Annotated in this window: 46 protein-coding genes (1 of these 46 running past the window's edge); 16 read left to right on the top strand and 30 right to left on the bottom strand. The window is 55.6% G+C overall.

Features of this window, described 5'->3' with window-relative positions:
* The first annotated feature begins 286 nt into the window (after nucleotides 1–286).
* Nucleotides 287–1,342: a porin OmpA gene (gene ompA, locus PI91_RS10325; protein ID WP_025755977.1), complete on the top strand. Its 1,056-nt coding sequence runs from the start codon at nucleotides 287–289 to the stop codon at nucleotides 1,340–1,342.
* Nucleotides 1,343–1,407: 65 nt separating this feature from the next.
* On the opposite strand, the gene matP is transcribed toward ompA, so the two are convergent.
* Complete coding sequence (gene matP, locus PI91_RS10320) at nucleotides 1,408–1,860, bottom strand: macrodomain Ter protein MatP (RefSeq protein WP_008499929.1); 453 nt, start codon at nucleotides 1,858–1,860, stop codon at nucleotides 1,408–1,410.
* A gap of 186 nt (nucleotides 1,861–2,046) precedes the next feature.
* On the opposite strand from matP, the gene PI91_RS10315 reads away from it, so the two are divergent.
* Both PI91_RS10315 and fabA read left to right on the top strand, forming a co-directional pair.
* Complete coding sequence (locus tag PI91_RS10315; protein WP_039266087.1) at nucleotides 2,047–3,807, top strand: Lon protease family protein; 1,761 nt, start codon at nucleotides 2,047–2,049, stop codon at nucleotides 3,805–3,807.
* Between the two features lie 68 nt (nucleotides 3,808–3,875).
* On the top strand, nucleotides 3,876–4,394 hold the full coding sequence (gene fabA / locus PI91_RS10310; RefSeq protein WP_008499931.1) for a 3-hydroxyacyl-[acyl-carrier-protein] dehydratase FabA: 519 nt from the start codon (nucleotides 3,876–3,878) through the stop codon (nucleotides 4,392–4,394).
* Between the two features lie 70 nt (nucleotides 4,395–4,464).
* Here fabA and rmf read toward each other — a convergent pair whose 3' ends face one another.
* The 6 genes from rmf to rlmKL form a co-directional block, all read right to left on the bottom strand.
* Nucleotides 4,465–4,632, bottom strand: a complete 168-nt coding sequence (rmf, locus tag PI91_RS10305) for a ribosome modulation factor (RefSeq protein WP_013097261.1) — start codon at nucleotides 4,630–4,632, stop codon at nucleotides 4,465–4,467.
* A gap of 255 nt (nucleotides 4,633–4,887) precedes the next feature.
* Nucleotides 4,888–5,454, bottom strand: a complete 567-nt coding sequence (gene pqiC, locus PI91_RS10300; protein WP_008499932.1) for a membrane integrity-associated transporter subunit PqiC — start codon at nucleotides 5,452–5,454, stop codon at nucleotides 4,888–4,890.
* Nucleotides 5,451–7,091, bottom strand: coding sequence for an intermembrane transport protein PqiB (gene pqiB / locus PI91_RS10295; protein ID WP_008499933.1), 1,641 nt, complete (start codon nucleotides 7,089–7,091; stop codon nucleotides 5,451–5,453). The genes pqiC and pqiB overlap by 4 nt, the downstream gene beginning before the upstream one ends.
* Nucleotides 7,092–7,095: 4 nt before the next feature.
* Entirely contained in the window at nucleotides 7,096–8,349 is a 1,254-nt protein-coding gene (gene pqiA / locus PI91_RS10290) for a membrane integrity-associated transporter subunit PqiA (protein ID WP_008499934.1), read from the bottom strand.
* Between the two features lie 13 nt (nucleotides 8,350–8,362).
* A complete protein-coding gene (locus tag PI91_RS10285; protein ID WP_039266086.1) occupies nucleotides 8,363–10,270 on the bottom strand; it encodes an ABC transporter ATP-binding protein in 1,908 nt (635 codons plus the stop codon).
* A gap of 12 nt (nucleotides 10,271–10,282) precedes the next feature.
* Nucleotides 10,283–12,391 carry a bifunctional 23S rRNA (guanine(2069)-N(7))-methyltransferase RlmK/23S rRNA (guanine(2445)-N(2))-methyltransferase RlmL gene (gene rlmKL, locus PI91_RS10280; RefSeq protein WP_008499936.1) on the bottom strand — a complete coding sequence of 703 codons (2,109 nt, stop codon included), beginning with the start codon at nucleotides 12,389–12,391 and terminating at the stop codon, nucleotides 10,283–10,285.
* 98 nt (nucleotides 12,392–12,489) lie between these two features.
* Here rlmKL and PI91_RS10275 point away from each other — a divergent pair, with 98 nt between their 5' ends.
* Nucleotides 12,490–13,599 (top strand): YcbX family protein, encoded by a 1,110-nt coding sequence (locus PI91_RS10275; RefSeq protein WP_039266085.1) that lies wholly within the window; start codon nucleotides 12,490–12,492, stop codon nucleotides 13,597–13,599.
* Here PI91_RS10275 and zapC read toward each other — a convergent pair.
* Together zapC and pyrD are read right to left on the bottom strand one after the other, a co-directional pair.
* The gene (gene zapC / locus PI91_RS10270) at nucleotides 13,596–14,138 is read right to left on the bottom strand and encodes a cell division protein ZapC (RefSeq protein WP_021240861.1); all 543 of its coding nucleotides are present in this window, start codon (nucleotides 14,136–14,138) and stop codon (nucleotides 13,596–13,598) included. The two genes, PI91_RS10275 and zapC, sit on opposite strands and share 4 nt — an antisense overlap.
* A gap of 166 nt (nucleotides 14,139–14,304) precedes the next feature.
* Nucleotides 14,305–15,315: a quinone-dependent dihydroorotate dehydrogenase gene (pyrD, locus tag PI91_RS10265; RefSeq protein WP_039266084.1), complete on the bottom strand. Its 1,011-nt coding sequence runs from the start codon at nucleotides 15,313–15,315 to the stop codon at nucleotides 14,305–14,307.
* Between the two features lie 248 nt (nucleotides 15,316–15,563).
* Between pyrD and ssuE the strand changes: the two genes are divergently transcribed.
* From ssuE to ssuB, 5 genes are read left to right on the top strand one after another with little or no spacing between them, the layout of a single operon-like run.
* Nucleotides 15,564–16,139: an NADPH-dependent FMN reductase gene (ssuE, locus tag PI91_RS10260; protein WP_008499940.1), complete on the top strand. Its 576-nt coding sequence runs from the start codon at nucleotides 15,564–15,566 to the stop codon at nucleotides 16,137–16,139.
* Nucleotides 16,132–17,094, top strand: coding sequence for a sulfonate ABC transporter substrate-binding protein (locus PI91_RS10255; RefSeq protein ID WP_039266083.1), 963 nt, complete (start codon nucleotides 16,132–16,134; stop codon nucleotides 17,092–17,094). Before ssuE ends, PI91_RS10255 begins: the two co-directional genes overlap by 8 nt.
* Nucleotides 17,091–18,236: an FMNH2-dependent alkanesulfonate monooxygenase gene (gene ssuD, locus PI91_RS10250; RefSeq protein ID WP_008499942.1), complete on the top strand. Its 1,146-nt coding sequence runs from the start codon at nucleotides 17,091–17,093 to the stop codon at nucleotides 18,234–18,236. Before PI91_RS10255 ends, ssuD begins: the two co-directional genes overlap by 4 nt.
* Nucleotides 18,237–18,245: 9 nt before the next feature.
* The gene (gene ssuC / locus PI91_RS10245; RefSeq protein ID WP_039266082.1) at nucleotides 18,246–19,037 is read left to right on the top strand and encodes an aliphatic sulfonate ABC transporter permease SsuC; all 792 of its coding nucleotides are present in this window, start codon (nucleotides 18,246–18,248) and stop codon (nucleotides 19,035–19,037) included.
* A complete protein-coding gene (gene ssuB, locus PI91_RS10240) occupies nucleotides 19,034–19,804 on the top strand; it encodes an aliphatic sulfonates ABC transporter ATP-binding protein (protein WP_021240865.1) in 771 nt (256 codons plus the stop codon). Before ssuC ends, ssuB begins: the two co-directional genes overlap by 4 nt.
* Nucleotides 19,805–19,854: 50 nt before the next feature.
* Here the strand turns inward: ssuB and pepN are convergent, their stop codons facing one another.
* The gene (gene pepN, locus PI91_RS10235) at nucleotides 19,855–22,467 is read right to left on the bottom strand and encodes an aminopeptidase N (protein ID WP_039266081.1); all 2,613 of its coding nucleotides are present in this window, start codon (nucleotides 22,465–22,467) and stop codon (nucleotides 19,855–19,857) included.
* A 254-nt stretch (nucleotides 22,468–22,721) separates the two neighbouring features.
* On the opposite strand from pepN, the gene pncB reads away from it, so the two are divergent.
* From pncB to aspC, 4 genes are all read left to right on the top strand, one after another.
* Complete coding sequence (pncB, locus tag PI91_RS10230; RefSeq protein ID WP_023343692.1) at nucleotides 22,722–23,924, top strand: nicotinate phosphoribosyltransferase; 1,203 nt, start codon at nucleotides 22,722–22,724, stop codon at nucleotides 23,922–23,924.
* A gap of 166 nt (nucleotides 23,925–24,090) precedes the next feature.
* Nucleotides 24,091–25,491, top strand: coding sequence for an asparagine--tRNA ligase (gene asnS / locus PI91_RS10225; RefSeq protein WP_021240867.1), 1,401 nt, complete (start codon nucleotides 24,091–24,093; stop codon nucleotides 25,489–25,491).
* 606 nt (nucleotides 25,492–26,097) lie between these two features.
* Nucleotides 26,098–27,156, top strand: a complete 1,059-nt coding sequence (gene ompF, locus PI91_RS10220; protein ID WP_039266080.1) for a porin OmpF — start codon at nucleotides 26,098–26,100, stop codon at nucleotides 27,154–27,156.
* Nucleotides 27,157–27,340: 184 nt separating this feature from the next.
* Nucleotides 27,341–28,531, top strand: coding sequence for an aspartate transaminase (aspC, locus tag PI91_RS10215; RefSeq protein WP_008499949.1), 1,191 nt, complete (start codon nucleotides 27,341–27,343; stop codon nucleotides 28,529–28,531).
* Nucleotides 28,532–28,579: 48 nt separating this feature from the next.
* On the opposite strand, the gene PI91_RS10210 is transcribed toward aspC, so the two are convergent.
* The 7 genes from PI91_RS10210 to cmoM all read right to left on the bottom strand — a co-directional run bounded on the left by PI91_RS10210 (nucleotide 28,580) and on the right by cmoM (nucleotide 39,217).
* The gene (locus PI91_RS10210) at nucleotides 28,580–29,227 is read right to left on the bottom strand and encodes an MBL fold metallo-hydrolase (protein ID WP_008499950.1); all 648 of its coding nucleotides are present in this window, start codon (nucleotides 29,225–29,227) and stop codon (nucleotides 28,580–28,582) included.
* Between the two features lie 20 nt (nucleotides 29,228–29,247).
* A complete protein-coding gene (locus PI91_RS10205) occupies nucleotides 29,248–29,799 on the bottom strand; it encodes a YcbK family protein (protein WP_039266079.1) in 552 nt (183 codons plus the stop codon).
* Between the two features lie 174 nt (nucleotides 29,800–29,973).
* Nucleotides 29,974–31,797 (bottom strand): L,D-transpeptidase, encoded by a 1,824-nt coding sequence (ldtD, locus tag PI91_RS10200; protein WP_039266078.1) that lies wholly within the window; start codon nucleotides 31,795–31,797, stop codon nucleotides 29,974–29,976.
* Between the two features lie 178 nt (nucleotides 31,798–31,975).
* Complete coding sequence (mukB, locus tag PI91_RS10195) at nucleotides 31,976–36,427, bottom strand: chromosome partition protein MukB (RefSeq protein ID WP_025912942.1); 4,452 nt, start codon at nucleotides 36,425–36,427, stop codon at nucleotides 31,976–31,978.
* The gene (gene mukE, locus PI91_RS10190; protein WP_008499954.1) at nucleotides 36,427–37,131 is read right to left on the bottom strand and encodes a chromosome partition protein MukE; all 705 of its coding nucleotides are present in this window, start codon (nucleotides 37,129–37,131) and stop codon (nucleotides 36,427–36,429) included. The genes mukB and mukE overlap by 1 nt, the downstream gene beginning before the upstream one ends.
* Complete coding sequence (gene mukF, locus PI91_RS10185) at nucleotides 37,112–38,434, bottom strand: chromosome partition protein MukF (protein WP_008499955.1); 1,323 nt, start codon at nucleotides 38,432–38,434, stop codon at nucleotides 37,112–37,114. Before mukF ends, mukE begins: the two co-directional genes overlap by 20 nt.
* Before the next feature lie 3 nt (nucleotides 38,435–38,437).
* Nucleotides 38,438–39,217: a tRNA uridine 5-oxyacetic acid(34) methyltransferase CmoM gene (gene cmoM / locus PI91_RS10180; protein ID WP_008499956.1), complete on the bottom strand. Its 780-nt coding sequence runs from the start codon at nucleotides 39,215–39,217 to the stop codon at nucleotides 38,438–38,440.
* 124 nt (nucleotides 39,218–39,341) lie between these two features.
* Between cmoM and elyC the strand changes: the two genes are divergently transcribed.
* Nucleotides 39,342–40,121: an envelope biogenesis factor ElyC gene (gene elyC / locus PI91_RS10175; protein ID WP_039266077.1), complete on the top strand. Its 780-nt coding sequence runs from the start codon at nucleotides 39,342–39,344 to the stop codon at nucleotides 40,119–40,121.
* Here elyC and PI91_RS10170 read toward each other — a convergent pair.
* The 13 genes from PI91_RS10170 to PI91_RS10110 form a co-directional block, all read right to left on the bottom strand.
* On the bottom strand, nucleotides 40,098–40,991 hold the full coding sequence (locus tag PI91_RS10170; protein WP_008499958.1) for a YcbJ family phosphotransferase: 894 nt from the start codon (nucleotides 40,989–40,991) through the stop codon (nucleotides 40,098–40,100). The genes elyC and PI91_RS10170 overlap by 24 nt on opposite strands.
* Nucleotides 40,992–41,133: 142 nt before the next feature.
* Nucleotides 41,134–41,880 carry a 3-deoxy-manno-octulosonate cytidylyltransferase gene (kdsB, locus tag PI91_RS10165; protein ID WP_008499959.1) on the bottom strand — a complete coding sequence of 249 codons (747 nt, stop codon included), beginning with the start codon at nucleotides 41,878–41,880 and terminating at the stop codon, nucleotides 41,134–41,136.
* On the bottom strand, nucleotides 41,877–42,059 hold the full coding sequence (gene ycaR / locus PI91_RS10160) for a protein YcaR (protein ID WP_006174474.1): 183 nt from the start codon (nucleotides 42,057–42,059) through the stop codon (nucleotides 41,877–41,879). Before ycaR ends, kdsB begins: the two co-directional genes overlap by 4 nt.
* Before the next feature lie 45 nt (nucleotides 42,060–42,104).
* Nucleotides 42,105–43,334 carry a winged helix-turn-helix domain-containing protein gene (locus PI91_RS10155; protein WP_025912939.1) on the bottom strand — a complete coding sequence of 410 codons (1,230 nt, stop codon included), beginning with the start codon at nucleotides 43,332–43,334 and terminating at the stop codon, nucleotides 42,105–42,107.
* A gap of 44 nt (nucleotides 43,335–43,378) precedes the next feature.
* Complete coding sequence (gene lpxK / locus PI91_RS10150) at nucleotides 43,379–44,356, bottom strand: tetraacyldisaccharide 4'-kinase (RefSeq protein WP_039266076.1); 978 nt, start codon at nucleotides 44,354–44,356, stop codon at nucleotides 43,379–43,381.
* The gene (gene msbA / locus PI91_RS10145) at nucleotides 44,353–46,101 is read right to left on the bottom strand and encodes a lipid A ABC transporter ATP-binding protein/permease MsbA (protein WP_008499963.1); all 1,749 of its coding nucleotides are present in this window, start codon (nucleotides 46,099–46,101) and stop codon (nucleotides 44,353–44,355) included. The genes lpxK and msbA overlap by 4 nt, the downstream gene beginning before the upstream one ends.
* Nucleotides 46,102–46,136: 35 nt before the next feature.
* The gene (locus PI91_RS10140; protein ID WP_039266075.1) at nucleotides 46,137–48,401 is read right to left on the bottom strand and encodes a ComEC family protein; all 2,265 of its coding nucleotides are present in this window, start codon (nucleotides 48,399–48,401) and stop codon (nucleotides 46,137–46,139) included.
* A 213-nt stretch (nucleotides 48,402–48,614) separates the two neighbouring features.
* Complete coding sequence (gene ihfB / locus PI91_RS10135; protein WP_008499965.1) at nucleotides 48,615–48,902, bottom strand: integration host factor subunit beta; 288 nt, start codon at nucleotides 48,900–48,902, stop codon at nucleotides 48,615–48,617.
* 170 nt (nucleotides 48,903–49,072) lie between these two features.
* Nucleotides 49,073–50,746 (bottom strand): 30S ribosomal protein S1, encoded by a 1,674-nt coding sequence (gene rpsA, locus PI91_RS10130; RefSeq protein ID WP_008499966.1) that lies wholly within the window; start codon nucleotides 50,744–50,746, stop codon nucleotides 49,073–49,075.
* 111 nt (nucleotides 50,747–50,857) lie between these two features.
* On the bottom strand, nucleotides 50,858–51,541 hold the full coding sequence (gene cmk / locus PI91_RS10125) for a (d)CMP kinase (protein WP_008499967.1): 684 nt from the start codon (nucleotides 51,539–51,541) through the stop codon (nucleotides 50,858–50,860).
* Nucleotides 51,542–51,725: 184 nt separating this feature from the next.
* A complete protein-coding gene (aroA, locus tag PI91_RS10120; RefSeq protein ID WP_039266074.1) occupies nucleotides 51,726–53,009 on the bottom strand; it encodes a 3-phosphoshikimate 1-carboxyvinyltransferase in 1,284 nt (427 codons plus the stop codon).
* A 69-nt stretch (nucleotides 53,010–53,078) separates the two neighbouring features.
* Nucleotides 53,079–54,167, bottom strand: a complete 1,089-nt coding sequence (gene serC, locus PI91_RS10115; protein ID WP_021240877.1) for a 3-phosphoserine/phosphohydroxythreonine transaminase — start codon at nucleotides 54,165–54,167, stop codon at nucleotides 53,079–53,081.
* A gap of 162 nt (nucleotides 54,168–54,329) precedes the next feature.
* Entirely contained in the window at nucleotides 54,330–55,022 is a 693-nt protein-coding gene (locus PI91_RS10110; protein WP_023343682.1) for a DUF421 domain-containing protein, read from the bottom strand.
* Between the two features lie 127 nt (nucleotides 55,023–55,149).
* On the opposite strand from PI91_RS10110, the gene ycaO reads away from it, so the two are divergent.
* Together ycaO and focA are read left to right on the top strand one after the other, a co-directional pair.
* Nucleotides 55,150–56,910, top strand: coding sequence for a 30S ribosomal protein S12 methylthiotransferase accessory factor YcaO (ycaO, locus tag PI91_RS10105; RefSeq protein ID WP_023292885.1), 1,761 nt, complete (start codon nucleotides 55,150–55,152; stop codon nucleotides 56,908–56,910).
* A 406-nt stretch (nucleotides 56,911–57,316) separates the two neighbouring features.
* Nucleotides 57,317–57,671, top strand: partial view of a formate transporter FocA gene (focA, locus tag PI91_RS25645; protein WP_008499974.1) — the start only. Its footprint extends 503 nt past the window's final position; 355 of the gene's 858 nt are visible here — the first part of the coding sequence; its start codon is at nucleotides 57,317–57,319; its stop codon lies off the right edge, out of view.

The raw sequence follows: 57,671 nt of genomic DNA, 5'->3' as shown, positions 1-57,671 counted from the left end.
TTGCGGCAAGGCTTGTCTGGTGCGGTTCTCCTTAATTTTATTGCACAAAATTCGTTCAAAAAATGTTAAATAATCGGTATCCGGAACTTTTTTTTTCATATGCCTGACGGACTTCACACTTGTAAGTTTTCAGCTACGTTGTAGACTTTACATCGCCAGGGGTGCTCGGCCTAAGCCGAAGATATCGGTAGATTTATATTTGACCACGCCCCCCGGTGAAGGATTTAACCGTGATTCTCTCTTGAGACTTTCATGGCGAATTTTGGATGATAACGAGGCGCAAAAAATGAAAAAGACAGCTATCGCGATTGCAGTGGCACTGGCTGGCTTCGCTACCGTAGCGCAGGCCGCTCCGAAAGATAATACTTGGTATGCAGGTGGTAAACTGGGCTGGTCTCAGTTCCACGACACCGGCTGGTACAACAGCGCAAACAACAATGATGGCCCGACTCACGAGAGCCAGCTTGGTGCAGGTGCGTTCGGTGGCTATCAGGTTAACCCGTATGTTGGTTTTGAAATGGGTTACGACTGGTTAGGTCGTATGCCATACAAAGGCGACAACACCAATGGCGCTTTCAAAGCACAGGGCGTACAGCTGACCGCTAAACTGGGTTACCCAGTAACCGACGATCTGGACGTGTACACCCGTCTGGGCGGCATGGTATGGCGCGCTGACTCCAGCAACAGCAACGCTGGCGACGACCATGACACCGGTGTTTCCCCAGTATTCGCTGGTGGCGTTGAGTGGGCTATGACCCGTGACATCGCTACCCGTCTGGAATACCAGTGGGTTAACAACATCGGCGACGGCAACACCGTTGGTGTTCGTCCAGACAACGGCATGCTGAGCGTAGGTGTTTCCTACCGTTTCGGCCAGCAGGAAGAAGCAGCACCAGTTGTTGCTCCAGCGCCGGCTCCAGCTCCAGAAGTACAGACCAAGCACTTCACTCTGAAGTCTGACGTTCTGTTCAACTTCAACAAAGCGACTCTGAAACCAGAAGGCCAGCAGGCACTGGATCAGCTGTACACCCAGCTGAGCAACCTGGATCCTAAAGACGGTTCTGTAGTGGTTCTGGGCTTCACCGACCGTATCGGTTCTGACGCTTACAACCAGAAACTGTCTGAGAAACGTGCTCAGTCTGTTGTTGATTACCTGATCTCTAAAGGTATCCCAGCTAACAAGATCTCCCCACGTGGTATGGGCGAAGCTAACCCAGTTACTGGCAACACCTGTGACAACGTGAAAGCTCGCGCTGCACTGATCGACTGCCTGGCTCCAGATCGTCGCGTAGAGATCGAAGTTAAAGGCATCAAAGACGTTGTAACTCAGCCAGCGGCATAAGTTATCGTCTTATAAAAAAACCCCGCAATGCGGGGTTTTTTATTGTCTGAAGAAAAGTAAAAAAACTACTTTTTACCCAACAGCGCCTGAAGGTCATTCTTCAGTGTCGACATCTGGTTGGCGTACTTCTCTTTATGTTCTGCATCCTCAATCAACTGCACGATGGTTTCCGACAGCGTTTTACCCCGTCGTTGTGCCAGCCCGGCCAGGCGCTGCCAGACAACAAATTCCAGATCGATTGATTTTTTGCGAGTGTGCTGGTGCTCAGCATTAAAATGCCGTTTGCGTCGCGCGCGGATAGTTTGCTTCATCCGGTTTAACAATGCAGGATTAATGTGTTTCTCAATCCAGCCGTTGACCTGTACCGGTTCGTTTTCGAGGGTCAGCAAAATATCCACGGCTTCTTGCGCAGCGCTGGCTTCGATGTAGCAGGTGATCAGCTCCCCTTCACGGTGCTTTTTGACCAGGTACTTCCATTTCCAGCCGCTTTCGAGATTTTCCAGTTGTTGATATTTCATTGCGATCTCAGTGTTACCACGTAACTCTGTTCAGAATATCAGTTTTTTAGCAATCTGCTGAAAAGAAATCATATCCTGTGAGTGAATGCAGCCAATCACCCTGTCGAAATCCCCAATCCTGCTTGGGTACAACCCCCCGCTTACGGTATACTCCACGCTTTTACATCTGACTAAAAAACATCAACTTTGACCATTACGAAACTTGCATGGCGTGACCTTGTTCCGGATACCGAAAGTTATCAGGAACTGTTTGCACAGCCAGATCTCGCAAAAGAACACGAATTCATCCTTAGCGATACGCAGCCCCGTTTGCATTATGCGCTGGAGCAGGTATTAAGCCCCTGGGCAGCTGCGCCTTTCATGCTGCTCAAAGCCCCGGAAGAAGCGGAATACCTGACGTTGTTCGGGGATGCCGTGCGTCAGCTAAAGCCGGAAGCGAACGCCGTTTTTGGCGGCCAGTATCGTATCGCTGGACATGATGTCACTTTCGAACCGGCGACGCAGGCTGACGGCCTTTTTGCCGCTAAGGGCGAGGTGATTACCGCGAACTGGGTCGAGGCTGAACAACTCTTTGGTTGTCTGCGCCAGTTTAACGGCGAGCTTTCGCTGCAGCCTGGGCTGGTACATCGCGCAAATGGCGGTGTCCTGATCATCTCGCTGCGTACCCTGCTCTCGCAGCCGCTGCTGTGGATGCGTCTGAAAACCATCGTGCATCAGCAGCGTTTCGACTGGGTCGGCTACGATGAGTCTCGTCCTCTGCCTGTCTCGGTTCCGTCTATGCCGCTGTCATTAACCGTCGTGCTGACGGGCGACCGTGAATCGCTGGCAGACTTCCAGGAAATTGAGCCTGAACTGGCTGAACAGGCGGTGTATAGCGAATACGAAGACAATATCCAGATTGCCGATGCCGACGATATGGCGCAGTGGTGCCAGTGGGTGATGGCCGTTGCTGAACGTTTTGCGCTGCCAACGCCTGCGGCTGACGCATGGCCAGGCCTGATCCGCGAAGCGGTGCGTTATACCGGTGACCAGGAAACGCTGCCACTCTGCCCGCTCTGGATCGGCAAACAGCTGCGTGAAGTGGGCGTGGTGAGCGGTAGCGGTGCGTTCACCGGGGAGCAGCTCACCCAGATGCTGGCTCAGCGTGAGTGGCGGGAAGGCTATCTTGCTGACCGTATGCAGGATGAAATTCTGCTGGAACAAATTCTGGTGGAAACCGAAGGCGAACGCGTCGGGCAAATCAACGCCCTGTCGGTGATTGAATTCCCTGGCCATCCGCGCGCGTTCGGGGAGCCGTCCCGTATTAGCTGCGTTGTGCATATTGGCGATGGCGAGTTTACCGACATCGAACGCAAAGCCGAGTTGGGCGGAAACATTCACGCCAAAGGCATGATGATCATGCAGGCGTTTTTGATGTCTGAACTGCAGCTTGAGCAGCAGATCCCCTTCTCCGCCTCGCTGACGTTTGAGCAGTCCTACAGCGAAGTGGATGGCGATAGCGCCTCTATGGCTGAACTGTGCGCCTTAATCAGCGCCCTGGCGGAAGTGCCCATCAATCAGAACATCGCGATCACCGGTTCGGTGGATCAATTCGGTCGTGCGCAGCCTGTGGGTGGCCTCAACGAAAAAATTGAAGGCTTCTTCTCTATCTGTCAGCAGCGCGGTTTAAACGGCAAACAGGGTGTGATTATTCCGGCTCCCAACGCACGCCATTTAAGCCTCAGCCAGGAGATTCTGGATGCGGTTGAACAAGAGCAGTTCGCTATCTGGGCCATCGAAGGGATTGAGGATGCACTACCCTTACTGACAAACCTGGTATGGGATGGCGAAGGGCAAACCACCCTGATGCAGACTATCCAGGAGCGCATTGCTCAGGCAACACAGCAGGATGCTCGTCACCGTTATCCATGGCCGTTACGCTGGCTGGGCTGGTTTAGTTCGAACTGATCGGACTTGTTCAGCGTACACGTGTTAGCTATCCTGCGTCCTTCACTAAAATAAGGCTTACTGAGAACATGGTAGATAAACGCGAATCCTATACAAAAGAAGATCTTCTTGCCTCTGGTCGCGGTGAACTGTTTGGCGCGAAAGGCCCACAGTTACCGGCCCCGAACATGCTGATGATGGACCGTGTCGTGAAAATGACCGAAACCGGCGGCAACTTCGATAAGGGTTACGTAGAAGCAGAACTCGATATCAACCCGGACCTGTGGTTCTTCGGCTGCCACTTTATTGGCGATCCGGTAATGCCTGGCTGCCTGGGTCTGGATGCCATGTGGCAGCTGGTTGGCTTCTATCTGGGCTGGCTGGGTGGTGAAGGTAAAGGCCGCGCGCTGGGCGTAGGCGAAGTAAAATTCACCGGCCAGGTTCTGCCTACGGCGAAGAAAGTGACCTATCGTATTCACTTCAAGCGCATCGTTAACCGCCGCCTGATTATGGGCCTGGCAGATGGCGAAGTGCTGGTAGACGGTCGTCTGATCTATAGCGCAAGCGACCTGAAGGTTGGCCTGTTCCAGGACACGTCCGCGTTCTGATCGTGCTTTCGCACCTCCAGAAAGGCGAAACCTCCGCATTGCGGAGGTTTCTTTTTTGAAAGAGACGTTATCAGGCTATGAGTGCCCTGTCGCCGATGGCTTCTCGCCAGCCTCCAAGCCATTGTGACCTTTGATTTATCGTCTGATAAGGACACATTTCTTTAGAACGTCCAGCGATGCCGGCCTGATAACCACGTTGATGAGCCCGTTCCAGGCGATCTCGTTTCTGTCTCTTCATGCCTCGTTTCCCTCATTCTTTTGTCTGGTGGAAAGAAAACAGTGTCTGCACTATCTGCACAGGCACAGATAACGAATACCCCGAATTAGTCGCATCGTCAATGTTCAAAATTCATACGGGTGTCATATTTGTGAGCTAGCTGGAAGTTCATTTGTACAAAAATTGTGACGTGGCACAAGTAACAACCTGAGTTGAAAACGAAAAAAAACCGCAATCAGCGACAGACCGATTGCGGTTTCTGATGATGAATTTTACTTATGGCAGTCGGGAAATCTCTCTCGCGATACTGGCCGACTCCTGCGCCCATCCCTGAGCCAGGACTTTCACCATTTCGTCATAGCCATCTTTCTGCTGCTTCAGCTCCAGATGGAAAGGACGCTTAATCAGCTGCCCCTGATGGTTCAGCAACCACTCCCCGCTGATGACCACCGCACCGTCATAACGGCCGTGGAAGCCCGTTACGGTGACGTTCAGCGTATCCTGATCGTTACCCAGCGGCTGCGATGCGACTACCCACCCCGGAAGCTGACTGCCCAGGTTAGCCACCAGCGTGTTGCGCAGCTGCTGATCCAGCGGGCTGGCCCACAGGTTGTTGGTCGCAATCACGTATTTCACGTCGCTGGTCTGATAGACCACGCCGTTTCCTGCCAGATAATCCGGCACGGCGACCTGCTCAACCCACAGCTGGCGGTTCCCCTGGCTCGCCGTGCTTTGCCCGCCGCTGTGGGTTGCCACAGGCAGCTGATAATAGCTTTTATTATCTCCCCCTGAACTGCATGCCGTTAACAGCAGAGCGCCAACCATCAATAGCCATTTTTTCATTCTTTTGCCCTCTTCGGCTCAGGATCCTTTTTATCTTTCGCTTCGAACACCAGCGCATTGCTCTTCTCGTTGAGCGTTTTCAGCACCGGCTGCAGTTCACGCAGGACCTGATCAAGACGCTGCATATCTGCCACCATCTTGTTATAGGCCGCTGATCCCGGCTGGAAGCCCTGCATACTGCGGTTCAGCTCACGCAGCGTTTTCTGCATGTCCTGCGGCAGCTGCTGCATGCTCTGGCTCGCCGTAATCTTGTTGATGTTATCCAGCGTGGTTTGCAGACGGCGCATCGTTGCCTGGCTTTCGCTCAGCGAGTTTGTTGCCGCTTCAATCATCGGATTCAGTGGCAGATTGTTGATCTTATCCAGCGTCTCCATCAGACGCTGCTGGATCTGCGCCAGACCGCTGCTCACCGTTGGGATGATCTTGTAGCCACCGAATTCACGGATACCGGTAATCGGCGGTGCTTTCGGGTAGAAGTCCATATCCACATACAGCGCACCGGTGACCAGGTTGCCGGTTTTCAGCGACCCGCGCAGACCGCGTTCCATCAGCTGGGTGATATGAGTCGCGATATCCTGATTTTCACCAATCTGATTAAGCAGACGCTCTGGTTCAATGCGGATCAGTACCGGAATGCGGTAATCATCATCCAGCACCTGCTGAAGGCCCGGAACGAAGAACGGCACTTGCCCAACCGTACCGAGACGAATGCCGCGGAACTCAACAGGCGCCCCCGGCTGCAGGCCGCGAACGGAGTCTTTAAAGAACATCAGGAAGTCAACGTGATCGGTATAGAGCGCATCCTGAATGCTTTTTTGATCGTCAAAGAGACGGAACGCGGTGTTCTCTGCGACCGGCTGCCCTAAATCCAGGCCCTCCGGCACGTCAAAACTCACGCCGCCACCAAACAGCGTGGTCAGCGAACCCATTTCAACGCGCATGCCTGCCGAAGTCAGATCTACCGCGATCCCGCTGTCTTTCCAGAAGCGGACGTTGCTGGTGACCAGGCGATCGTTTGGCGCATTAATGAAGAGCTGATAGCTGATCGCGCGTTTCTGTGGATCAAACGTGCTTTTCTCAACCGACCCGACGCGGTAGCCGCGGAACAGAACCGGGTCGCCCGCCGTGAGCTGACCCGCTTTTTTACTATCGAGGATCACGCGGATGCCCTTGGCATCAGGCGGTGCAAGCGGCGGTGAATCCAGAAGCTGGTATTGGGCCGGCTGGTTACCCTTAGCGCCCGGCTGCAGCTCAATGTAGGCACCCGAGAGCAGCGTCCCCAGGCCGCTGATCCCTTCACGCCCCACCTGCGGCTTAACGACCCAGAAAACGGAATCGCCGTGCAGCAGTTTTTCCATGCCGGCATTCAGGCGCGCCTTAATCTCCACATGGGTTAAATCATCGGTCAGGGTTGCGCTTTCCACCACGCCCACATCCACGCTACGGCTTTTGATGGTCGTTTTACCGCCCTCAATCCCCTCGGCATTGGTGGTTATCAGCGTCACTTCCGGCCCCTGATGGCTGTAATGATAAAACAGGATCCAGGCACCGATCAGCGCAGTCACGATGGGAAAAATCCACACCGGAGACCAGTTTTTGACCTTCTGCACTTTCGCCTCTCCACTCTTATTTTCCATGCTCTTACTCTTCCTCATGGCTTGATTCAGGCTCACGATCCCACGATAAACGAGGGTCGAAGGTCATGGCCGCAAACATGGTCATGATCACGACCAGTGCAAACATTAAAGCCCCCATCGCAGGATAAATACTCATCAAACCGCCCATCCGCACCAGCGCAGAGAGAACGGCGATGACAAACACGTCAATCATTGACCAGCGTCCGACAAACTCGACCACTTCATAAATCAGGTGCATGCGTTCGCTGTCGCGTTTCCCATGACCTTTTGCATCCCAACAGAGCCAGGCGATGGCGATCATTTTTAAGGTAGGCACCATAATACTGGCGATAAAAATGACGCCAGCGACCGGATAGGAACCTTCGCCCCAGAGCAGTATCACCCCGGCCAGGATCGTCGAGGGCATTTTGTCGCCGAGCAAATCGGTGATCATGATTGGCAGAATATTGGCTGGCAGATACAGCATGACGGACGTGACCAGCAGCGCCATCGTCCACTGCAGGCTATTTTTACGGCGCACGTGCCCTTTCGTTTCGCAGCGCGGACAAACGTCGAGATCGGCGGGCAGCACGGCGGTACAGCACGGGCACGAGCGAAGCCCCTGACGAATGCCGGGCACGCCGACCTTCACCGTCTGCGCAAGCGTCGGTGCCGGGGCGATATCATCCCACGCCCAGCGTCTGTCCACGCACTGGAAAGCGCGCAGCTGCAGAACGCAGTACAGACACCAGGGAATAAAGCTGCTGCCAATCCCCACGTCGCCGTACGCCATCAGCTTCACGAAACTGACCAGGATCCCCGCCAGAAAGATCTCCGCCATCCCCCAGCTTTTGAGCTGAAACAGAATACGCGCAAGTCGGATTTTCAGCGGTGCCGGCATCCTGACGCGGTTCACCAGCAAAAGGATGACGACCAGGCAAAAAGCCGGGACTATCTGGACAAACAGGAGAAAGAAGGTCCCCAGGCTGGCGTAATCTTCCGAGAACATCACGCCCGGGATTTCAAGCAGATCCACCTGACTGGTGATCCCCCCCACCTTCATATAGATGAAGGGGAAGAGATTAGAGAGCAGCAGCATGAACAGTGCTGCCAGCGCGTACGCAGTGGGACGCTGCCGCGGCGCGTCCCACTCGGTTGTCAACGTCGCGCCACAGCGTGGACACAGGGCTTTATGTCCGTGACCAAGCTCTGGCAACGCCACGAGCATATCGCATTGCGAGCATAAAATATGCCTGTCGGCATGGTGCTGGTCACACATATGTTATCCCTGTTTATGCGCCGTTTTTCAGAGACTCAAGGTACTCCCAGCGCTCAAAGGCGTCTTCCAGGGCTTTTTCAGCCGCGGACATTTCAGCCAATACTTTCTGAGTATAGTCATGCGATTGGGTAAAGAATGACGCATCAGCAACCTGTTTTTGCAGATCCTCAAGCGCAGCCTCCAGTTCTTCAAGACGCTGCGGTAGCCCCTCCAGTTCGCGCTGCAGGTTATAGCTTAGTTTAGCCGAGGTTTTCTTGACAGTTTCTGCTTTTGTTACAGCAGGTTCAGAACTTATTTTGGACTTTGACTGTTTCGTCGCCAGCGACTGTGCCTGCTGCCCTTTTGCATCGTGATAACCGCCGACATATTGACCAATTCGCCCTTCACCTTCGAAGATCCAGCACTCGGTCACGGTGTTGTCAACGAACTGACGATCGTGGCTGACCAGCATCACGGTGCCCTGATAACCGTCAATCAGTTCTTCCAGCAGTTCCAGCGTTTCGACATCCAGATCGTTGGTCGGTTCATCGAGGATCAGCAGGTTGCTTGGCTTCAGGAACAGGCGCGCCAGCAGAAGACGGTTGCGCTCACCGCCCGACAGCGCGCGCACCGGCGTCATGGCGCGCTTCGGATGGAACAGAAAGTCCTGCAGGTAACCCAGCACGTGGCGCGGCTTGCCGTTCACCATCACTTCCTGCTTGCCTTCGGCGAGGTTGTCCATCACCGTACGGTCCGGATCCAGCTCCGCGCGGTGCTGGTCGAAGTAGGCGACCTCCAGCTTGGTCCCGCAGTGAATGCGTCCGCTGTCGGCCTGCAGCTGGCCGAGCATCAGTTTCAGCAGCGTGGTTTTACCGCAGCCGTTCGGGCCAATCAGGGCGATTTTGTCGCCGCGCTGAACCTGTGCCGAGAAGTCTTTCACCAGCACTTTACCGTCAACCTGATAGTTAACATTTTCCATTTCAAAGACAATCTTGCCGGAACGGGACGCCTCTTCCACCTGCATTTTGGCGCTGCCCATCACTTCACGGCGTTCGCTGCGCTCGCGACGCATCGCCTTCAGGGCGCGCACGCGGCCTTCGTTACGGGTACGGCGGGCTTTGATGCCCTGGCGGATCCAGACCTCTTCCTGCGCCAGCTTGCGGTCAAACTCCGCATTCTGCAGCTCTTCCACGCGCAGGTTTTCTTCTTTCTCCAGCAGATAGGTGTCGTAATCGCCAGGATAGGTCACCAGCTTGCCGCGGTCGAGATCGACAATACGCGTCGCCATATTGCGAATAAACGAACGATCGTGCGAGATAAAGATGATGGTGCCGCTGAAGGTTTTCAGGAAGCCTTCCAGCCAGTCGATCGCTTCGATATCCAGGTGGTTCGTCGGTTCGTCCAGCAGCAGCACCTTCGGCCCGCTGACCAGCGCACGACCCAGGGCGGCTTTACGCAGCCAGCCGCCGGAGAGCGCTGACAGCTCCATGTCGGGTTCCAGCCCGAGCTGCGCCAGCACTTCATTAATGCGGTTTTCAAGCTGCCACAGACCGTGGTGATCGAGCATCTCCTGCACTTTTGCCAGTTCGTTGAGGTTTTTGTCGCTCGGATCGGTCATCACCAGATGCGAAATCTCGTGATAGCGCTTCAGGTATTCAGCCTGCTCGGAGATCCCTTCCGCCACGAAATCGTACACGCTGCCGGTCACGTGACGCGGTGGATCCTGCTGCAGGCGGGAGACAATCAGATCCTGTTCGTAAACAATGCGTCCGTCATCCAGGCCCTGTTCACAGTTAAGGATTTTCATCAGCGTGGATTTACCCGCGCCGTTACGGCCCACCAGACAGACGCGCTCGTTATCTTCGATGTGCAGTTCTGCATTGTCGAGAAGCGGTGAGTCGCTGAAAGAGAGCCACGCGCCGTGCATACTAATTAAAGACATTTATTTTTCCTTTCAGACCGCGGTAATCAACCAGCAGTTATGGATTTGACGGTTACGGGCAAAGTCCTGAGACAGCGTTTTTTGGCTGATTTCTTGTGCTTTCAGTCCCAGGGCTGCTAAGCCGTCATGATCCATACGGAAGCCGCGTTTGTTGTTCGAGAACATAATGGTGCCGCCTTTACGCAGCAGGCGCTTCAGGTCGGTCATCAGGCGCAGGTGATCGCGTTGAACGTCAAAGCTATCTTCCATACGCTTGGAGTTGGAGAAGGTCGGCGGATCGATAAAGATCAGGTCGAACTGCTCGTCGGTGTCGCGCAGCCAGCCCAGCACGTCAGCCTGCATCAGGCGATGCTGACGCCCGGTTAAGCCGTTAAGACGCAGGTTGCGCTCCGCCCACTCCAGATAGGTGCGGGACATATCCACCGTGGTGGTGCTGCGCGCGCCGCCCAGACCAGCATGCACGCTGGCGCTGCCGGTATAGGAGAAGAGATTCAGGAAGTCCTTGCCCTTGCTCATCTGGCCCAGCATGCGGCGGGCGATACGGTGGTCGAGGAACAGGCCGGTATCCAGATAGTCGGTCAGGTTGACCCACAGGCGGGCGTTATATTCGCCCACTTCGATAAAGTCACCCTTCTCACCCATCTTCTGGTACTGATTTTTGCCTTTCTGACGTTCACGGGTTTTCAGCACCAGCTTGTTTGGCGCAATACCCAGCACGGCGATGGTGGCGGCAATAACGTCCAGCATGCGCTGACGCGCTTTTTGCGCATCAATGGTTTTCGGCGGCGCATATTCCTGAATCACCACCCAGTCCGCGTAGCGGTCAACCGCCACGTTGTACTCCGGCAGGTCGGCATCATACAGGCGGTAGCATTCAATGCCCTCCTGCTTCGCCCACTTCTCAAATTTCTTCAGGTTCTTGCGCAGACGGTTAGCGTAATCTTCCGCCACGCCGGACGGCTTGCTGTCGGCCGCCTTCTCCGCCAGATGGTAGTTTTTCTGCACGCAGTCCAGCGGGCCGTTTTTCGCCTTAAACTGGCGGTCGGCGCGCAGCTGCAGGCAGCTCAGCAGTTCCGGCGAGGCGCTGAACAGAGACAGGTTCCAGCCGCCGAAGTGGTCCTTCATGTTGCGGCCAAGCAGGCTGTGCAGGGCAATCAGCGCCGGTTCGCTGTCCAGACGTTCGCCGTATGGCGGGTTGCTGATCACGGTACCGTACGGGCCTTTTGGCAGCGGGTTGGTCAGGTTTGCCACGTCTTTTACTTCGAAGGTGACCAGCTCGCCAATACCGGCACGGCGGGCGTTGCTGCGCGCGCGCTCAATGACGCGAGGGTCGCTATCGGAGCCGTAGAAGTGGGAGGTGTACTCCGCCAAGCCTTTACGCGCGCGGGTCTGCGCATCGTCTTTGACCTCTTTCCAGAGCGCTTCATCGTGCTGCGCCCAGCCTTTGAAGCCCCAGTGACCGCGATGCAGCCCCGGCGCGCGGTCGGTGGCCAGCATGGCTGCTTCAATCAGCAGGGTACCGGAACCGCACATCGGGTCGAGCAGCGGCGTGCCCGGCTGCCAGCCGGAGCGCATCACAATGGCGGCCGCCAGGGTCTCTTTGATGGGTGCCATGCCGGTACGATCGCGGTAGCCGCGCAGGTGCAGGCCCGCGCCGCTCAGATCGAGAGAGATACTCGCCGTGTCGCCGTTCAGCCAGACGTTAATACGCAGATCCGGGTTTTCACGATCGACGTTCGGACGTTCCTTATTTTTACGCGTAAAGCAGTCCACAATGGCGTCTTTTACGCGCAGGGCACCGTACTGGCTGTTGCGGATCTCGTCGTTCACGCCGTTGAAATGCACCGCAAAGGTGGCATTCGGGGTGAAGATCTCTGTCCAGTCGATCATCTGTACGCCGGTGTAGAGGTCAAGGTCGCTATAAACCTTGCACTCCTTCATCGGCAGCATGATGCGCGACGCCAGGCGGCTCCACATCAGGCTCTGGTAAATAAGCCGCGTGTCGCCCTCAAAATGGACACCACCCTGAACCACCTGACACTCTTGTGCGCCCAGGCTTTCCAGTTCAGTTTTTAACAGCTCTTCCAGCCCACGGGCCGTACTGGCAAACAGAGAATTCATATCGTCACTTTTACTCTTAGAAAATTGTCGCGCATTATAGCTAATATGGCGTGTATGTCATAAAGTTGAAGGCTTATTTTCATTCGAGGGAGTGTGCAGTGGCGACGTTATCCAGGCTTTTTATTCATCCGGTGAAATCCATGCGCGGCATCGGCGTCTCTCACGCGCTGGCCGACATGAGCGGATTCGCCTTCGATCGAATTTTTATGGTCACCGAGCCTGACGGTACGTTTATTACCGCACGCCAGTTCCCTCAGATGGTTCGCTTTACCCCTTCCCCGCTTCACGACGGTTTGCATCTTACCGCGCCGGACGGTTCCAGCGCGGTGATTCGCTTTGCTGATTTTGCGCCCGTCGATGCGCCAACGGAAGTGTGGGGGAACCACTTTACCGCGCGCATCGCCCCGGATGAAATTAACCGCTGGTTAAGCGGTTTCTTCTCCCGTGACGTGCAGCTGCGGTGGGTTGGACCTGAACTGACGCGTCGCGTGAAGCGACACGACGCCGTTCCCCTCTCCTTCGCCGATGGCTTCCCGTTCCTGCTGACGAACGAAGCCTCGCTGCGTGATTTACAAGGCCGCTGCAAAGCCAGCGTTCAGATGGAACAGTTCCGTCCGAACCTGGTGGTGACGGGTGCCGAGGCCTGGCAAGAAGATACCTGGAAAGTGATCCGCATTGGCAGCGTCATTTTTGACGTGGTGAAGCCCTGCAGCCGCTGCATTTTCACCACGGTGAGCCCGGAGAAAGGCCAGAAGCATCCTTCCGGCGAACCGTTGAAAACCCTGCAATCATTCCGCACCGCGCAGGATAATGGCGATGTCGATTTCGGCCAGAACCTGATCCCACGCTCCAGCGGCGCGATCCGCGTCGGCGATGAGGTCGAAATTCTTGCTCGTGGGCCAGCGAGAGTGTACGGCTCGGGTCAGGAGGATGAGCTTGTCGACGTTGAGACGAACGTCGCCTCTGCGGTAGATATTCACTGGCAGGGCAACGTCATCCGGGGTAACAACCAGCAGGTACTGCTTGAGCAGCTGGAACAAGCGGGGATCCGCATACCCTATTCCTGCCGCGCGGGCATTTGCGGATGCTGTCGTATCAGACTGGTGGATGGCGAAGTGAGTGCGTTGAAAAAGTCGGCAATTGGAAATGACGGCACAATTCTGTGCTGTAGCTGCGTCCCGAAAACGTCCGTACAGCTGGAAGCTTAAACCGCCTGCTCGAGGCTGAAGGCATCCACGCGAAGCTGGGGCTTCAGCCTGTCGTTCATGACCTTAATGGCATCCCCGAGCTGCATCGTCCGCCCGGCAATCGTCACGCCAGGCTGGGCCAGCAGGCAGAGCGCGGCATTTTCGCCTGGCTCCACCACCAGCAGGCTCACCTCTTCTGCGGTATCGCTCAGGTTGACGCTGGCCGCATCGCCCGTTGCCGGGGTCCAGTTCATGCCGTGCGGCAGGAAATGCCAGCTCTTTGGCATTTGCGGCTTCAGGAAACGGATAGCCACCAGCGCATTTAATACCAGCTCGGCGCGCTGCTCTTTCGAGAGCATCAGATCGCGACATTTTTCCTCAAAGGAGAAATAAAGCGCAGCGTCATCAACGCAAAAGCCTGACGGGGAAAAAGCGTCCGGGGTTAACATTCGGCGGGCAAAACGAGAGCGAAACAACATGCCATTGGCTAAGTCGAGCATCATTCGGTCATGCTCGTCGCAAAAATACCAGCGCCAGTTATCGTCAGGTTTAATTCGCATGTTTCTCTCCCGTCCCCGAAACGTCCTGTACTAAAAATGTCCTGTTTGCCGCTTCGTTTATAACACCATTAATAAAAGACTATAATGTCTAAATAAGCAACAGTGACGGAATATAAAACAACCAGGGCTGGAAATAAAGCCCCGGTTGTCTGATTACGAGAAAAGATTAGATATGCGTAACGATTTCTTTAATCAGCGGCGGCCCTTTAAAAATAAAGCCGGAATAGATTTGCACCAGTGACGCACCCGCCGCCATCTTCTCACGCGCAGCAATCACGGAGTCAATGCCGCCGACGCCAATAATCGGCAGGCGGCCATTTAATTCCGCAGACAGGGCGCGAATAATTTCGGTGCTTTTTAATTGCACCGGACGGCCACTTAACCCACCCGCTTCGTCACAGTTTTTCATTCCCTGCACGAGGGAACGATCGAGTGTGGTATTGGTCGCAATTACACCATCAATATTATGGCGAACCAAACTGTCGGCAACCTGGATCAATTCTTCGGCAGAAAGATCCGGGGCGATCTTAACCGCGACCGGAACATATTTGTGGTGGATCGCCTGGAGTTCATTTTGCTTATTTTTAATGGCACTCAGAAGATCGTCCAGCGCTTCACCATATTGTAAGGATCGCAGGCCTGGGGTATTGGGTGAGGAAATATTCACCGCAATATAACCGGCATAGGCGTAGACTTTTTCCATACAAATCAGATAGTCATCTTTACCCTGCTCGACCGGCGTGTCTTTATTTTTGCCGATATTGATGCCCAGTATTCCGTCAAAGTGGGCTTTTTTTACGTTCTCGACCAGGTGATCAACACCGTGGTTGTTGAAGCCCATGCGGTTGATCAGCCCTTCGGCTTCCACCAGTCGGAACAGGCGCGGTTTGTCATTTCCCGGCTGCGGGCGCGGGGTGACGGTACCGATTTCAATGGAGCCAAAGCCCATCGCGCCCAGGGCATCAATGCACTCGCCATTTTTGTCCAGACCGGCCGCCAGACCCAGCGGATTTTTAAAAGTCAGCCCCATGCACTGCACAGGTTTTACCGGCACATGCAGGCGCACCAGCGCGGCCAGAGGCGTGCCGGTAATACGACGTAATTGCTGGAATGTAAATTCATGAGCGCGCTCAGGGTCGAGCTGGAAAAGGGCTTTACGAACGAAGGGGTAGTACATGAACTCTCCTGGATTCCCGGTGTGCAAACCGGGAGGGGATTATGGGCGATCCCATCGCGAAAGGGAATTGACCTGCGGCAAAAAAACCGCGTAAAACGCAATCGTTTACCTCCCCGTCCATTTCTTATGCACTTTTTCGCATTTTAATTGCAGATAAATCATTTAGTGGAATAAACGCGCGGTGTCACACTCCTTAAAATTGTTATGAATGTTAGATAAAAGCAAACAATTAGTTATAAGGAGGAAGTATGCGCGTCATTACCCTGGCCGGAAGTCCACGATTCCCTTCGCGCTCCAGCGCCCTGCTGGAATATGCCCGTGAAAAACTGAATGCTCTGGATGTGGAAGTGTGCCACTGGAACCTGCATAACTTCGAACCTGAAGATTTGCTCTACGCCCGTTTCGACAGCCCCGCGCTGAAAACCCTCATTGAGCAACTTAACGGCGCGGACGGCCTGATCGTAGCAACGCCCATCTATAAGGCCTCCTTTTCCGGGGCCCTGAAAACCCTGCTCGATCTGCTTCCGGAACGCGCGCTGGACGGCAAGGTGGTGCTGCCGCTGGCAACGGGCGGTACGGTTGCCCATTTACTGGCCGTGGATTATGCCCTGAAGCCGGTGCTGAACGCGTTGAAAGCGCAGGAGATCCTCCACGGCGTTTTCGCCGATGACTCACAGGTCATCGACTATCAACACAAACCCCACTTTACGCCTAACCTGCAAACCCGCCTCGATAATGCTCTGGAAACGTTCTGGCATGCCCTGCATCGCCGGGATATCCAGGCCCCGGCGTTTGGTCAGCCTCAAGGAGTCGCACATGTTTAAAACGTTAACCCGCATCGGACTGGCCGGTTTGATGGCGCTTACCTCGCTGGCCCATGCCGCAGAAACGGCTCCGGAAAGTTTACGCATCGGGTATCAGAAAGGCAGCGTCAGCATGGTGCTGGCAAAAAGCCACCAGCTTCTGGAAAAACGCTTCCCGGACACCAAATTCTCCTGGGTGGAGTTCCCGGCCGGCCCGCAGATGCTGGAGGCCCTGAACGTGGGCAGTATCGATCTCGGCAGCACGGGCGATATCCCACCTATATTCGCCCAGGCCGCGGGAGCGGACCTCCTCTACGTTGGCGTTGAGCCACCAAAGCCTAAGGCCGAAGTCATTCTGGTGCCTGAAAACAGCGACATTAAAAGCGTCGCCGATCTTAAAGGTCATAAGGTCGCTTTCCAGAAGGGATCCAGCTCACACAACCTTTTGCTGCGCGCTCTGCAAGAAGCCGGACTCAAGTTCACCGACATTCAGCCCGTCTACCTGACTCCCGCTGACGCGCGCGCCGCGTTCCAGCAGAAGAACGTTGATGCCTGGGCCATCTGGGACCCGTACTACTCCGCCGCATTGCTGCAGGGTGGCGTTCGCGTGCTGAAAGACGGTACCACGCTGAAGCAGACCGGTTCGTTCTACCTGGCCGCGCGCCCTTACGCTGAAAAGAACGGCGCGTTTCTTCAGGGCGTGCTGGATACCTTTACCCAGGCCGATGCCCTGACACAGAGCCAGCGTCAGGAGAGCATTGCCCTGCTGGCGAAAACCATGGGCTTACCTGAGCCGGTGATCGCGAGCTATCTCAGCCACCGTCCGCCGACCACCATTACGCCGGTGGACGCACACGTCGCCGCACTTCAGCAACAAACGGCTGACCTCTTCTATCAAAACCGCCTGGTTCCAAAACAGGTCACTATTCGCGAACGCATCTGGCAACCCGCAGGCAAAGAAGGAGCTAAATCATGAGTCTGAATCTTTTCTGGTTTTTACCCACCCACGGTGATGGACACTATCTTGGTACAGAAGAGGGTTCACGCCCGGTTGACCATGGCTACCTGCAGCAGATTGCACAGGCGGCGGACCGAATCGGTTTCACCGGGGTGCTGATCCCGACCGGACGATCATGTGAAGATGCCTGGCTGGTCGCCGCGTCGATGATCCCGGTCACCCAGCGTCTGAAGTTCCTTGTCGCGTTACGCCCGAGCGTCGTCTCCCCTACCGTGGCGGCACGTCAGGCGGCCACGCTGGACAGGCTGTCCAACGGCCGCGCCCTGTTTAACCTGGTAACGGGCAGCGATCCGCAGGAGCTGGCGGGCGACGGCGTGTTCCTCGACCATACCGAACGCTATGAGGCCTCCGCCGAGTTCACCCGCGTCTGGCGACGCCTGCTGGAAGGGGAAACCGTCACCTTTGAAGGTAAGCATATTCACGTTCGCGACGCGAAGCTCTACTTCCCGCCGGTGCAGCAGCCGCGCCCGCCGCTCTATTTTGGCGGGTCGTCGGATGTAGCCCAGGATCTGGCGGCGGAGCAGGTCGACCTCTATCTGACCTGGGGCGAACCGCCTGAGCTGGTGAAAGAAAAAATCGCTCAGGTCCGCGCCAAAGCGGCCGCCCATGGCCGCAAGGTGCGCTTCGGTATCCGCCTGCACGTGATTGTGCGCGAAACCAATGAAGAAGCCTGGCAGGCCGCTGACCGCCTGATTTCCCATCTGGACGACGAGACCATCGCAAAGGCGCAGGCCGCGTTTGCCAAAACCGACTCCGTCGGGCAGCACCGGATGGCGTCCCTGCACAACGGCAAGCGCGAGAATCTGGAGATCAGCCCGAACCTGTGGGCGGGCGTCGGCCTGGTGCGCGGCGGTGCGGGTACGGCGCTGGTCGGCGACGGCCCGACCGTGGCCGCGCGCATCAATGAATACGCCGAACTGGGCATCGACAGCTTTATTCTCTCCGGTTATCCGCACCTGGAAGAGGCGTACAAGGTCGGCGAGCTGTTGTTCCCGCATCTTGATGTCGCCATTCCGGAGGTTCCGCAGCCGCAGCAGCTCCAGCTGCAGGGCGAAGCCGTGGCAAACGAATTTATTCCACGCAAAGCCGCACAGAGCTAAGGAGTGACCATGTCTGCCACCTCACAAAAATGGCTGCTGCGCGCCGCGCCGTGGTTTTTACCCGTCGGCATTGTGGCGCTCTGGCAGCTCGCATCGTCCACCGGCTGGCTGTCGAGCCGCATTCTGCCCTCTCCGGAGGGCGTTGTAGAAGCGTTCTGGTCGCTGAGCGTCAGCGGAGAGCTGTGGCAGCATCTGGCGATCAGCTCCTGGCGCGCCGCGATCGGGTTTTCCATCGGCGGCATTATCGGGCTGGTTCTGGGTCTGGTGAGCGGCCTTTCACGCTGGGGCGAGCGGCTGCTGGATACCTCCATCCAGATGCTGCGCAACGTGCCGCATCTGGCGCTGATCCCGCTGGTCATTCTGTGGTTTGGGATTGATGAGAGCGCCAAGATCTTCCTCGTGGCGCTGGGCACGCTGTTCCCGATTTACATCAACACCTGGCACGGCATCCGCAATATCGATCGTGGTCTGGTGGAGATGGCGCGCAGCTACGGCTTATCGGGTTTTTCCCTCTTTGTTCACGTGATTCTGCCGGGCGCCCTGCCCTCCATTATGGTCGGGGTGCGTTTCGCGCTCGGCCTGATGTGGCTGACGCTGATTGTGGCGGAAACCATCTCAGCCAACTCCGGGATTGGTTATCTGGCAATGAACGCCCGCGAATTCCTGCAAACGGACGTGGTGGTAGTAGCCATTATCCTTTATGCCCTGCTCGGCAAACTCGCTGACGTAAGCGCCCAGTGGCTGGAGCGCAGCTGGCTGCGCTGGAATCCGGCCTATACCCTTCAGGAGGCGAAAGCATGAATACTGCACGACTGAATCAGGGGACCCCGTTACTGCTGAACGGTGTCACCAAACGCTACGGCGATAACACCATTCTTAACGGGCTGGATCTGCATATTCCCGCCGGACAGTTTGTGGCCGTAGTCGGGCGCAGCGGCGGCGGCAAGAGTACGCTGCTACGGCTGCTGGCCGGACTGGAAGCCCCCAACGGCGGCGACATTCTGGCAGGAACGACGCCGCTTTCGAATATTCAGGGCGATACCCGCATGATGTTCCAGGATGCGCGCCTGCTGCCGTGGAAATCGGTTATCGACAATGTCGGGCTCGGTCTTAAGGGTAACTGGCGGGATGAAGCCCGCCAGGCGCTGGCCGCCGTTGGGCTGGAAAATCGCGCCGATGAATGGCCTGCCGCACTCTCGGGTGGGCAGAAGCAGCGCGTGGCGCTGGCGCGGGCGTTGATTCACCGTCCGGGCCTGCTCTTGCTCGATGAACCACTGGGCGCGCTCGACGCCCTGACGCGAATCGAAATGCAGGATTTGATTGGTTCCCTCTGGCAGACGCACGGCTTTACGGTATTGCTGGTGACGCATGACGTGAGTGAAGCCGTCGCAATGGCCGACCGGGTGCTGTTAATAGAGGAAGGAAAAATCGGTCTGGATCTGACGGTGGATCTTCCCCGGCCTCGTCGCGTGGGCTCGGCAAGACTGGCGGAGCTGGAGGCAGAAGTGCTGGATCGGGTGATGAAACGCGGAGGTACGGAGTTACAGCGAGCTAAGGCTAATGCCTGATGCCCTCACCCCCGGCCCTCTCCCACAGGGAGAGGGAGGGTAAACTTTTATTACGCTAACGCTTTAGCAATCTTCTCGTACAGATCGCCAGACAGGTTTTCCAGCCCTTTCAGCTGCTCGAGCGCGGCACGCATCTTCGCCTGACGCTTCTCATCGTAGCGTTTCAGACGGATCAGCGGCTCAATCAGGCGCGACGCCACCTGCGGGTTACGGCTGTTCAGCTCGGTCAGCATTTCCACCATGAACTGATAACCGCTGCCGTCTTCGGCATGGAATGCGGCCGGGTTGCTGCTGGCAAACGCGCCAATCAGCGAGCGCACGCGGTTTGGGTTGCTCAGGGTAAAGGAACGATGCTTCAGCAGGCTGCGCACCTTGCTGAGCGCATCGGCCGCCGGGCTGGTCGCCTGCAGGATGAACCACTTATCCATTACCAGACCATCCTGATGCCACTTGTCGTCATACTCCTGCATCAGCGCATCGCGGCACGACAGTTCGGCGGCAACGCTTGCGCCCAGCGCGGCCAGCGCGTCGGTCATGTTATCCGCCTCGTGATACTGCTTGCTCACCAGGGTGTTCGCCAGCTCGGTTTCACCAAACGCCAGATAGCGCAGGCAGGTGTTACGCAGAGAACGTTTACCAATGTCCGCGTGCTCAACGCGATAAGCGTCAAGCTTGTTGGCGTTATAAATGGCGAGGAACTCGTCCGCCAGTTCAGCAGCCAGCGTACGGGTCAGCGCTTCACGCACCGCCACGATCGCGATCGGATCGATAATCTCGAACAACTCCGCGATTTCCGTTGCTGACGGCAGGGTCAGAATTTCAGCGGCCAGCGCCGGGTCAATCTTCTCATCCAGCAGGATCGCGCGGAACGCGTCAGCCACGTGAACAGGCAGCGACAGCGGCTGACCCTGCTGGTGACGGTTTACGTTGATCTTGATGTAGGTCGCCAGCAGGCTTTGCGCCGCATCCCAGCGGGAGAAGTCGTTGCGGGCGTGACGCATCAGGAACGTCAGCTGCTGATCGCTCCACTTGTACTCCAGCTTCACCGGCGCGGAGAACTCACACAGCAGCGCAGGCACCGGCTGGAAGTAGACGTTATCGAAGATAAAGGTCTGCTCGGCCTGGGTCACGTTCAGCACGTGGTGTACCGGGTGGCCGCCCTTCTGCAATGGAATGACTTTGCCCTCGTTATCGTACAGCTCAATGCTGAACGGAATATGCAGCGGGTATTTCTCTTCCTGCTCTGCCGTCGGCGGCGTGCGCTGGCTGATGGTCAGCGTGTACTGCTCGGTTTCCGGATTGTAGTCGTCTTTGACGGTAACAACTGGCGTACCGGCCTGGCTGTACCAGCGGCGGAAGTGGGAAAGATCAACATTAGAAGCATCTTCCATTGCCTGCACAAAATCGTCGCAGGTGGCCGCACTGCCGTCATGGCGCTCGAAGTAGAGCTGCATCCCTTTCTGGAAGTTCTCTTCACCCAGCAGGGTGTGGATCATGCGGATAATTTCAGCGCCTTTCTCATACACCGTCAGGGTGTAGAAGTTGTTCATTTCGATGACTTTATCCGGACGGATCGGGTGCGCCATTGGGCTGGCATCTTCCGCAAACTGCAGGCCGCGCATGGTACGCACGTTATTGATGCGGTTCACCGCGCGTGACCCCAGATCGGAGCTGAACTCCTGGTCACGGAAGACGGTCAGGCCCTCTTTCAGGCTCAGCTGGAACCAGTCGCGGCAGGTGACGCGGTTACCGGTCCAGTTGTGGAAATATTCGTGGCCGATGACGCGTTCGATATCGAGATAATCTTTATCGGTGGCGGTATCGGTGCGCGCAAGCACGTATTTGGAGTTAAAGACGTTCAGGCCTTTGTTCTCCATTGCGCCCATGTTGAAGAAATCAACGGCAACGATCATATAGATGTCGAGGTCATATTCGAGGCCAAAGCGCTCTTCGTCCCACTTCATGGAGTTGATGAGCGAGGTCATCGCCCACGGCGCGCGGTCCAGGTTACCGCGGTCAACAAACAGCTCCAGCGCCACTTCGCGGCCTGAGCGCGTTTTGAAGGTGTCGCGCAGCACGTCGAAGTCCCCCGCCACCAGCGCAAACAGGTAACACGGTTTCGGGAACGGATCCTGCCACTGAACCCAGTGACGGCCATTCTCCAGCTCGCCTTCGCCTACGCGGTTGCCGTTGGAGAGCAGGAAGGGATACAGGGTTTTATCGGCGATGATTTTGGTGGTGAAGCGCGCGAGGACGTCCGGGCGGTCGAGATACCAGGTAATGTGGCGGAACCCTTCCGCTTCACACTGGGTACACAGCGCCACGCCTGACTGGTAAAGCCCTTCCAGCGCGGTGTTGGCGGCCGGGCTGATTTCATTCACGATGCGCAGCGTAAACTGTTCCGGCAGGTTGTCGATGACCAGCTGGTTGTTTTCTTCTTTATAGTCTGACCAGGCTTCATCATTAATATGCAGGGAGACCAGCGTCAGGTCTTCGCCATCCAGACGCAGCGGCACAGCAGTTGCGCTGTGGCGCGTCACCTGACTCACCGCCGTGACAACGGTTTTAGTGGCATCCAGGTCAAAAGTCAGATCGATTTCGCTAATCAGATAATCCGGCGCACGGTAGTCGTGGCGGTATTTGGCTTGTGGCTGTTGTGTCATAGAAAACCTTATGCATCGTTTGTCGAGTAACGTTTCAATATATTCCTGTTGCGCAAAACGCGCTATGCAGAATGTTCATCTTTTCAGGGTCAATACCTTTTTTTGCTACATTTGTATAACACGGGGCACAAAATGCCCTCGACCATAAAACGCGCTTATGTTGTGATCGGGGTTCAATAAATCACTAAACAAGGTATACTCCGGAGTTGTTTATTGTACTAAACGCTCCTGTGAGAGGATGCTACTGCGCACCTATGACTCAATTCGCTTCTCCAGTTCTGCATACGTTGCTGGATACCGACGCGTATAAACTGCACATGCAGCAAGCCGTTTTCCACCATTACTATGACGTTCATGTCGCGGCGGAATTCCGCTGCCGTGGCGACGACTTGCTCGGTATCTACGCAGACGCCATTCGTGAACAGGTCAATGCTATGCAGCATCTGACGCTGCAGGACGAGGAATATCAGTGGCTTTCTGGCCTGCCTTTCTTCAAAGCCGACTACCTGAACTGGCTGCGCGACTTCCGCTATAAGCCGGAGCAGGTCACCGTGGTTAACGATAACGGCAAGCTGGATATTCGCCTTGCAGGTCCGTGGCGGGAAGTGATCATGTGGGAAGTGCCGCTTCTGGCGGTAATCAGTGAACTGGCTCACCGCTACCGTTCCCCGGAAACGGGCGTAGCGCAGGCGGTGGCCTCGCTGGAAAAGAAACTCGCTGACTTCTCCACGCTGACCGCAGGGCTGGACATGTCCCGCTTCCGCCTGATGGACTTTGGCACCCGCCGCCGTTTTTCGCGTGACGTACAGGAGGCCATCGTTAAACGTCTGCAGCAGGAGCCGTGGTTCGTGGGCACCAGTAACTACGATCTGGCCCGTCGCCTCAATCTGACGCCAATGGGTACCCAGGCGCACGAGTGGTTCCAGGCGCATCAGCAAATTAGCCCTGACCTGGCTAACAGCCAGCGCGCAGCGCTGGCCGCATGGCTTGAGGAGTACCCGAGTCAACTCGGAATTGCCCTCACGGACTGTATTACGATGGATGCCTTCCTGCGCGACTTTGGACCTGAATTTGCGGAGCGTTATCAGGGGTTGCGCCACGATTCCGGAGATCCGGTTGAGTGGGGTGAGAAGGCGATTGCCCATTACGAGAAACTGGGCATTGACCCGATGAGCAAGGTGCTGGTCTTCTCCGATAATCTCGATCTGGCGAAAGCCGTCGAACTCTATCGCCATTTCAACGCCAGAGTGAACCTGAGCTTCGGGATCGGTACCCGGTTAACCTGCGACATTCCTCAGGTAAAACCTCTGAATATCGTGATAAAGCTGGTGGAATGTAATGGCAAACCGGTGGCGAAACTCTCCGACAGCCCGGGCAAAACCATCTGCCATGACAAGGCGTTTGTCCGCGCGTTGCGCAAAGCCTTCGATCTTCCCCAGATCAAAAAAGCCAGTTAAGCGCTTAAGGGAGCCTTCATGGCTCCCCTCTTCTTATTTATTTCTCAATTCTTCCCTTTTGACCGCGAAATTTACTTGTCTGATAGCGGATGGCAGGTAACATAGATATCCCCCCATAAGGGTGGACAAGTGTTTATTTTTTCCGACTATTAACAGAGAGAATATTATGAGCGTTGTGCCTGTAGCCGACGTACTCCAGGGCCGTGTCGCCGTTGACTCAGAAGTCACCGTGCGCGGATGGGTGCGTACCCGCCGAGATTCTAAAGCTGGCATCTCCTTCCTTGCCGTCTATGACGGTTCCTGCTTTGATCCTGTACAGGCCGTCATTAATAATTCTCTGCCCAATTACAATGATGACGTTCTGCACCTGACGACGGGCTGTTCCGTTATTGTCACCGGCGTGGTCGTGGCATCCCCGGGCCAGGGTCAGAGTTTCGAAATTCAGGCTTCTGCCATTGAAGTCACCGGCTGGGTTGAAGATCCGGATACCTATCCGATGGCGGCTAAACGTCACAGCATTGAGTATCTGCGTGAAGTGGCGCACCTTCGTCCACGTACCAACCTGATTGGTGCGGTTGCTCGCGTACGTCATACGCTGGCGCAGGCGCTGCATCGTTTCTTCGATGAGCAGGGTTATTTCTGGGTGTCTACCCCGCTGATCACCGCGTCCGATACGGAAGGCGCCGGTGAGATGTTCCGCGTCTCAACGCTGGATCTCGAAAACCTGCCGCGCACCCCGGAAGGTAAAGTGGACTATGACAAAGACTTCTTTGGTAAAGAGGCCTTCCTGACCGTATCCGGTCAGCTCAACGGCGAAACGTACGCCTGCGCGCTGTCTAAAATCTACACCTTTGGCCCTACCTTCCGTGCCGAAAACTCCAACACCAGCCGTCACCTGGCGGAATTCTGGATGCTGGAGCCTGAAGTGGCGTTCGCCAACCTGGACGATGTCGCGGGTCTGGCGGAAGCGATGCTGAAATATGTCTTCAAAGCGGTGCTGGAAGAGCGTCCGGACGACATGAAATTCTTCGCCGAGCGCGTAGACAGCGACGCGGTAGCCCGTCTGGAGCGCTTCGTCTCTGCCGATTTTGCGCAGGTGGATTACACCGACGCGGTGGCGATCCTCGAGAAATGCGGTGAGAAGTTCGAGAACCCGGTTTACTGGGGCGTAGACCTGGCGTCTGAGCACGAGCGCTATCTGGCCGAGAAGCATTTCAAAGCGCCGGTTGTCGTTAAAAACTACCCGAAAGACATTAAGGCCTTCTATATGCGCCTTAACGAAGACGGTAAAACCGTGGCAGCGATGGACGTCCTGGCGCCGGGCATCGGTGAAATCATCGGTGGCTCTCAGCGTGAAGAGCGTCTGGACGTGCTGGACGCGCGTATGGAAGAGATGGGTCTCAACCCTGCGGACTACAGCTGGTACCGCGATCTGCGTCGTTACGGTACCGTACCGCACGCCGGTTTTGGTCTGGGCTTTGAGCGTCTGATCGCCTACGTGACCGGTGTGCAGAACGTTCGTGACGTGATTCCGTTCCCACGTACGCCACGTAACGCCAGCTTCTAATCGGTAAAAGACTAAAATGGCCAGCCTGTGCTGGCCATTATTTTATCCTGTATTGTCAGTTTTCGTCAGCGTAAAGTCAGCATCTTCAAACCTTCACCCCGTCACAACCACTACCTGTTACGTTTTGTTTCCGCGAAATATCCAGCCACAAAAAATAAACCCCATTCTTATTGCGCTTATTACATCCTCAAGCAATAGCACAAATTTCAACCAATTTTACAGCCATCCAGAAGGCTTTTCGGCGTCATAAGAAAAAACGAGTCGTTTATCGTCTGTTTATATGAATTGCCTTTATCCAAATTAATCATAAGGAATTCATATATATAGGATAGATACTGTCGCTTAATTCACCAGGGCGTTCTGAAGTTTGAGGTGGTTCACAAAGTTCCCAAAAATACACATTTAGTTACATATATTTTCTTTTGGTTACTCAATCTTGAGAATTGTAGCACTTTCAGGCTAGCGAAACGCTTCGGCGAATGGAAAGATGCCTGTCAGATACATAAAGACACCAAACTCTCATCAATAGTTCCGGAAATATTTATTGACAGAATTTATTGACGGCAGTGGCGAGTGTCATAAAAAAACCAATGAGGGTAATAAATAATGATGAAGCGCAATATTCTGGCAGCGGTAATCCCTGCCCTGCTGGTAGCCGGTGCAGCCAACGCTGCAGAAATCTATAACAAAGACTCTAATAAACTGGATCTTTACGGGAAAGCGGTTGGTCTGCATTACTTCTCTGACTATGCTGGCAACGATGGCGACCAGACTTACGCTCGTCTGGGCTTCAAAGGCGAAACGAAAATCAATGACCAGCTGACCGGTTATGGCCAGTGGGAATACAACTTCCAGGGTAACAACTCCGAAGGCGCCGATGCTCAGAGCGGTAATAAAACCCGTCTGGCGTTCGCAGGTCTGAAATTCGGTGATGCAGGCTCCTTCGACTACGGTCGTAACTATGGCCTGGTGTATGATGCAATCGGCATCACCGATATGCTGCCAGAATGGGGTGGCGACACTGGCAAGAGCGATAACTTCTTCTCCAGCCGTAATGGTGGTCTGGCGACTTACCGTAACAGCGGCTTCTTCGGCCTGGTTGACGGTCTGAACTTTGGCGTTCAGTACCTGGGCAAAAATGACCGTGATGATGCAGTACGTTCTAACGGTGACGGTTGGGCAACCTCAGTTAGCTATGATTTCGAAGGCTTTGGTGTTGTGGGTGCATACGGCGCAGCTGACCGTACCAACAGCCAGCAAAAACTGGACTGGGGTAAAGGCGATAAAGCTGAGCAGTGGGCAACTGGCCTGAAGTATGACGCAAACAACATCTACCTGGCAGCACTGTACGGCGAAATGCACAACGCCGCGCGTTTGAGCAGCAAAGGTTTCGCTAACAAATCTCAGGACTTCTCTGTTGTCGCTCAGTATCAATTCGACTTCGGTCTGCGTCCATCCATCGCTTACTACAAATCTAAAGCGAAAGACGTAGAAGGCATTGGTGATGAAGATTTCATCAACTACATCGAAGTTGGCGCGACTTACTACTTCAACAAAAACATGTCCACCTATGTTGACTACCAGATCAACCAGCTGAAAGATGACAACAAACTGGGCATCAACAACGATGACACTGTAGCACTGGGTCTCGTCTACCAGTTCTAATCAGTACACCACTTTGTTATATGCTTAATGAACAGGGCTTCGGCCCTGTTTTTTTATGCCTGACAGAAAATAATGGCGACTTTTGAAAAGCCGCACGCTTTTCGTCGCAAACGGTTGGCATTTTGTAAATCTACCGTTAACCTGATAGCGGATTTCACTTCTGTAATCACAATGGAACTTCGTCATGTTTGAGAACATTACCGCCGCTCCTGCCGACCCGATTCTGGGCCTGGCCGATCTGTTTCGTGCCGACGACCGCCCTGGCAAAATCAACCTGGGTATTGGTGTATATAAAGATGAAACCGGCAAAACTCCGGTACTGACCAGCGTTAAGAAAGCTGAGCAGTATCTGCTGGAAAACGAAACCACCAAAAACTACCTCGGTATTGATGGTATCCCTGAATTTGGTCGCTGCACCCAGGAGCTGCTGTTCGGTAAAGGCAGTGCAATTGTGAGTGACAAACGTGCCCGTACGGCACAGACCCCGGGCGGTACCGGCGCGCTGCGCGTGGCGGCGGATTTCCTTGCGAAAAACACCTCTGTGAAGCGTGTCTGGGTAAGCAATCCAAGCTGGCCGAACCACAAGAGCGTATTTAACTCTGCGGGTCTGGAAGTGCGTGAATACGCCTACTACGACGCAGCAAACCACTCTCTGGACTTTGACGGCCTGCTGGCAAGCCTGAGCGAAGCGCAGGCAGGTGACGTGGTGCTGTTCCACGGCTGCTGCCACAACCCAACCGGTATCGATCCAACGCTTGAGCAGTGGGAACATCTGGCGAAGCTGTCCGTAGAAAAAGGCTGGCTGCCGCTGTTTGACTTTGCCTACCAGGGCTTCGCCCGTGGTCTGGAAGAAGATGCCGAAGGCCTGCGCGCGTTCGCCGCGGTGCATCAGGAGCTGATCGTTGCAAGCTCCTACTCCAAGAACTTTGGTCTGTACAATGAGCGTGTAGGTGCCTGTACGCTGGTTGCGGCTAACGATGAAACCGTCGATCGCGCGTTCAGCCAGATGAAATCCGTTATCCGCGCTAACTACTCTAACCCGCCGGCACACGGTGCCTCTGTTGTTGCGACTATCCTGAGCAACGATGCGCTGCGCGCCATTTGGGAACAAGAGCTGAACGATATGCGTCAGCGTATTCAACGCATGCGCCTGCTGTTTGTGAACACCCTGGCGGAGAAAGGCGCGGACCGCGACTTCAGCTTTATCATCAAACAGAACGGCATGTTCTCGTTCAGCGGCCTGACCAAAGAGCAGGTTCTGCGTCTGCGTGAAGAGTTCGGCGTGTACGCCGTAGCGTCTGGCCGCGTGAACGTTGCAGGCATGACGCCTGACAACATGGCGCCGCTGTGCGAAGCGATTGTCGCCGTACTGTAATTTGCGCCCATAAAAAAGCCTGCATCATGCAGGCTTTTTTTATTCGGGTTACCAGACAGGCATTTCATCCTGAAGGAACGGATTATGGAGCCGTTCATAGCCCAGCGTCGACATCGGACCGTGCCCAGGGATAAACGTCACATCATCACCCAGCGGCAATAACTTCTGTTTAATCGACTGAATCAGCTGTCCGTGATCGCCGCGCGGAAAATCGCTGCGTCCTACGCCACCTTTGAAAATCACATCGCCGGAGATCAGCAGACGGGACTGGTCATCAAAGAAGACGATATGGCCTGGCGTATGCCCAGGACAATGCAACACCTGTAAAGTCACATTCCCTATGCTAACGCGCTCTCCTTCGTTCAGCCAGCGATCGGGCGTCAGGGGCTGACACTCATCCAGGCCAAACATGCGGCTTTGGGCGGGTAACCCCTGCAGCCAGAACTCATCTTCTTTTTCCGGACCGACAATCGGCACGCCGTAGTGTTCAGCCAGTTCAGCCGCTGCGCCCACATGGTCGAGGTGACCATGCGTCAGTAAAATCTGCATAAGCGTCACGCCGCTGTCGGCGACTTCCTGCTTGATCTTCTCAGCGTCACCGCCGGGATCGACAAGCGCGGCCAGTTTAGTCTGTTCGCACCAGATGAGTGAGCAATTCTGGGAGAACGCGGTAACCGGAATAATACGATAGTTCATACTGCTCCTGTGTTTCGTTATTACCAGTGCCGAACCGGACCGGTATCAATATGCACAAAGTTGCTGCTGGGGTAATATCCTACACCACCTGCGCGCATAGATAACGCAGCTTTGCGAATATTGGCTAACGAAACGCCCTCAATATGGAAATCCATTGCCTGTCCCTTCGTGTGATAGCTTTTTTTCGCTACCCCGCGACTGTGGGCGCGCAGTTCATTATTGGTATCAATTGAGCGATAACCAGAAATAAGCTGCACCGGCTTGCTGGTACCCAGCAGGCCCTGAAGGCGGTAAAGCTGATCAAACAGTCCTGGATCGATGGCTTTTATTTTATTCGCGCGGAAATCACGGAAAAAATGGTTAAGTCTTGCTAATTCATCCTGAATATAGCCTCTGCCATCGAAGAACTCCGCTTTTAGCGACTCACCGGTATGAAGATTGTTGAGCGTTAAAACTCGCGGACGAGGTGTCGAGAGGGTGGCAAATGCTGGCGTCGGCAAGATGGCCGCTGCGCCAAGCGCAACACCACCTAACGCCAGCAGTTTGCGGCGATTAGCGTCAAATTTGTCCATGATAATCAGGTCTACAGGTAAAAGAAATCGTAATATGCATAGCGCACGAAGGGCACCTTAACTGGCAAAACCGGGTACGTCAAGGCGCCCAACCCCAGTGAATACGCGGCTTGCAGCGATATAGCCCCTTATTCACCCTAACTTACGACAATCAATTTTCCCGAACTGCTTCATTTACCTGATTAATTGTTCCGCTTTTGGCAAAATTTGTGCGCCGGATCGCGCGGTGAGATCATAATTGTAAATATCTGTACGGTACTGAGTCCGCCCATCTTCGCCCACAAACGCCGTCAGATAGTAAAGATTGACCGGAATATTGTGTCGAATATTAACGTAACGCGTATCCCCTTGTTTCAGGGCATCCGAAATGCGCGTATCGTTCCACCCTGCATCCTGCAGCAGCATATTGGCCAGCTCCGAGGCTTTGTTCACGCGCACGCAGCCAGAACTCAGCGCGCGCGTATCTTTCTGGAACAGATTGTGGTTCGGCGTATCGTGCAGATAGATAGCGTCAGAACTCGGCATATTGAATTTGTAACGCCCTAAAGAGTTATGCGCCCCCGGTGCCTGCTGGAAACGGAACGGCAGGTTTGACGCCGTGATTGTCGACCAGTCGACCATATAAGGATCGATAGCCTCTTTACTGTTCCATCCACGCATCACCGTATAGCCATGACGTTCCAGATAACCCGGATCGTTCCAGACCTTCGGCAGAATGTCTTTCCGCGCCAGCGTCGGTGGCACGTTCCACGGCGGGTTAACGACTACGTTATTGAGCGCGCTGCTCATCATCGGTGTTTTGCGATCCGGACGCCCGACAATCACGCGCGACGCCAGTTTTTCGCTACCGTCCTGGTAATAGACCAGGGAATACGCCGGAATGTTAACCATAATGCCGGTAGAGAGGGTTCCCGGCAGCAGGCGCAAACGCTGGATATTGAGCGCCAGCACCCCTGCCCGCTGCGCAGGCGATACGTTCAGCCAGTCTCGCGTCGTCTGGCCAATGACGCCATCGGCTCCCAGTCCCTGAGCGGCCTGGAATTGCTTCACTGCCGCAACCAGCTCGCGATCGTATGCTGCGGGTTTATTGCTGACGGCAATCGCTTTTTTCTCTTTCACGGGCGCTGACGGGCTGACCGCCGCGTTTTGCGGATCGTCGCCTGGCAGGGCGATATGTGGCCCGCCTTCAAGAAGACCCGAGCGCGTCAGGATCTCGCGCAGAGCAGGCACATCGCTGCTCCACTGCCCCGGACGCAGCGTCGCGGTGCCGCGCATCTGCGGCCATGGGCGCGAGTCGCCCACCAGCGCGAGGAGCGACTGGTGAAGCGTGGCGTATTGTGGATGCGCCGGTGCGAGGCTGGCAATAAAGCGCGGCAGTTCACCATTATCGAGGGCTAACTGCCACTGGTTAATCACCGACAGCGCTGGCGTCGCGAGCTTATACGGCTTATCGCTGTAAAGCCAGCGGTTGCCATTGACCGGAATACCCGCCACGAACTGCAGGTAACCCATCATGGCATCGGAAAGCACCACATCTCTCGCCTGCCCTGTTACGGCAGGATCGGTTAACAGCTCAACCCACTTTGTAAACTGCGGCTGAAACCCTGCAATCGCGACCTCCGCCAGCTGCTGCTGAAAGGCGCGCACGGCATCGCGGTTTTCCCACATCGGTTTCATATCGCGGGCAGCATAAAGCAGCGTGAGCTGATTGAGATAGACAGGCGTGTAGCCTGACGGCAGCCCCGACTGCAGCTGCTGGCTGAGCGATTCGGCGTCGATGCCTTCCGGCAGCGGCTTAATACCGGCCATGATCGCCGTCGCCGGAGATTGCTCCAGCGGCTGGAACAACGACGTAGGCTGCGCGCCCGTCGTTGCCGAGCTGTCAGTCGGCACAATTTCAGGCTCGTCGGCCTGGGCGGTTAACAGTGGAGCAAACATCACTGCCAGACATAAACTTAGCGCCGACAGCTGACGACCACATTTTTTCTTAAGCAACATCCCTTGCCCCCTGTTTTCACGACATGCCCATCACGTTGGGGCTTTCTTTCATTATAGGTAGACGGCTAAGCTGTTGCCTTACCTTATGTAAAGAAGTTTAAAGATAACGCAGCCCTAAGCACAAGTTAAGTTTAAAAAAAAAGCGGCGCCAGAGCGCCGCTTCGGGTCAGAAGACACTTCAGGAAGCGTCCGCCGTGGTTTCCGGCAGTGACTCCGGCGGCTGCGGCGCAAAGCCGCGCAGCCCGACAACGTGAACGTGCTCGCTGTTCTGGAACACTTTACGCACCAGCTTGTAGGTTGTCCCTTTTTCAGGGCTAATGTTCTCCGGTGCGGCAATGATGAGCTGCATATCGAGACGTTCGCAAAGCTCAAACAGCGTGGCAATGGAGCGCGCATCAAGACGCGCCGCCTCATCCAGGAACAGCAGTCGGCATGGGGAGATGTCTTTGCCGCGCAGGCGGCGCGCTTCGTCTTCCCAGCTCTGTACCACCATCACCAGAATCGACATCCCGGTACCGATCGCTTCACCGGTAGAGAGCGCCCCGGATTCCGCGCGCAGCCAGCCGTCGGAGCCACGGTTTACCTCAACCTCCATTTCCAGGTAGTTACGGTAATCCAGCAGCTCTTCCCCGATGGTTTGCGGCGTACGCTGTCCCATATCAATCTGCGGATTCAGGCGCTGATACAGCTTCGCCAGCGCTTCGGAGAAGGTCAGACGGTTGCTGTTGAACAGATCCTGGTGCTGCTCGTGCTGCTCAGACAGCACTTCCAGCAGCGTCGCGTGGGCTTCACGCACGTTGACGTTGAGGCGCACGCTGTTCACCTGGCCAAACGACACGCTCTGCAGACCCTGGTTCAGCTGGCGAATGCGGTTCTGCTCGCGCTGAATAGTTTTGCGGATGATATTCGCCACGCTGCGGGAGCTGATCGCCAGCTTCTGCTCGCGAGAGGTCAGCTCTTCCGTCAGACGCCCCAGCTCGATTTCCATCTGCTCAATGGCTTCGACCGGATCGTCGGTACGGATAATGTCCTGACGAATACGCTCGCGCAGGTGCTGGTAAACCGCCACGAAGAACTGGATTTTACGTTCAGGACGTTTCGGATCTTCTGACATACGCAGGACATCGCGCAGGTGTTCGTTATCCGCCACCGCCAGACGCAGCGCACCCAGCGCCTTATCCGACATGGAACGCAGCTCATCGGCAGAGAGATACGCCAGCTCGCGACGGTGCAGACGACGCTCAACGTTATTGTCTTTCACCATGCGCATTACCGCGCACCAGCCCGCCTTGGCGGTCACGACCTGCTCGCGCATCTCAAAGTAGTCGCGCTCCAGCTTGCGCAGGCGACGGGTCAGGTTATCCATCTCCGCTTCACAGAAGGTCAGCGCTTTTTCCAGCTGATTGCGACGCGCGCGGTTATTGCTGAGCTGAGCATGCAGCTCGTCACGACGAATGCGCGCGCGCTCTTCCGCCCCGCTGTCGGCACGGACGCCGATATCCTGAAGCTCTTTCTGCAGGTCGTTTAACAGCTCTTTCTTGGTGTCGAAGGAGCTTTTCAGCGAGGCCAGCACCTGGTTGTACTGGTTCAGCTGAGCGGAGTGGCTGCGCATCGCTTCGCGGGCGCGGGTACGCTCCGCTTCCGCCTGCTCAAGGCGCTGACGCAGCTTTTCATTCAGATCGCTGTTACCGCTCAGCATTTCAGCCGAATCGGAGTAGCCGAAATGGGCGCGACGCTGCACCACTTCCGTCAGGGCAAACGCCTGCTGACGCGCTTCGCGCTGCACCTGCTGTGACCAGGCATAATCTTCTTTTAACTGCTCGAACTGTTCCGGGTCGCTCTGCAGGACAGAGACAACCGGCTCCAGCTTCGCCAGCTGATTGCCGTGCTGCTGCACGAAGCGCGCGGCTTCCTGCGCTTCATCCAGACGCTCCTGGATCTCATCCACGCGGTCGGCCAGCGTGTCGTCTGCCAGCAGATTCAGGCGCGGCAGAATACGGTTAAGGGCCGCAACGCCCTCTTTCGCCTGCTCGAACTGGACGCGACTCTGCTGGTTGTCGCTTTCATGACTGGCAATCGCCCGTTCCAGTTCGCCACGGCGGGTATTGAGTTTGCGAATTTCCGCTTCCGGGTCGGCTTCGAAGGCCACGGCCAGATGGCTGCCGATAAAGCGGCTAAACGCCTGATGCAGACGCTGGGTTTTCTGCACGTCAAACGACAGCGTCGCAAAACGTTCAGACAGCGTCTCACGCTCGGCGTGCAGGCTTTCGATGCGGCTTTCACGCGCGGCGCGGCCAAACAGCGGCAGTTCCGGGAAGCGGGAGTAGCGCCACTGACGGTCGGCGATTTTGACTACCACCGCTTTTTCCAGCTCGTCGACGCTAAATACGCTGTCATCGAACGACTGCGGATCCCCTTCGATCAGGTAGAGATCTTCCGGACAATCTTCCAGACCGGCAAGCTGCTCAGAAATCAGCGACAGATCCGGCACCACGATCGCGTTACGGGATGGACCGTACAGTGCCGAGAAGTATGGCGCATCGTCCAGGCCGACGTCGTCGTAAATCTCAGACAGCAGTACGCCGCCAAAACGCTCTGCCAGGGCATTGAGGCGCGGGTCTTCCGCACCGCCCGGCTGGCTTAAGCGCTCAATTTCTTCGTCGACGTCACGCTTGCGCGCGCCCACTTCATCACGCTCAACAATCGCCTCGCGCTCGCGCTCCAGCAGCTGCTGCAGGTATTCAGTGACTTCCTGGCTGGATTCGAACTGCTCGCCGCACTGCTCACTGAGCTGGTTAAGGCTGCTCTGGGCCGCCAGCCAGACCGGGGCACGCTGCAGAAGTGCTTGCGAACGGGACTGAAGCTGTTCCAGCTCCTGACGCAGGGTCATACGCTGTTCGCTGGCGCTGGAGACCGTGTCTGAAAGCGCAGCGATACGCGCCTCGAGCTCCTGATGCAGGGCCTCAAGCTCGTCAAAATCGTAATGTTTGCCCTGACGCTTGCAGAATTCGGCCAGCAGACGCTCGGCTTCCTGCTGCTCGCGCAGGCGCTGTTCCAGCTCGTTCAGACGCATACGCAGCGGCTGAACCTGCTCGGCCAGATGGCGCTGGTTCACGCCGTCGCGCAGCAGCTCGCGGGCAACGTCCCAGGCTTCGTTACGTGCCAGCGGGCCGTTAATCGCCACAACCAGCTGATAGGCCTGCTCAAACTGGCTGTGCGCCGTTTGGGCGACGCTCATTTTCTGTTCGAGGGAGAGCAGTTTCTCAGTGGCTTCCTGCTCTTTGGCCTGGAAGGTATCCAGCCACTCGTCGGCGCTTTCCGGCGTCAGGTCAGGCAGATGGCACAGCTCTTTCGCGCGCTGTAAGGCCTGCAGTGCCTGGGTGTACTGGATCGCACGCGTCTGCTGCACGTCCAGCGCCTGCTGGTAATCGGCAAGCTGGCTTTTCAGCTCATCCACTTCCAGCTCGGCCGCTTCGGCGCGGGCTTCGTTCTCTTCCTGCATCTCGGCGGCTTCGGCCACCACTTCATTTTGCTCTTCAAGACGAATTTGCAGCTCGTCGAGGTCCGCTTCATAGCGCTCGATTTTTTCCTGCTGACGCAGCGCAGTTTGCACCAGGTTCAGGTGATCGCTGGCGGCCTGGTAATCGGCTTCCAGGTCACCTTCAGCACCGTTGTGCTCACCGAGCTCGCGCGCCATTTCGACGTGCTTGTACTGCTCGGCCACCAGCTGTTTGCGGGAGGTAAACAGCTCGCGGCGGTATTCTAATGCCTGATCGAGGTGAACGCGGCGCTCGTTGGCGTGGCGCATGTAGTCCGCCGCCACGTAGTTAGTGGCTTCGCTGATCAGGTGTTTAAACAGATCGCGGTCAGACTGGGTCACGCGAATCGCTTCCAGCGTCATGCGGTTTTCACGCAGCGCCGCCTCCATGTCCTGGAAGGCCTTACGCACGCCGCTGTTTTCCGGCAGCAGGTAGTCGCGCAGGGAGCGGGTAATGGCGCTGGAGATACCGCCGTACAGGGACGCTTCGATCAGGCGGTAGTATTTGCTACGGTCTGATGCGGTACGCAGACGACGCGCCACCACGCCGAGATCGAACATCAGCGAGTGGTAGTCTGTAATCGAGTTGAACTGTTTGAACTGCACGCCTTCGATCGCTTCGAGCTTATCTTTCAGCTCCTGCAGCGTCAGCACGCGCGCCTGGCGCTCGTTCAGGGTTTCCGTCAGCAGCGCCGTCGGCTGCACAGACGTTGGCAGCCCCTGGATGGCGAACGGTTTAATGTCGACTTTACGGTCGCGACCGGCAACCTGCTGCAGGCGCACACCCACCACCACGCGCTGATGGCGGGAGTTAATGACGTCCAGAACCGAATAACAGACGCCGGCCTTCAGCTTCCCGTGCAGACCTTTATCACGGGAACCGCTTGTGGCCCCCGCTTCGGTGGTGTTACGGAAGTGAAGCAGCGTCAGGTCAGGGATCAGCGCCGTGACAAAGGCCGCCATGGTGGTGGATTTACCCGCCCCGTTACCGCCTGAGAGCGTCGTCACCAGCTCATCCAGATCGAACGTTCGGGCAAAGAAGCCGTTCCAGTTAATCAGCGTCAGTGAGCGAAATTTACCGCGTTCAATCATTACTCTTCCTCCCCGCTATCCGGCAGATTCTCTTCATGCTCGTCATTGAGCTGCAAATGGTTTTCCACCGGCATCGCTTCACCGTCGCGGATCATGCGAAGCTGCGCTTCACGCGCGTCATCGCCCGCACGCACGTCGGCGCCGAAGCGGAAGACAGATTCCGTAATGCGGAATTTGCTGCTGTCGTGCCCCATAAACCAGACCATCCCCAGACGACGCAGACGGTTCAGGGAAGAGCGGACTTTTTCCTGTAATTTCTGACGATCGAGATCCGACCCCGTGGAGCGGTTGTTCACCAGCTTGAGCAGCTTGCTCTCATCTGCCAGCGTCAACAGCTCGTCGTAAAGTTCCTGCTGGGTGAAGATCCCTTCATTCGCCAGACGTTCCGGGCTGAGGTAGAGGTAGCAGAGAATTTTGCCGACCATCATATCCAGCTCGGAGAGCACGGAACGCGGAATCAGCGTCGTGGAGCGCGGGCGCAGGTAGAAAAACCCTTCCGGCGCGCGGATAAGCTCCACGTTGTAGCGGGCGTAAAACTCTTCCAGGTACTCCTGGAAGTCCATCAAAAAGGCGTGATTATCCAGCTCGTCTAAGCCAATGTGACGACCGGCACGCAGCTGGCTGTCAAGCGCCGGAAATAACGGATTCGCCAGCGCCTGTGCCAGCTTAACCGGCATCACTTGTTCAATATTTGTCAATGACATGCGCCTGTACCTTGGCTCCGTAATCGTTAATTGGCTGCCACTTCGGCGGCAGTCCGGTGAAATCGGCTTGCGCGATACCCAGGCGAACCGCCTGGTCTACCACAATGCGGGCAACGTCGAAGTGGCGCGCGCGAGGATATTGCGCCAGATAGTCGCGCACCACGAGCCCCAGATCCAGCGGAGCTTGTCTGGTTTTGTAGACCGCGAGCTGTTCTTCGATCATTGCCGCAAGCTGCTCGCGAATTTCGTTAAATTCTTCGTATTCCAAATCCGGCGGCAGTTCACCGGTTACCTCTTCATCACGCAATGCCATCTCTTCGTCGCGCATATCCAGCAGACGATCGGCATTGGCGTAGGTCAGCGCCCACGGCGCATCGAAATAGGTCTGCACCGACTGGCGCAGACGCTGGGCAAAGACGCGGTTTTTATCCATATCGATCGCGGTACGGATAAATTTATGCACGTGTCGGTCGTAGCCGATCCACAGGTCGATCGACTGCTGGCCCCAGCTGATGATGCGGTCCAGCTTGCTCTGCAGGTCGAACACTAAACGATCGATAAAGTGCAGATCGTCGTGTGCCAGCGTCGCGTCCTGGATGCGCAGCAGGTTCGCCTGCAGCTTATCCCCTGCGGCTTCCAGCGTATCCTGCAGCTCACGCAGCGTACCGGAGGTTTCTGACAGCAGAAGTTCACAGCTGGAGATGGCTGCACGCCAGTCTTTATTCAGCAGCTGTGCGATATCGTCTTTGACCTGCTGCTGCTGTTCGTCCATCAGGCGCTGGGTCAGATCGATACTGTCGAAGATTTCCGCCACCGAGTATTTCAGCGGTGCATAGACGTTTCGGTGCCAGTGGAATTCGTCACCGTCTTCATCTGCCGCATCGGCGGCGCGCTTAAGCTCACCGGCCACGATCGACAGCTGCATGGACAGACGCAGCGTGGAAAATTCGCGCTGGCGAATGTAGTAATCGGTGATGCCGATGCCCAGTGGCGTCAGGCGATAGATGGCGTTTCCTTCCGCCTGCTCGCTGGTAAAGCGGTTCAGCAGACGTTGACGCACCATATCGTTGATTGCGTTGTTGGCACGCACGCTAATGGTTTCGCTGGTTTGCTCAAACGCATCACTGACATGGCGGAACGCATCCACCAGTTCACCCTCGCTCATTTCCCCATCCAGCCGCTCGCCGTTCAGCGTGGCGACCGCCAGCAGGAAAGAGAGTCTGTCTACCGGCAGCGAGATGGAGAAATCGTTTTTCCTGGCCCAGGCAACCAGTTCGGGGACTGTCTGGGAAAATTCACTCATAGGTTATCCTTGCATCTGCGGCTTGTGCGCGGTGACGTGAATATAGCGGCCAAGGCTGACAAAAGGCTCCTGGCGGCAATACCGCGTTTCCAATTCTGTTAAGGTGTCAAAACAGTCACGCTGTTTGTGTTTTTCACGCAGATAATCATGAAACACCCTGACGCCCGTCTTCCCGACAATCTGCCAGCCAATCGCTTCCAGCCAGCCATAGACCTGCTGTGGATCGCGCGGATAGTCCGGGGAAAGCGTGCGTTTTTTCTTTTTGGGCATCCCGACCTGAACATAGTCGAAGTTTCCCGCAACCATGTTGTGCATCAGGAAGCCGTTAGCATTGTAGAACATCAACGACAGCGTGCCGCCCGGGCGCAACATCGACCACAGGGTTTGTAACACGCTTAGCGGATCGGCAACCCACTCCAGCACCGCATGAAACAATATCAGATCAACCTGGGTTTCCAAATGCTGTGCGATGTCCTGAGCGGCGCATTGTATAAAATGCATGTTGTCGCTCACACCTTTCTCTTCTGCCGCACGCGTCGCGCGGGCGACCATTTCAGCAGAAAGATCGCAAAGCGTGACGTGATGACCGCGTTCCGCCATTTTTATGGCCGTCTGCCCTTCACCGCCTCCGGCATCCAGCACGCGCAACGTTTGACCACCAAAGGTAGCCAGAATGGTGTCCAGATCCTGCCAGAGGATCGTCTGACGGAGCTGCCCTTTCGTGGTGCCATAAATGTTGCGCGAAAACTTTTCCGCGATGTCATCAAAATTGCGATCCCGCATTGGGAGAGTTCCACTCGCTAACTGCAAAACCGCTATTTTGTCACACCCGCGCGGAGAATGAACCTCTCTGGTGTAATATCACCGTCAATCACCTGCTATATGGTCAAAAAAGGAACCAAAAAGGATGCTTTTTACCCTTAAGAAATACATTGGAGGGATGATGCTTCCCCTTCCGCTGCTGCTCATCATCATCGCGCTGGGGCTGGCGCTGGTGTGGTTCAGTCGCTTTCAGAAGAGTGGCAAAACGCTGATCACGTTCGGCTGGTTGGTCCTGCTGCTGCTGAGCCTGCAGCCGGTGGCTGATGGTCTGTTACGCCCCATCGAAAACAGGTACCCGACATGGCAGGGAAATCAGAAAGCGGCGTACATCGTGGTGCTGGGCGGCGGATATACCTGGGATCCTGACTGGGCCCCCAGCTCAAACCTGATCAACAACAGCCTGCCGCGGCTAAACGAAGGCATTCGCCTCTGGCTGGCGAATCCGGGATCAAAAATGATCTTTACCGGCGCGGCGGCCAAAACGAACCCGGTGAGTACGGCGGAAGCGGGTGCCCGGGTCGCGGAATCACTCGGCGTACCGCGCTCCTCAATCATCACGTTGGACAGCCCAAAAGATACTGAAGAAGAAGCTGCCGCAGTGAAGCAGGCGATTGGCGATGCCCCGTTCTTACTGGTGACCTCCGCCTCGCACCTGCCGCGCGCGATGATTTTCTTTGAAAAACAGGGCCTGCACCCGCTTCCCGCACCGGCGAACCAGATGGCCATCGACGCGCCGCTTAATCCGTGGGAGCGGGTAATCCCGTCCCCGATGTGGCTGATGCATAGCGATCGCGTCGGTTATGAGACGCTCGGACGCCTCTGGCAGTGGCTGAAAGGTTCCTCAGGCGAGCCAGGGCAAGAGTGATTTAGTCGCCAGATCGAAGTTTGCGCGATTAAAGCGTCCGGTGTTAACCAGCTGCGCAACTTCGTCCCAGAGCAGGTAGAGCCAGCGCCGCCAGAGAAACGCTTCCGCAACGGGGGCGCGTTGAAGGTAATGCCACAGTAAACCTTCCGCCGCCCCGCTGTCGCTGAGCCTGAACAGCTCATATTCGCGCGGAGCCCAGAGCATGATCCCCGGCCCCACCATCGCCAGAAGCTGATCGCTGCGGGGGTCTTTCAGCATACTGCGCAGGGTGAAGTTACCGTGGATCAGCACGCAGTTATCGTTAAAACCTTCGAACAGCGCCGGTAAACACTCCCGGGTGCGAAAGAGAATACGTTTGTCCTGCATGGTTAAACCGGTATTGTTGAACTGGTTAAGCGTTCCCCACAGCACTTCAACCCGCTGGCGATACCACAGCGGCCAGAGATTTTCCTGAGTGCTGTCGACCGGCCCGACAAGTCCGCGGCTATCCTGACGGTGCCACGCCAGCAGCGCCTCGACAATCTGGTCTTTTAGCTGTTCCCAGCGTTCCGGCGTTCGCGCGGGCGCTTCAACGGGTACACCACGTAAACGTTCAATCAGCAGTACGTCCGGGCCGGGGTGTTCCTCATGGGTCATCACGCCGTACACCGTTGGCATACGCACGGTTCCCTCCCGCGCCAGCATCGACATTTTCCATGCAAGCTGCCTGGCAACGCCGGGTGACGTGAAACTCCGTGCCATCAGCGGCATTGGGTTACCCTCACTGTCGTACAACGACCAGAGCGCGGTATCGGCTTTTTCACTCACGCATTCGACCCGGCTTAACTTTTCACCCAGCAGATGGCTAAGTTCGGCACGCAGCTGTTCCATATGAGATTACCCCCATTAAGACTACTGCTTTTATAATGAGCGTCCTTAATGAAGATGTCACCCGGAAGAGATCAATCAGGAAAAAGAAAGTGAAAAATAAACCGGAGAATGCATCTCTCCCAACGGAGAGATGCCGGTAAGATTAACGCAATTCAGCGCGAACGCGCTCAAGATCTTCAGGGGTGTCTACGCCCGTGCCGGGGACTTCCTCAGCAACGGCAACGTGAATTTTCTCGCCGTACCAGAGCACGCGGAGCTGCTCCAGCATTTCGATATGCTCCAGCGGACTCGGGGCCCAGGCCACATAACGGCGAATAAAGCCGGCGCGATAGCCGTAGATCCCAATATGACGCAGGAAGGTATCACCGATGGTCTCTTTAGAAAGCGCAAAGCGATCGCGATCCCACGGGATCGTGGCACGGGAGAAATAGAGCGCATAGCCTTCCGCATCCATGACGACCTTCACCGCATTCGGGTTGAAAGCTTCTTCTGCATGATGAATGGGTACCGCCAGCGTGGCCATTCCAACCTGACGCTGCGCCAGGTTTTCGGCCACCTGACGGATAATGACAGCGGGGATCATCGGCTCGTCACCCTGCACGTTTACGATAACCGTATCATCACTGAAACCGCATTTCTCAACCACTTCCGCCAGACGCTCGGTGCCGGACTGGTGATCTGCGCGGGTCATGCATACCTCACCGCCTGCCGCCTCAACCGCACGAGCGACATCCGGATGATCGGTGGCAACAATCACACGGTCAGCACCGGATTCACGCGCCCGCTCAAGGACATGCACGATCATCGGCTTGCCATTGATATCCACCAGCGGTTTACCCGGCAGACGGGTTGAAGCGTAACGCGCAGGAATAATGACAACAAAACTCATGGTTTGCTCTCTTCTGCCACCAGGGAACGGGCTTCGTTTTCCAGCAATACCGGAATACCGTCGCGCAGCGGGAAAGCCAGGCTGTCCAGCTTGCAAATGAGCTCTTGTTTGTCCTGGCTGTAGTAGAGTTTGCCGTTGCATACCGGGCAGGCAATAATTTCAAGTAAACGGTGATCCATAGTTCCTCCGTATGGGTAATCGCTAAAGCTTAACACATTCCTTTTTCAGGGCGTGCCTGTTTCCCAGCCACTTCGACAGGATGTAAACAATCCGTCAGGTACCCGGCCCAGCGTCACGTCGTCGGCCCCCTGCCAGCGCGCGAATTCGCTAATGGCGGACGTTAACCCTTTTTCCAGGCTCGCCGTCACCCTGACGCCCTCTTGCAAATAAAGCGCAATGATTTCAAGCGTGCCGGTCTTGCGGTGCATTTTGGCATCCATGCGCCCGACCAGCTGCCCCTTATGCAGGAGCGGTAAAACAAAGTAGCCATACTGGCGCTTTGGGGCCGGGGTATAACATTCCAGCCGGTAGCTGAAATCAAAGAGTTGCTCGGCGCGTTTTCTGTCCCAGACGACCGGGTCGAAAGGCGACAATACCGCGCTGTGGGTCGCCTGCAGTTTCCCCTCCAGGGCCTGAGGCAATAGCGGGAGGAGATCCGCATGTAGCCACATTTCGCCCAGCGTTTCCACGGTAACGGGAATGACGCGCTGTTCGCGTTGCCACATGTCCAGCAGCGGTTTCAGCGCGGGCTGGCGCAGGCGATAATAATCTGCCAGCCATTGCGAGCGAAAAATCCCCAGGCTGCGGGCGCTGTTTTCTAACATAATGGCCTCGGCCGCCTCCTGGGTAAGCAGGTCGCGCTCGTCGTCCCAGTGGGGCATCACGCGATGCGTGAGGTCGTAGACACGCTGAAAATTACGCCGCTCAATCACCATGACTTTGCCTGAGGTAAACAGGCCTTCGAGATGACGCTTGTGCGGCTTCCACTCCCACCAGCCGCTTGTACCTTTGCGCGGGTGTTCAAAATCGGCGGAGCGTACAGGACCGTTTTCCTGAATATGCGCGATGAGCTGCTCTATTTCAGCCGCATGTTCCTGCATCCACGCCTGCCGGTATTTCCAGCCCATCTTTTCCGGCGCAAGCATACGGTGACGCACAAGGGCAAAATCGCTGCGGGGAAGGAAGCAGGCTTCGTGCGCCCAGTACTCCATCAACTCCCCCTTGCTGAGCGCCTCATCCAGCCACTGAGAAGGATAGCTCCCCAGGCGGCTGAACAGCACCAGGTAAGGGCTACGTGCCACAATATTAATGGTGTCGATCTGGAGTAGCGACATGCGCTGTACGGTAGAGAGAATATCGGCAGGCTGCGCGCGACGGCGGGGCTTTTTGAGCAGCCCCTGCGCGGCAAGGTGGAGATTACGTGCGGCTGAGAGCGAGAGTTGCGGTAAAGACATGCGTTTTCCTGTCAGTCAAAGCGCCACCAGAACCGCGTAAGCCTTTAGTGCACCAACGCAATCAGTTCCTTGAGCAAATGTTCCGGCTGCTCACCGCTGAGTTCGGCGTCAACCGGCAGATACCACCAGTTATCTTTCGCAAAGGCACGGCATTTCACCGCATCTTTTTCGGTCATGATCAGCGACTGCCCGGGTACGGTCAGGGCAGCGACCTGCCCTTCCACCAGCGTCTGATGGTCGGCCAGCGGAACGCGTTTTTCCAGCCGGGCACCACACTGTTCCAGCGTCGCGAAGAAGCGCGGCGGATGACCAATGCCCGCCATCGCTACCAGTGAAGGAAGCTCTGAAACCGACCGGCGTTCACCCGTCACCAGGTTGATTGCCAGACCCGGCTGCAGGTGCATCGGGATTTCACCCGTTTTCGCCTCACCACCGTTCACGATCACCGCATCAACGGACGTCAGACGCGAAGCGCGTTCGCGCATGGGTCCGGCAGGTAACCACCAGCCGTTCCCAAAACGGCGAACCCCGTCGATGACCACAATCTCTTTATCTCGCGCCAGGGCATAATGCTGCAGACCATCGTCAGTGATAATGATCTGTACCGCATGTTCGGCAAGCAGGGCCCGGACGGCATCGCTGCGCACCGGGGAGACCGCAACAGGGGCGCCAGTACGCTGGAAAATCAATACCGGTTCATCACCCGCTTCAGCCGTCGTGGTTTCCGCCGTCAGCAACAGCGGGTAATGCGCCGCTTTACCACCATATCCCCGCGATACCACGCCCGGGCGTATACCGCGCTTTTGCAACTGCTCCACCAGCCAGATCACCACCGGCGTTTTGCCGTTGCCGCCCGCCGTAAGATTACCGACAACCACAACGGGCACCGGCGCGCGCCAGGCCCGCTTCACCCCAAGACGATAAAGCAGACGGATAATGCCGCTCACCAGGCCGTAGAGCCAGGAGAGCGGCAAAAGCAGCAGCCACAGCGGGGATTCACCGGACCAGATGCGTGCAATCATTCGCCGAACTGCATCTTATGAAGCTGAGCGTAAACGCCGCGGTGTTCCAGCAGATCAGCATGGCTTCCGCGTTCAACAATGACCCCATCCTCAACCACGACGATTTCATCAGCCTGCTCGATAGTCGACAGACGGTGCGCAATCACCAGCGAGGTGCGGTTCTTTTGCAGCTCATCCAGCGCCGACTGAATCGCGCGTTCAGATTCCGTATCCAGCGCAGAGGTCGCTTCGTCCAGGATCAGTATCGGGCTGTCGCGCAGCAGCGCTCGGGCAATGGCGATACGCTGACGCTGCCCACCGGAGAGCAGTACACCGTTCTCGCCGATGATGGTATCCAGACCGTTATCCATCTTGTTGATAAAGTCCATCGCGTAGGCCATACGTGCGGCGTTCTCAATCTGCTCGCGGCTGTACTCTTCAGTGCGTGCATAAGCAATATTGTTTGCCACGGTATCGTTGAACAGGTGCACGTTCTGGGAGACCAGCGCCACCTGGTTACGGAGCGACTGCAGGGTATACTCCCGCAGATCGTGACCGTCTAACAGAATTTCACCTTCGTCAATGTCGTAGAAACGGGTGATCAGGCTGGCAATGGTCGATTTACCCGAGCCGGAACGGCCTACCAGCGCAACGGTTTTCCCCGCCGGAATGGTCAGGTTGATATTGCGCAGAGCCGGTGTTTCGCGGCCAGGATAGGTAAAGGTCACATTGCGGAACTCAACGTCACCGTTCGCGCGCTCAATGACGCGTTTGCCTTCATCTTTTTCCTGCTCGGAATCCAGAATGCTGAACAGGGTCTGACAGGCCGCCATCCCACGCTGGAACTGGGCGTTGACGTTTGTCAGTGATTTCAGCGGACGCATCAGGGCGATCATTGAGGAGAAGACCACGGTGATGGTACCCGCCGTCAGCGTCTCCATGACGCTCGGGAAGCTTGCCGCATACAGAACGAACGCCAGCGCCAGTGAGGCAATCAGCTGAATAATCGGGTCGGAGATAGAAGAGGCCGAGACCATTTTCATCCCCTGCAGACGCATTTTGTTGCTCACTTTATCAAAGCGTTTGGTTTCAACGTCCTGACCACCAAAAATCAGCACTTCTTTATGCCCTTTCAGCATCTGCTCTGCGCTGGTAGTCACCTGCCCCATCGTATTCTGCATATTCTTGCTGATATTACGGAAGCGTTTTGAGACGACGCGGATAGCAATAGAAACCACCGGTGCCAGAACGATAAGGATGAGCGACAGCTGCCAGCTGTAGTAGAACATCATCACGAACAGGCCGATAATCGACGCGCCCTCGCGCACAACGGTAATCAGCGCGCTGGAAGAGGAAGAGGCAACCTGCTCGGAGTCGTAGGTGATCCGCGACAGCAGCGTCCCGGTTGACTGCTTGTCAAAGAACGCAACCGGCATGCCCATCATGTGACTGAACAGCCGACGGCGCATGGTCATCACCACTTTCCCGGATACCCAGGAAATGCAGTAGCTGGAGATATAGCTGGTGATACCGCGTAAGATCATCAGTCCGATAACCACCAGAGGCATCCATAGCAGCACTGAGCGATCCGTTTTACCAAAACCGTCGTCCAGTAACGGTTTGAGAAGCGATAGCATAAAGGTATCGCTGGCTGCGTTGAGGATTAACGCTACACCCGCCACGATCAAGCCTGCTTTAAAAGGGGCAATCATCGGCCAGAGTCGGCGGAACGTTTGCCACGTGGAGAGATCTTTGTCGTTATGCATTCAAAAAACCAGCATTGTTGAAATAGCCGCATATTCTACCCGTTATCGACGGGCGCGCCAAACCACTGATGATACCAACGTGGTAAAATTTGCTCTCGCAAGCGCCGGATTTGCCAGTGATGTTGCGAGAATGTCACCGATATTTGTCCTGAATGAGGGGTATCGTGCCAGATATATCCCTCTTTTCGATAACGTCGAACGACTTTTGCCGACGGGAAGTGCCATGCGTTATAACGGGCCGCAGAATCCAGGGCGATCTGTCCTTCCACCCGCTGTACCAGCGGCAATGAAGACGAGGTATTGCTGCCATGATGGGGGACCTGTATGAGCGTGGCCCTCAGATGACGCCAGTAATGGCTAAGCATAGCCTGTTCCGCCTGCACTTCAATGTCCCCTGTTAGCAGAACGCTTTGCTCCCCGTCGTCCACCTTTACCACACAGGAATGGTTATTCCCCTGGGCCGGGTAATTTTCAGGAGGCCAGTGGACGGTGAAGGTTAATCCCTGCCATTCCCATTTCTGCCCACGAAAACAAGGGCGGTGTCCCGTCCTGCGTAACGGGCTTCTTACCCATATATCCGGCCATGCTTTTTGCAACGACGCGAGGCCTCCTGCATGGTCGAGGTGTTCATGACTGAGAATCACCCCGTCTGGCCGCAGGTGATGCCAGCGAAGCCAGGGAATAATTAACCGCTGCGCGCTGTCTCCGTCCGGCCAGGCGAGCCCGGTATCATAAAGAATGGCTTTTCCCTGCCTTTCAATGACCATGGCCAGCCCCTGCCCCACGTCCAGCATATGCAGCGTCCAGCTCTCGCTTTTTGCCGCTCGCCAGAGGGGAAATGTCAGCAGGACACTGCCTGCAAGACAAACGGCAGGAACGGTTTTCCAGGCACGAAAACGCCAGGCAATAATACTCAACCACGGCAGTAATGCCATGATTTGCCAGCGTTGATCAACATTCTGCCAGCCATCTGGCAGGCGCATCAGTAGCCAGAAGAGTCCCGCAAGCGACTTATCGGCGGCAAACCAGATGGCACTTTCTACCGCAGCCAGCGGTAACAAATGGAGCAGCATACCGAGCAGGATCAGCGGGACGGAGACAAAGGTTACCAGGGGAACGGCAAAGAGATTCGCGACAAGGGAGGAGAAGCTGAAGCCATGGAAAATCAGAACCTGTAACGGCATGAGCAGCAGCAACATCCCGATCTGCAGATAAATCAGGTTCAGTAGCGGCCGCATCCGTCGTGTCCAATTCCAGTCGGGAAGAGGCAGCCACTGAAACCAGAAAATCAGCGCGGCGACGGCAAAGGCTGACAGAACCAGACTCTGCGAAAGTACGGCTAGGGGATCGTTAATCAGTATCGCCGCGATGCAGCAGCTCCAAACCTGCCAGGGAGACCATTGACGGCCAGTAATCCGCAACAGAGCAAGCACCGCAAGGGCGATGATCGTCCTCAGCGCAGGCGGTTGCAGACCGGTAAGCCAGGCGTAGAAAGCAGCAAAGAACAACCCGGCAAGGAGAGGCATTTGCCAGTGGACGCGGTGGCTGGGTAATAAAAACTGGAGTCCACGAGCAAGTAACCAGACGAGAGAGGCTGCCAGCGCGATATGCAGACCCGAAATCGCCATCAGATGCAGCGTGCCGGTTTCCCGCATCAGGTCTTTTATTTCATGGGATACTTCCAGGCGTTCTCCCATCCCAAGCCCCAGGATAACCGCTCCCCATCGGTAAGCTGAAAGTCGGTTTTGCAGCGACATCAGATATTGCGCTCGCAGGCTGCAGCGCCCGTCGACGATCTCCGCACGGGTGAAGCGCCCGCTCAGCGTTTGATGTCGGGCAAAAGCGCTGCGCTGAGAATCATAACCGCCGTCGTTGAGTTCGCCGTGTGCAGGCCTGAGCCTGAGCGTCACGCTCCAGCGCTGCCCTGCACACGCCTTTTGCGGCAGATAATTGCCATACAGCGTTACGCCGGTAGAGGCCCACCAGCGCTTGCCATTGACGCTTAGAATGCTTCCCTGATGTTGAGTGGCGCCGTCGGTCGCGGTGAGCTCTATCTCAGCCTGCACGGCCCCCGTTGTTAAATGCTGCATCGGCCAGATGCTCTCCTGCGCGGCAAAAATGCCCCAGGCACACAATAACAGCGTCATACCCGCATACTTCAGTCGACTGTTTTGCCATGCAGCAAGCGCTAGCCCGCCAGCCATCATTACCCAAACGGTGTTGGGGGAAGGCAGTTCAGGTAACCAGAGTAACGGAACTATCGCCAGAATGGCGCAGATGCTAAGCGCGGGAATTCCCATTGCTACCTCCCTGTTTCAGGGTGGCAGTATGCAAGCAGGCTGAGCGGTCGTCAGGTGTGAAGAATACGATTTACGGCAAGCGCAGCAAGGTATTTAACGGGTTGCAGAAAACGAAACGGAAAATGCGGGGCACCTTGAGAAAGAAAGCGACAGCGACAAAAAAAGCACCCGCAGGTGCTTTCTTTCGAACCCAGTTTAACCGGCTGGCTAAACTCAGTTGCCGTAAATATTGGCGCGATCGCGCAGTTCTTTACCCGGCTTAAAGTGTGGAACGTACTTACCTTCCAGTTCGACTTTATCGCCAGTTTTCGGGTTACGCCCGGTACGTGGAGCACGATAGTGCAGAGAAAAACTACCGAAACCGCGGATTTCAATGCGCTCGCCCTGGGCAAGAGTGGAGGCCATATGCTCCAGCATCTCTTTTACGGCATCTTCCACTGCCTTGGCAGGGATATGCGGTTGCTGACTGGCAAGTCTTTCAATCAATTCTGACTTGGTCATGTTTCCTCCGGTTCCTTTCAAACCAATTAGCTGAACAGCTCATTAAACAAGGGCGGCCGTAGCCGCCCTTTGTTATTGATTACAGGACGAATCCTGTAATCTGTCAAGTTTGCTCCTCATCCTTCGCGCTGTAAATGCGTTACAGCGCAAATGATGCTGAGAACCTGATATTACTCGCCTTTAGCTGCTTTGAAAGCTTCAGCCATTGCGTTGTTAGAGAAGTTTGCATCTTCCTGTTTGTTAACAGTTGCGATTGCATCTTTCTCATCAGCTTCGTCTTTAGCACGAACAGACAGGCTGATTGCACGGTTCTTACGGTCAACACCGGTGAACTTAGCTTCAACGTCGTCGCCTACGTTCAGAACCAGAGTGGCATCTTCAACACGGTCACGGGAAGCTTCAGAAGCGCGCAGGTAACCTTCAACGCCGTCAGCCAGTTCTACGGTTGCGCCTTTCGCGTCAACTGCAGTGACTTTACCGTTTACGATTGCGCCTTTCTTGTTCAGTGCAACCCAGTTGTTGAACGGATCTTCTGCGAGCTGTTTAACGCCCAGGGAGATACGCTCACGCTCTGCGTCAACCTGCAGAACAACTGCAGCGATTTCGTCGCCTTTTTTGTATTCACGAACTGCTTCTTCGCCTGCAACGTTCCAGGAGATGTCAGACAGGTGAACCAGGCCATCGATGCCGCCGTCCAGGCCGATGAAGATACCGAAGTCAGTGATAGACTTGATTTTACCTTCAACACGGTCGCCCTTGTTGTGGGTTTCCGCGAACTGCTGCCATGGGTTGTTTTTGCACTGCTTCAGGCCCAGGGAGATACGACGACGTTCTTCGTCGATATCCAGAACCATCACTTCCACTACATCACCAACGTTAACAACTTTGGATGGGTGGATGTTTTTGTTGGTCCAGTCCATTTCGGAAACGTGCACCAGACCTTCAACGCCTTCTTCGATTTCAACGAAGCAGCCGTAGTCAGTCAGGTTGGTTACGCGACCAGTCAGTTTAGTCCCTTCTGGGTAACGCTTAGCGATAGCTACCCATGGATCTTCGCCCAGCTGTTTCAGGCCGAGGGATACACGAGTACGCTCGCGGTCGAACTTCAGCACTTTAACAGTGATTTCGTCGCCCACGTTCACGATTTCGCTTGGGTGCTTAACGCGTTTCCACGCCATGTCGGTGATGTGCAGCAGGCCATCAACGCCGCCCAGGTCAACGAATGCGCCGTAGTCAGTGAGGTTCTTAACGATACCTTTGACTTCCATGCCTTCCTGCAGGTTTTCCAGCAGCTGATCGCGTTCTGCGCTGTTTTCGGATTCGATAACGGCACGACGGGAAACAACAACGTTGTTACGCTTCTGGTCCAGCTTGATTACTTTGAACTCAAGCTCTTTGCCTTCCAGGTGCAGGGTGTCACGAACTGGACGAACGTCTACCAGAGAACCTGGCAGGAACGCACGAATACCATTCAGCTCAACAGTGAAGCCACCTTTAACTTTGCCGTTGATAACACCGACCACAGTTTCAGCTTCTTCGTAAGCTTTTTCCAGCGTGATCCATGCTTCGTGACGTTTCGCTTTCTCACGAGAAAGCAGGGTTTCACCGAAGCCGTCTTCTACTGCGTCCAGAGCAACGTCAACTTCGTCGCCAACCTGGATTTCCAGCTCGCCCTGGGCGTTTTTGAACTGCTCTGCCGGAATGGCGGACTCAGATTTCAGACCGGCGTCAACCAGTACTACGTCTTTGTCGATAGCAACAACAACACCGCGAACGATGGAACCCGGGCGGGTTTCGATTTCTTTTAAGGATTCTTCAAACAGTTGAGCAAAAGATTCAGTCATGTTTAATCTTCAGGTTAATATTAACGTCCACCTGGCTCCATGCCGGATGGGGTTGTTTCACATACCCGCCGTCAATCCATTGCAGCGGGGGTACTGCTAAATCGGTCGCGATTACGCGAGTGCCAGTTTTTGGCGCGCATATTGTAGCGCTTTTTCAATCACTTGCTCAATAGTTAAACTGGTTGAATCCAGAACTAATGCATCTTCTGCTGGAACAAGTGGGGCGACGGCGCGGTTACGATCGCGGTCATCGCGCTCTTTTATCTCGGATAAAAGGCGATCAAAGTTAACACTAAACCCCTTTTCCTGCAACTGAAGCATGCGGCGTTGAGCGCGTTCTTCCGAAGAGGCGTCAAGGAAAATTTTCACAGGTGCATCAGGGAATACCACGGTTCCCATATCGCGTCCGTCCGCGATCAAACCCGGTGCTTCACGGAACGCGCGCTGACGACGTAACAGCGCCTCACGAACGCGCGGGAAGGCCGCTACCTGAGAGGCCGCATTCGCCACTTCCTGAGTACGGATTTCCCCGCTCACGTCTTCCCCTTCAAGGATGACTTCCAGGTTGCCATTGGTCGACACGAAACGCACATCAAGATGCGCAGCCAGCGGAACCAGCGCTTCTTCTGACGCCACGTCCACATGATGATGCAGCGCAGCCAGGGCCAGCACGCGATAGATTGCTCCCGAATCTAAAAGATGCCATTGCAATGCTTCCGCCATCGCTTTGCACAGAGTCCCTTTCCCTGCGCCACTCGGCCCGTCAATGGTGATTACCGGGGCAATTGCCGTCATCTTTTTCTCCTTAAATAAGGCATACCGTTTACATGAACGCCGCGCATTATACGCGTCAACGTGCGCAACTGTTACCTTTGCGTGCAAATTACGGATTGATTGAAGCAGAGTGTAGAAGAAATGAACGGAAGTGTTCGTCAGGAAGCGTAAGGAAATGCCGCATCAGGTGATGCGGCAAGCGTCATCAGGCCAGCGTGCTAATGCGTGCCAGCTGTTCAAAGTAGTCCGGGAACGTTTTCGCCGTACATTTCGGATCGAGAATGGTCACAGGCGTGTCGGACAGTGCCACCAGCGAGAAGCACATCGCCATACGGTGATCGTTGTAGGTGCCGATCTCGGCAACCTGCAGTTTTGCAGGAGGCGTGACGCGAATGTAGTCTTCGCCCTCTTCCACCTCAGCGCCGACTTTACGCAGCTCAGTCGCCATCGCAAACAGACGGTCAGTCTCTTTTACGCGCCAGTTGTAGATGTTACGCAGCGTGGTGGTGCCTTTTGCAAACAGCGCCGCCGTGGCAATGGTCATCGCCGCATCCGGAATATGGTTCATGTCCATGTCGATGGCCTTCAGCTCGCCGTGGGTACAGGAAATGAAGTCATCACCCCAGGTCACAACCGCGCCCATTTTTTCCAGCACGTCCGCAAAACGAATGTCACCCTGCACGCTGTTGCGGCCAATACCGGTCACCTTCACGGTACCGCCTTTGATCGCGCCTGCAGCCAGGAAGTAAGATGCCGACGAGGCGTCGCCTTCAACAAGATAGCTGCCCGGAGACTGGTACTGCTGCGCCCCACGCACGACAAAACGCTGATAAGACTGGTTTTCCACCTCAACGCCGAAGGTTTTCATCAGGTGCAGCGTGATATCAATATACGGTTTGGAGACCAGCTCGCCTTTAATCGTGATAACCGTATCCTGCGGTGCCAGCGGCGCGGTCATCAGCAGTGCGGTCAGGAACTGGCTGGAGACGCTGCCGTCCACCTCGACGTGACCGCCGGCAAAGCCCCCGCGCAGACGCAGTGGCGGATAATTTTCCTGCTCCAGATACTCGATCTGCGCGCCGCCCTGACGCAGGGCATCCACCAGATGGCCAATCGGACGCTCTTTCATGCGCGGCTCGCCGGTCAGCACAATGTTGTTGCGCCCCAGGCACAGGGCCGCCGCCAGCGGACGCATCGCGGTACCCGCGTTGCCCAGAAACAGCTCAAGCTCTTCACCCGTCTGCAGCGCGCCGCCGTTGCCGGTCACTTCGCAGCGGGTACGATCGTCGGAGAGAGTGTAATGAACGCCCAACGCTTTCAGCGCATTGAGCATATGGCGCACGTCATCGCTGTCCAGCAGGTTTGTAAGGACGGTGGTGCCGTTTGCCAGTGCTGCCAGCAGCAGAGCGCGGTTCGAGACACTTTTTGAACCAGGCAGATTAATGGTGCCATCTACCCGCGCGATAGGTTGTAACGTCAGGGATTCCATGAAAACTTAACTCTCAACTCAACATAATAAAAACCCCGCAGCAGGGCTACGGGGGTGAAAACAGCGCAATTAACCGTGGCGACGTTCGAAGTCGATCATGAAATCGGTCAGCGCTTTAACGCCTTCCAGCGGCATCGCGTTATAGATGGAGGCACGCATGCCGCCCACGACACGGTGACCTTTCAGCGCGTGCAGGCCGGCCGCGAAGGACTCTTCCAGGAACACTTTATCCAGGTTGCTGTCCGCCAGCTGGAACGGCACGTTCATGCGGGAACGGTTAGCTTTCGCCACGTCGTTGCGGTAGAAATCGCTCTTGTCGATCACGCCATACAGCAGTTCGGCTTTCTGCTGATTCACTTTGTCCATCTGCGCAACGCCGCCGTTTTGCTTCAGCCATTTGAAGACCAGGCCGGAGAGGTACCAGGCAAACGTCGGTGGGGTGTTGAACATAGAATCGTTGTCGTTCAGCACGGTGTAATCAAGAATGGACGGGCACGATGTATGCGCTTTACCCAGCAGGTCTTCACGCACGATAACAATCGTCAGGCCTGCAGGGCCGATATTTTTCTGCGCGCCCGCGTAGATCACGCCATAACGGCTGACGTCAATTGGTGCAGAAAGAATGGTGGAGGAGAAGTCAGCGGCAACCACGACGTCTTTACCGAAGTTCGGCGTCTCGTCGATGGCAATCCCGTCAATGGTTTCGTTCGGGCAGTAGTGCAGATACGCTGCGTTATCAGAAAGCTGCCATTCGCTCATTGGCTTCACGGCGCGCAGGCCGTCAACGGTCACTTTGGCGTCAATCACATTCGGCGTGCAGTATTTGTGCGCTTCTTTCACCGCACTGGCCGCCCAGTAGCCTGCGTCAACGTAGTCTGCCGTCGTTTTATCGCCCAGGATGTTTAGCGGTACGCCTGCAAACTGGCCGCGCCCGCCGCCGTGACAGAACAATACTTTGTAGTTCGAGGGAATATTCAGCAGATCGCGAAAATCCTTTTCTGCCTCTTCCGCCACCTGAATAAACTCTTTACCCCGGTGGCTGATTTCCATCACCGACGTTCCCAGACCGTTCCAGTCACAAAGTTCCTGTTGAGCCTGTTTAAGCACGTCTGCCGGTAACATTGCCGGACCTGAACTGAAATTAAAGACTTGAGCCATTTCCCCTCACCACGCTAAAAGCCATAAGTTATAACTGTGGATATCGGTTTTATCATTCAGTGACACGCGCCGCAATGTCTAAAACTTATGACCCGTGAAATGTGCCCCACGTCACACAAAACAATCTGCCGCCTCGCCAGGACAAAACCGACAAAATGGCTGTCAGGTGATGCGTTTAGCCCGGCTAACCTTCGTCCATTCCGGATTTGCACAGCGGGGGCATAATTGACGATCCCCCGGCTGCATCGCGACTACATGGCTACATCTCACGCAGGCATACTCGCCTGATTCCGGTACGGTTCTGAAACGCTCGACCAGCATATCCGGCAGGATGCACAGTCCCGGCCTCACCTCATCGTCAGAATAGTAATAGACGCTGATCTGCCCGTTGGTCTCCATGATCGCCAGACGCACCTGCCCGAGCTGTTCCACGCTGTTGAGGCGTAGCTCCATAAAGAACTCAAACTCGGTCATATTGGCGCTCTGAACGTTTTCCCAGGCCAGCTGACCGTCCTCGACGATAACGACCGGCTTCCCTTCAAGCAGATCTTCCAGCTTTTCACTTTTCGACATTAGCCACATGACAAGGCGGTAAAGCAGCGCCAGGGTGACAAAAACGATAAATACCGGCACCATCGGCACATCATCATAGAAGGCGACATCCCCCGCCGCGGAACCCAGCGTCAGGATGATCAACACTTCAAAAAGCGACATCTGCCGCACGCCGCGACGACCGGTGATTTTAAGAAACAGGAAGACCAGAACGAAGGTATACAGACTACGCAGCGCCACTTCGCCTAAAAATTCAGGAGGGACTTTATCAAACGCCATCCGCTGGAGATCGAATGCTTTCATTTTTCTATGCCTTAACAGTGAGTTACTGGCAGTAAGCATAGCCCAGTCTTTTATTTTCGCCGGAGATAGCACCCGTCACGCAAAACCCGTATCATTGCGCGCTTTACGTACGATAAAAGTGAACGCCATGACTCAAACGTTTATCCCCGGCAAAGACGCCGCTCTGGAAGATTCCATCGCTCGCTTCCAGCAGAAACTGACCGACCTGGGTTTTAACATCGAAGAAGCCTCCTGGCTCAATCCGGTGCCTCATGTCTGGTCTGTGCATATTCGCGATAAAGACTGTGCCCTGTGCTTTACCAACGGTAAAGGCGCGACAAAAAAAGCGGCACTGGCCTCCGCGCTGGGTGAGTATTTTGAGCGTCTGTCCACCAACTATTTCTTTGCTGACTTCTGGCTGGGCGAAACCATCGCCAACGGCCCGTTCGTTCACTATCCGAACGAAAAATGGTTCCCGCTGACCGAAGACGATGAACTGCCGGAAGGAATTCTCGACGCGCGCCTGCGTGCCTTCTACGATCCGGAAAACGAACTGACCGCCAGCATGCTGATCGATCTGCAGTCCGGCAACGACGATCGCGGTATTTGCGCCCTGCCGTTTACCCGTCAATCTGACGAGCAGACCGTCTATATTCCGATGAACATTGTCGGCAACCTGTATGTGTCTAACGGCATGTCCGCCGGTAACACCCGCAATGAAGCGCGCGTGCAGGGGCTGTCTGAAGTCTTCGAGCGTCATATCAAAAACCGCATTATTGCCGAATCCATCAGCCTGCCTGAAATTCCGGCAGAGGTGCTGGCGCGCTACCCGGGCGTGGTGGAATCCATCGCCAAGCTGGAAGCAGAAGGTTTCCCAATCTTTGCGTATGACGGCTCGCTGGGCGGCAAGTATCCAGTGATCTGCGTCGTGCTGTTTAACCCGACCAACGGCACCTGCTTCGCCTCCTTCGGCGCGCACCCGGACTTCGGCGTGGCGCTGGAGCGTACCGTTACCGAGCTGCTCCAGGGCCGTAGCCTGAAAGATCTCGACGTGTTTACGCCGCCAACGTTTGACGATGAAGAAGTGGCCGAGCATACCAACCTCGAAACCCACTTCATCGATTCCAGCGGCTTAATTTCCTGGGATATGTTCAAGCAGGACGCGGACTATCCGTTCGTGGACTGGAGCTTTGCCGGTACCACGGAAGAAGAGTTCGCGACGCTGATGGCGATCTTTAACGCGGAAGACCAGGAAGTGTACATTGCCGATTACGAGCACCTGGGCGTTTACGCGTGCCGCATCATCGTGCCTGGCATGTCTGATATCTATCCGGCGGAAGATCTGTGGCTGGCAAACAACAGCATGGGCGCGCACCTGCGAGAAACGCTGCTGGCTCTGCCGGGCAGCGAATGGGAGAAAGAAGATTATCTGAACCTGATCGCCCAGTTGGACGAAGAAGGCCACGATGATTTCACCCGCGTACGCGAACTCCTGGGCCTGGCGACCGGTAAAGACAACGGCTGGTACACCCTGCGCATCGGTGAGTTGAAAGCGATGCTGGCCCTGGCGGGCGGCGATCTGGATCAGGCCCTGGCCTGGACCGAGTGGACCATGGAGTTCAACCAGTCGGTCTTCTCTGCCGAGCGCACCAACTATTACCGCTGCCTGCAAACCCTGCTGCTGCTTGCACAGGAAGAGGATCGCGAACCGCTGCAATATCTGAATGCTTTCGTGCGCATGTACGGCGCTGAGGCCGTTGAAGCAGCCAGCGCAGCCCTGAGCGGCGAAGCGCCGTTCTATGGCCTGCAGGCCGTTGATAGCGATCTGAAAGCCTTCCCGGCGCATCAGTCACTGCTGAAGGCCTACGAAAAGCTGCAGAAAGCAAAAGCCGCTTACTGGTCAAAATAAGCGCACATAACATTACCAGCAGTAGGCGTATTCAATCGTCTGGGCTATATTACGGGGCAATTTCATTGCCCCTTTTTTTATTTCCTTCGGCAATGATTGTTGATTGTAATAATAAAGTTAAACACGGGTAAATATAATAATATTGATCTGGGCTTTACTGTTACTTTTTATGGTTAATACTCCATATTAATTAACTGATAAAGAGGTGGCTGAACGAAAAAATTCAACTCTTTTCATAACTTTTAAAATTTATTTTTATACGGATAATCAAACACTTACTCCGCATTTGCTGTAAATCCATACACATTGCGGGCCTATAAGCCAGGCGAGATATGATCTATATCAATTTCTCTTCTATAATGCTTTGTTAGTATCTCGTCGCCGACTTAATAAAGAGAGAGTTAGTGTGAAAGCTGACAACCCTTTTGATCTTTTACTCCCTGCTGCGATGGCCAAAGTTGCCGAAGAAGCAGGTGTCTATAAAGCAACGAAACACCCGATGAAGACGTTCTATCTGGCGATCACGGCTGGTGTGTTCATCTCTATCGCTTTCGTCTTCTACATCACCGCCACTACCGGTACTGCCGGAATGCCTTTCGGCATGGCCAAACTGATTGGCGGCATTTGTTTCTCACTGGGTCTGATTCTTTGCGTTATTTGCGGCGCCGACCTCTTCACCTCAACGGTGCTGATTGTCGTGGCAAAGGCGAGCGGAAGAATTACCTGGGGTCAGCTGGCACGTAACTGGCTTAATGTTTACG

Source organism: Enterobacter sp. FB (genome assembly GCF_000805795.1).
Taxonomy (GTDB): Bacteria; Pseudomonadota; Gammaproteobacteria; order Enterobacterales; family Enterobacteriaceae; genus Enterobacter; species Enterobacter roggenkampii.
Note: the sequence above shows the minus strand (reverse complement) of the source record. Positions and strands in the feature narration are given on the sequence as shown.

Excerpts from the sequence above, each read along its gene's own strand:
- rlmKL (WP_008499936.1), bottom strand. The coding sequence starts at position 12,391 with ATGAATTCTCTGTTTGCCAGTACGGCCCGTGGGCTGGAAGAGCTGTTA.
- cmoM (WP_008499956.1), bottom strand. The coding sequence starts at position 39,217 with ATGCGGGATCGCAATTTTGATGACATCGCGGAAAAGTTTTCGCGCAAC.
- ycaO (WP_023292885.1), top strand. The coding sequence starts at position 55,150 with ATGACTCAAACGTTTATCCCCGGCAAAGACGCCGCTCTGGAAGATTCC.
- ssuD (WP_008499942.1), top strand. The coding sequence starts at position 17,091 with ATGAGTCTGAATCTTTTCTGGTTTTTACCCACCCACGGTGATGGACAC.
- ompA (WP_025755977.1), top strand. The coding sequence starts at position 287 with ATGAAAAAGACAGCTATCGCGATTGCAGTGGCACTGGCTGGCTTCGCT.
- aspC (WP_008499949.1), top strand. The coding sequence starts at position 27,341 with ATGTTTGAGAACATTACCGCCGCTCCTGCCGACCCGATTCTGGGCCTG.
- ldtD (WP_039266078.1), bottom strand. The coding sequence starts at position 31,797 with ATGTTGCTTAAGAAAAAATGTGGTCGTCAGCTGTCGGCGCTAAGTTTA.
- ssuC (WP_039266082.1), top strand. The coding sequence starts at position 18,246 with ATGTCTGCCACCTCACAAAAATGGCTGCTGCGCGCCGCGCCGTGGTTT.
- pqiC (WP_008499932.1), bottom strand. The coding sequence starts at position 5,454 with ATGAAAAAATGGCTATTGATGGTTGGCGCTCTGCTGTTAACGGCATGC.
- PI91_RS10285 (WP_039266086.1), bottom strand. The coding sequence starts at position 10,270 with ATGTCTTTAATTAGTATGCACGGCGCGTGGCTCTCTTTCAGCGACTCA.
- ssuE (WP_008499940.1), top strand. The coding sequence starts at position 15,564 with ATGCGCGTCATTACCCTGGCCGGAAGTCCACGATTCCCTTCGCGCTCC.
- PI91_RS10140 (WP_039266075.1), bottom strand. The coding sequence starts at position 48,401 with ATGGGAATTCCCGCGCTTAGCATCTGCGCCATTCTGGCGATAGTTCCG.
- pyrD (WP_039266084.1), bottom strand. The coding sequence starts at position 15,315 with ATGTACTACCCCTTCGTTCGTAAAGCCCTTTTCCAGCTCGACCCTGAG.
- ycaR (WP_006174474.1), bottom strand. The coding sequence starts at position 42,059 with ATGGATCACCGTTTACTTGAAATTATTGCCTGCCCGGTATGCAACGGC.
- pqiB (WP_008499933.1), bottom strand. The coding sequence starts at position 7,091 with ATGGAAAATAAGAGTGGAGAGGCGAAAGTGCAGAAGGTCAAAAACTGG.
- mukE (WP_008499954.1), bottom strand. The coding sequence starts at position 37,131 with ATGTCATTGACAAATATTGAACAAGTGATGCCGGTTAAGCTGGCACAG.
- kdsB (WP_008499959.1), bottom strand. The coding sequence starts at position 41,880 with ATGAGTTTTGTTGTCATTATTCCTGCGCGTTACGCTTCAACCCGTCTG.
- pqiA (WP_008499934.1), bottom strand. The coding sequence starts at position 8,349 with ATGTGTGACCAGCACCATGCCGACAGGCATATTTTATGCTCGCAATGC.
- PI91_RS10210 (WP_008499950.1), bottom strand. The coding sequence starts at position 29,227 with ATGAACTATCGTATTATTCCGGTTACCGCGTTCTCCCAGAATTGCTCA.
- ompF (WP_039266080.1), top strand. The coding sequence starts at position 26,098 with ATGATGAAGCGCAATATTCTGGCAGCGGTAATCCCTGCCCTGCTGGTA.
- elyC (WP_039266077.1), top strand. The coding sequence starts at position 39,342 with ATGCTTTTTACCCTTAAGAAATACATTGGAGGGATGATGCTTCCCCTT.
- PI91_RS10255 (WP_039266083.1), top strand. The coding sequence starts at position 16,132 with ATGTTTAAAACGTTAACCCGCATCGGACTGGCCGGTTTGATGGCGCTT.
- zapC (WP_021240861.1), bottom strand. The coding sequence starts at position 14,138 with ATGCGAATTAAACCTGACGATAACTGGCGCTGGTATTTTTGCGACGAG.
- PI91_RS10170 (WP_008499958.1), bottom strand. The coding sequence starts at position 40,991 with ATGGAACAGCTGCGTGCCGAACTTAGCCATCTGCTGGGTGAAAAGTTA.
- msbA (WP_008499963.1), bottom strand. The coding sequence starts at position 46,101 with ATGCATAACGACAAAGATCTCTCCACGTGGCAAACGTTCCGCCGACTC.
- ssuB (WP_021240865.1), top strand. The coding sequence starts at position 19,034 with ATGAATACTGCACGACTGAATCAGGGGACCCCGTTACTGCTGAACGGT.
- serC (WP_021240877.1), bottom strand. The coding sequence starts at position 54,167 with ATGGCTCAAGTCTTTAATTTCAGTTCAGGTCCGGCAATGTTACCGGCA.
- mukB (WP_025912942.1), bottom strand. The coding sequence starts at position 36,427 with ATGATTGAACGCGGTAAATTTCGCTCACTGACGCTGATTAACTGGAAC.
- PI91_RS10110 (WP_023343682.1), bottom strand. The coding sequence starts at position 55,022 with ATGAAAGCATTCGATCTCCAGCGGATGGCGTTTGATAAAGTCCCTCCT.
- pncB (WP_023343692.1), top strand. The coding sequence starts at position 22,722 with ATGACTCAATTCGCTTCTCCAGTTCTGCATACGTTGCTGGATACCGAC.
- rmf (WP_013097261.1), bottom strand. The coding sequence starts at position 4,632 with ATGAAGAGACAGAAACGAGATCGCCTGGAACGGGCTCATCAACGTGGT.
- ihfB (WP_008499965.1), bottom strand. The coding sequence starts at position 48,902 with ATGACCAAGTCAGAATTGATTGAAAGACTTGCCAGTCAGCAACCGCAT.
- aroA (WP_039266074.1), bottom strand. The coding sequence starts at position 53,009 with ATGGAATCCCTGACGTTACAACCTATCGCGCGGGTAGATGGCACCATT.
- fabA (WP_008499931.1), top strand. The coding sequence starts at position 3,876 with ATGGTAGATAAACGCGAATCCTATACAAAAGAAGATCTTCTTGCCTCT.
- asnS (WP_021240867.1), top strand. The coding sequence starts at position 24,091 with ATGAGCGTTGTGCCTGTAGCCGACGTACTCCAGGGCCGTGTCGCCGTT.
- pepN (WP_039266081.1), bottom strand. The coding sequence starts at position 22,467 with ATGACACAACAGCCACAAGCCAAATACCGCCACGACTACCGTGCGCCG.
- lpxK (WP_039266076.1), bottom strand. The coding sequence starts at position 44,356 with ATGATTGCACGCATCTGGTCCGGTGAATCCCCGCTGTGGCTGCTGCTT.
- matP (WP_008499929.1), bottom strand. The coding sequence starts at position 1,860 with ATGAAATATCAACAACTGGAAAATCTCGAAAGCGGCTGGAAATGGAAG.
- PI91_RS10205 (WP_039266079.1), bottom strand. The coding sequence starts at position 29,799 with ATGGACAAATTTGACGCTAATCGCCGCAAACTGCTGGCGTTAGGTGGT.
- mukF (WP_008499955.1), bottom strand. The coding sequence starts at position 38,434 with ATGAGTGAATTTTCCCAGACAGTCCCCGAACTGGTTGCCTGGGCCAGG.
- PI91_RS10155 (WP_025912939.1), bottom strand. The coding sequence starts at position 43,334 with ATGTCTTTACCGCAACTCTCGCTCTCAGCCGCACGTAATCTCCACCTT.
- cmk (WP_008499967.1), bottom strand. The coding sequence starts at position 51,541 with ATGACGGCAATTGCCCCGGTAATCACCATTGACGGGCCGAGTGGCGCA.
- rpsA (WP_008499966.1), bottom strand. The coding sequence starts at position 50,746 with ATGACTGAATCTTTTGCTCAACTGTTTGAAGAATCCTTAAAAGAAATC.